The organism is Gluconobacter wancherniae NBRC 103581, from assembly GCF_007988885.1.
Taxonomy (GTDB): Bacteria; Pseudomonadota; Alphaproteobacteria; order Acetobacterales; family Acetobacteraceae; genus Gluconobacter; species Gluconobacter wancherniae.
The window spans coordinates 113,389-170,097 of record NZ_BJUZ01000003.1; the positions used below are offsets into that span (position 1 = coordinate 113,389).

Sequence of the window (56,709 nt, forward strand, 5' to 3'; positions counted from 1 at the left end):
CTTACAGCCGTCTGGACCGATCCAATAATTGACATGACATACTCCGCCAGCAGGTTGGCCTCGGGACGCGCCCCCGGGCATCGTGGTCAGTGCACCATTCCATGAAGAGTCTTAATAAAGTTCTTATGCCCGCTATGGATTCTGCGCTTTCTGATCACATCAAAGCCAGTAAATCTCACGGTGGATTACCAGTTCCACAGACGGCTCTGGTTCTTCCGGGGAAAAAAGCGCAGAATGCGAATGCATGCCTCGATCTCAGCCTTCTGCCACCTGCCCTGCTAACCCGCCCCGGATTCCGGACAATTCTCCCGTAAGACCGGCACGATTTGTCCATGGCAGCATCATGCGGCACGTCATTACAATGGCGGGAACTGGCGCCGTGGGGCTGATGGCTGTTTTTGCCGTCGATCTCCTGAATTTTGGCTATATTTCCCATCTTCATGACCCAGCGTTGACGGCGGCAATCGCGTTTGCCACCTCACTCAGCTACGTTCAGATTTCAGTCTCTATCGGTATGACGATCGGCCTTGGAGCATGCACGGGCCGTCTCATCGGGGCATGCAGACATGATGAAGCGCGCAGCCTTGCCTCGGCATTTCTGCTCATCATGGCGGCCGTCGCGCTGATGCTCGGTATCCTAACGGCTGTTTTTGCAACCCCGCTCCTGACTTTACTTGGCGCACGCGGGCCTGCACTCCACCACGCCGCAACATTCCTGCATATTGTTTCGCCCGCGCTCCCACTCGTATGCATGGGCATGGCACTCTCTTCGCTGCTGCGCGCCGTGGGTGATGCAAAACGTGCGATGCGGGTGACACTCACCGGAGCGATTGTTGCTGCCATTCTGGACCCGATCATGATCTTCGGGCTTCATCTGGGTCTTGAGGGAGCTGCGATCAGCACAATCCTTTCCCGGTGCATGATCATGGCCAGCGGTTTCATGAACCTGCGCGGACACGACATGATCGAATGGCCGCGCAAGGAAGCGTTTCTACCTGCAGCACGACGCATAGGCGGCATCGCCCTGCCAGCCATTGCAACCAACCTGGCAACGCCCGTCGGCGCCCTGTTCATGACGCATGCGATGTCCCGCTTTGGTCTGGATGCCGTCTCCGGGCAGGCAACCATTGATCGTATTGCACCCGTTGCCTTTGCGCTGGTCTTTGCACTGACGGGATCTGTCGGCCCGATCATGGCTCAAAATCTTGGAGCAGGGCTTATCCCCAGGGTCAAAGAGACCCTTCTCGCAGCTCTTCAGCTAACCGCGCTGTGTGTTGTCACGACATGGTTGATCCTTGCCGTTGGCCACAATGTCATTCTGGATCTGTTCAATCTGCATGGATCAGGTGTGGAGATCGTCAGGTTATTCTGCTGTTGGCTGGTGGCAAGCTACATGTTTGTCGGGCTGCTATTCGTGGCCAACACAGCATTCAACAATCTTGGCCACCCGTTCTACTCCACGGGTTTCAACTGGGGGCGTGCCACACTGGGAACCATTCCGTTCGTTTGGATCGGTTCGAACTATGGTCCTATCGGTGTGCTGGTGGGGCAGTCCCTGGGCGTCGTCGTGTTCGGGACAGCAGCGGTCCTCACTGCTTTCTCTGTCATTAGACGCCTCAAGGTCTGAAAGCTCAGGAGAGGTCCAGAACCTTCCTGTAAAATGCCAGTTCCCGTGTCAGAGAGTCTTCAATCGAGCTGCTCGTCCGGAAACCATGACCTTCTTCCGGATAAACATGCAGTTCTGAGTGTTCCAGTTTTGTGCACATAGCCTGTGCCTGAGCCAGTGGAACGACGTTATCTGCTCCGCCATGCAGGAACAGCACAGGAACACTGATGCTCTGTGCCTGAGTTACAGGGGAACGTTCCAGATACACGGCTTCGTCCTGTGGGTAAGGGCCAATCAGCCGGTCCAGATAGCGTGCCTCGAATTTATGGGTTTCAGCAGCAAGGGCGCGCAGATCTGTCACGCCGTAGAGAGAAGTTCCTGCTGCAAAAAGGTCTGACTGAGCAAGAGCTGCCAGAACGGTCAGACCACCCGCACTGCTTCCACGAATGACGCAACGTGAGGGATCGACAAGGTCGCGTTCAACAACCGCGCGGACGCCAGCAAGACAATCCTCCACATCCGCAACACCCCACTCCCCATCAAGGGCTTCACGATAAGCCCGACCAAATCCCGTAGAACCACGATAATTCACGTCCAGCACAGCAAAACCGCGTGACGTCCACCATTGTACCTTAAATGCAAAGCCGGGATTGGCACGCCCGGTAGGGCCACCATGCGCCATGACCACAAGCGGTGGCTTTTCGTCTGGACGCAGGGAACTGGAGCTTCTGGATGGTGGATAAAAAAGGGCATGGGCTTCCACGCCATTGGTCGTAGGAAACGTCAGTGGTTGGGGCGCGGCGATGTCCTCGCCCGTTATTCCGGGCGGTAGGATCACACTCTCCCTGAATCGTTCAAAACCTGTCTCGGGCAATCCAACAGCAATGGCCGGCGGAGCTTCAGAAGGAGCGTCGATCCAGGCCAGACGACCATCTGCAAGACGCTCTGGCACGTTAACGGGCGCTCCGAGTAAGAGCTCTTCCCAGATATGGCCATCAAAGCGCAGAACATGATTGAGGCCATGACGTATTCCGAGTGCCAAGAGGCATCCGTCCGGCAGAGGTGTCATTGTCCTCTGGCTGAAAACCCAGTGCGGAAGGCCAATTTCGGCCCTGGCATCAGGGAGCATGGTAGCCGTCCATTCTCCACCGATCCACTGAAAACGGATGGGAGCCCAGCACCCAGAAATATCAGACGTTGCGTACAATGTAGCAGAATCTGCCCATCGCGGCTCGATGATGCTGCAAGGCGTTTGCCCACCAAGCTGATGAGGGACACCAAGCTCCATCGTTGCCCTCTGCAGAACAGCGACGTCCAACCGAGTGGCGGTCCAGGGCATTTCTGGATCATCCCAGCTGAACCAGGTCAGAAAATGACCATCGGGAGACGGGCGAGGCGCAGCATAGAAATCTGCACCGTGCACTAGGACAGTTTTCTGTCCGGCAGAATTCACATGAATGATTGCAGCTTCGGCCTTTCCTATGGAATGACTCTCCTGCACGCAAAAAACCGAGGCCCCGACAGGATCAAATGTAATATCCGCGTAGCGGTTTTCGGGCATGTTTCCCGCCGGGCACCAGCAATCAAGCTGACCATCCTCCACATACCAGAGCCCTCCCTTCCGACGATCACTGAAGGCGATGGACGGTGTTTCTCCATTCAATCGCACATCCCAGGCCCCTCCACCGTATTCATGGACACGGGAGCCAACGTCTGTTTCAACAGGGGTCAGGTCATGGATGATCCCATCTGGAGACCTACCAACGACGACACCGCGACCTTTCTCCTCGGGACGATTTTCCAACCAGAAAATCCAGTTCCCGGCGGTTCGAAGTTCGGACAGGGATGTTGTCTTGCCCGCAACGAGAGAGGGGGCAACCCATGAGGGCCAGTTTCCGGCTGAAAGAGTATGGGCGCGATCGTTCATTTCTCATCCCGTGGCTGATGGCCTAATATCGTTCGATGATGGCAGTTTCTGCCACTTTTCGCATAGGGCCAAGACACTGTTCCATCTATCTCATTTCCTCGACCACCTGCTGATGCAATACGGCTATGGCGTGGTCGGTGTAACAGTCATGCTGGAGAGCATGGGACTGCCTCTGCCTGCGGAAAGTCTTATCATCGCAGCGTCGCTTTATGCCGGCAGCACCCATCACCTTGAAATTCGCTGGATTGCAACCGCCGCGGTGATCGGTGCGATCATGGGCGATAATTTCGGGTATCTCATCGGTCACACGGTTGGCTACGGCGTTCTCAAGAAATATGGACGCAAGATCGGACTGACAGAAGAACGTCTGATCCTTGGGCGATACCTTTTCAAACGCCATGGTGGGGTCGTCGTATTCGCCGGGCGCTTTATTGCCGTACTTCGTGTTTTCGTCGCTTTGCTGGCAGGAGCAAACCGGATGCCCTGGCATTCGTTCCTGTTCTTCAACGCGATGGGTGGGATCGTCTGGGCCGGGGGCTATGCTTTCGTCACCTATGAACTCGGCCGACAGATTGAGAAAATTTCTGGTCCACTCGGCATCACCGTGGGCGCTCTCGGATTACTTTGCCTCGGAGGGGCATTCTTCTTCCTGAAGAAAAACGAAAAACGCCTGACGGAAGAAGCCATGGAACATGCAAGGCTGGAAGAGCAGGAACGGCAGTCCAGACCACACGCCAAAGGGAAACCATCATGATACATGCCTCTGAAACTCCCTGGTCTCTGGATGCTTTGGAACGCCTTGATAGTCGTACGGCGCTTATCACGGGCTCGACGGGCGGCCTGGGCTTCGAGACAGCCTGTGGTCTGGCTTCCCTAGGCGCTTCAATCATCCTGAGCGGCCGGAGCCGGGACAAAGGCAGAGCAGCGCTTTTGCGCCTGAGCGAACGTGTTCCGAGTGCAAAAGCTCAATTTGAACTGCTGGATCTTGCATCCTTGGCCTCAATCGCAGATTTTGCGCAATCCCTGCGAGACAAGGGGCAGCCCCTTCACATGCTTGCGAATAATGCCGGCATCATGGGCCCTGCAAAGCGCATGATAACCAAAGATGGCTTCGAGCTTCAGTTCGGGACAAACCATCTCGGTCATTTCGCCCTGACTGGTCGCCTTCTTCCACTTCTGGCAGCAGGAAACGCCACAATCATGACTGTGGCTTCCCTGGCAGCCCTCAAAGGCGACTTGCCGTTCGGAGACCTGAACGCCCGCCATTCCTATAGTCCTATGCCGCGATATCGGCAGAGCAAGCTTTCCAACCTTCTCTTCGCAAATGAACTCAATCGCCGGGCGAAGCATGCGCCCTGGCCGATCCATTCCCGCGCAGCCCATCCCGGCTGGGCTGCGAGCGATATCGTCTCCAATAATGCCTTCCTGGATCAGGGAGGCACTGCAGCAGGTCGCACCATCCGTAAAGCACTTCGCAGTGTGGCTGGTCCGGTTTTCCACGCTATGGGGCAGAGTGTCGAGGAAGGCGCCAGGCCCTTGTTATACGCCCTTGCTTCGCCGAACGCCTCGGACGGGGGGTATTATGGGCCGACAAATTCAAGAGAGCGCAAAGGACCTCCCGGAAAAGCGGCTTTCCCAGAAAAATCTCAGGATGAGAAACTGGCAGAACGGCTCTGGGCTGTTTCTGAGCAAATGACTGGCGTTAAATATGGCCTCTATTAAACAGAAACTAAAAATGAGTTTCTCAAATAAAAATTTGTCCGCAACGAAGAGAGCTAACGCTTTGTATGTGAACTTATTTACAGGCTAATTTCATAGCTCATGCTAACAAAACACCACCGGCCCCGGGCATCGTTAACTTATTGGTAAGGAACATTCCTCCTTAATACCAACGAAGATGCCTTGGGCATCATGTCGCATTCATAGAAGTGAACAATGCAGATCCTCGGCATCATTCTCAACTCTTTATGACGCCCGATACTCCCACACTTCTGAGTTGCATTACGGTCATCTGCCTGTTGTTCGGCTCATATTTCATTTTTTCCGAACCCAGTCACAATACGAGAGAAAGAAGATTCTGGTATGCCAGTCCTTTTCTGGCAGGTGGCATTTCGGGCATTTTTTTTACTGTTCCGTCTATTCTCCCAGGATTATGGGGATTACGGATTGGCGCCATTTTCATGCTTCTGGCCTACGGTGCCGGATGGCAAGCCATTCGCATAACCATTGGCCATAGACCAAAAGCCGCAAGAATTTTAATACCATGTGCCGTGTCCCTTAGTCTTTCTGCATTGGCAGGTATTATTGGTTCCGTTCACATATTGAGTTCATTCTGCCGCGCACTGGTCATCACGGGATTCAACGCATGTGCGCTTTATGAGCTTCAGAAAAAAACCACAGAAAAAACGCATGCTGAAAATATCCTGTGGAACCTTCTTATCGTCTATACTGTCTTAAATGCTCTGATCGTTCCTTTTGTTCCTTGGTTACCAGCACCCTTTGGCGCAAAGGGTACGACCATATGGTCAGTCACAGCATATAATTTCATGACGATTATTGAAGTAACTGTTGTAGCACTTGCACTGATTGCCATTCCCCGAGAACGTCTTGCCGCTCTCCATCATAAATTGACCCTTCAGGACCCTTTGACCGGCGCTGGAAACAGGCGCGCTCTGAAGGAGTGGGTTACAATAAACTATATAAACAAGAAGCCTATAGTTTTACTTGTTCTTGATATTGATCATTTCAAATCAATCAACGATGCCTGCGGTCATGCCACCGGTGACAAGGTCATTATTGCTGTTAAAAGTGTTTGCGAACAAATACTGCCGAAGCCATCATCCTTTTTCAGAATTGGTGGAGAAGAATTCATAGCGGTATTTCCATATACAACCGTTCATGATGCTTTAACGACAGGGCATAAAATCCGACAGGAATTTACGAAAAGATCTACAAATTTCGTAGGTCAAAACATTGAAGTGACATTGAGCATAGGCGGTGCAATACGCCTTTCTTCAGGCACCCCATGGCTGACATTATTGGATAGCGCAGACGCTGCGCTCTATACCGCCAAACGTGAAGGGCGAAACAGGATTATAATCGCCCCTGATAGCGAGGCACCGCTCACTGCGGAAGCCTGCTGATTTAAAAGGTGTCATCTCCAACATTCAAGACGAAATACCGGAGATTACACCCAGAATTATTTTTGACTGATCTATACTGATACCGCAATTTTCAGGGACGCACGACTATCATGATCACAATGATCATCATGAGAACTGTCGGCACTTCATTGGCGATGCGGTAGTACCGCTCGGGATGGGTGTTACGATCTTCCGCAAAAGACTTGCGCCAGGAGGCACAGGCACCGTGGAAACCCATGAGACCCAGTACACAGACGATCTTTGTCCACCACCAGCCGGCGCTCCAGTCCACCACGCCTGGAAGAGCAGACATAATACCCCCTGCCAAAACAGTTACGATCATCGCTGGTGTCATGATCTGACGAAGCAGTTTGCGCTCCATGACCTTGAAGCGCTCACTTTCTGTAGATCCGGGAGTGGTCTGACAATGATAGACATACAACCGGGGCAGATAGAATGTCCCTGCCATCCAGGCGATAAACGCCATGATGTGCAGGGATAGGAACCAGCTCCGATAGGATATCAGCATATCCATCATGATTGCTTCTGGGCCGTCAGGGCATTTCTGAGCATAGGAACCAGTTCAGACAGGTGACTGATCCGCACAAAGCCAGGAGCGGGCCAGAAGGCCGGTAAAGGGGCATCTGCGTCACGAAGAAGCACACAGGCCATACCTGCTTTGAGAGCAGCCTCTGCACCCGTATCACTATCTTCGATCACCACGCATTCCTCTGCCTTCACGCCCTCAGTACGCGCGGCATGCAGATAGACCTCGGGGGAAGGCTTTGGATGGCCCATGTCATTGGCAGAATGGATGCGCTCTGCGGGAAATGCATCCGTCATGTCTGTCCGCTCGAATTTCGCTTCCATTTCCTTGATAGAGGAATTGGAACCAACACGTATGGGCAAACCAGCAGCAAGAACACCAGCAAGCATATGCGCTGCGCCATCAACCGGCTCCGCCTGTTCTTCCATCAGACGGATCAGGTTGTCTCGCAGCCTCGCGGCAGTATCTTGAGGAAGCTCGTGGCCCACGTCTTCCTCAAGCTCTTTCACGATCTGTGGGAGCGCTTTTCCTGCAAAGCGCTCGAAGGCCTCGTGTTCCGTTATGGACAGGCCAAGAGACTGTGCAAACTGAGCGGTAGCCCGACAGGATGGGCCTTCGCTGTCCACAAGGACACCGTCACAGTCAAAAATAACCAGCTTCAGATGGCCGGAATCATCAAGGGCTGAACTCATGGTGCACGTACCGCTTCGATCAGGGTTGCGACATTCTCCGGCGGCGTATGCTGCATGACGCCATGTCCAAGATTGAAGACATGTGGGCGGCCACGCAATGCGTTGCGGATGGCATCAACTTCCTGGATCATGGACTGACCACCAGAGAACAGAACCATAGGATCAAGGTTCCCTTGAAGGGTCAGATTCGGCACGAGTTTTGCAACTTCTGCCGGATCAGCAACCGTATCCATCGCCAGAGTACCTACTCCAGTCTGCTCGGCATATTCCTTGACCATGACACCTGCGAGACGGGGAAAACCGATGATCGGAGTGTTCGGGTAGCGACTGCGGATATGGGAAACGATCTGACGCGTCGGCTCGATCACATATCGGCGGAAGGCGCTTGGTGGGAGTATTCCTGCCCAGGAATCGAACAGCATCACAGCCTCAGCACCTGCTTCAATCTGACCACACAGCATTTCGGCAGTTTGGCAGGTAAGGAGATCGATCAGACGGTCGAAAAGAGCGGGATCAGTCTGCATCATACGGCGGGTTTCTGCGAAATCTCGCGATCCACCACCTTCAACCATGTAGCACGAAACGGTAAAAGGACTGCCAGCAAACCCCAGCAGAGTTGTGGCCCCAGGAAGCTGTTTAGTGAGGCGGGACAACGTTTCTCGCACAGGAGCCGTCGCATCCTGTACGCGTTTTGGATCGAGCTTATCGAGGTCTGCGGCTGACCGAATGGCTCCTAGCACAGGGCCACGGCCATCAATGAATTCGAGGCTCTGCCCCATCGCCCACGGAAGAATCAGGATGTCGGAGAACAAGATTGCGCCATCCATGCCATAACGGCGGATTGGCTGGATCGTGAGTTCTGTCGCGATGTCCGGTGTCATGCATCTGGTGAGGAAATCTGCCCGCTCCCGCATGGCCCGGAACTCAGGAAGATAGCGGCCTGCCTGTCGCATCAACCAGACCGGAGGTGGCCACACTGCCTCACCCCGCAGGGCCCGGAGGAGCGGTTTGGACGAAGGGGAGAGGGTGTGTTTTTCCGAAATCATGCAGCCCACTAACCATGAAAGAAAAAAGAAAGAAATCCTGACGGAGTAGTTGATACCTGTGGATACCGGGGTACCCGGCTTTCGAGAAATGTACCCCGACTTGCCCACACTGTGTACAACTTCAGGAATGAGAGCCTGCAAGGGCTACAGGATTCTATCCCGAATTTCCCACAGGAGCCCTGTGTACAACCCCCATTTTCAGGCTTTGGACGTACAATCCACGGTACTCGGTACTGACATCATCAAAACCATGTACCATCCCCATGTACCCCAGTACTGACGCAAACTCTTCACCGGTTCATTTGCAGTACTGCCAACAATTCAACCAGTCGAGAGTACGGAGTCGTACATCATGAATTCCCTGAGTACTTCCCTCACGCTTGCCAGCGCTTCCAGCGCCAGGCGCATGCTCCTTGAGGATGCTGGCCTTCATATAAGAATCAGGCCCGTTGATCTTGATGAGGAAACGCTTCGAAAAGCTTGTACGGATGCGGGTCTTTCTTTAGGAAAAACCGCAGTCTCTCTAGCAGAATCAAAGGCCAGGCAAGCTGCCTCACTGGCAGAAAAAGACGAGTTGATCTTGGCAGCAGATCAGATTCTGGACTTCAAGGGAGCTGTTTTCAGTAAGCCAGCCGCCATTTCTGAGGCGCGGGAGCAACTTTTGGCCCTTCGTGGAGGGGTGCATATTCTGCGTACTGCCATCGTGCTTTGGCGTGGTGAAAAGAAGCTATGGGAGCATCTCGCTAGCCCGTCCCTGACGATGCGCTCGTTCTCAGAAGCATTTCTCGACGCCTATCTGGAGGAGGAGGGTGAAAGGATACTCTCCTGCGTTGGGGCATACCGACTGGAGGGACCCGGTGTACATCTGTTTTCCAGCATAGAGGGTTCTCAGGACGCCATCCTTGGTCTGCCGCGTTTGCCATTACTGAATGAACTGCGCAGAATGGGTGTGTTGATGAGCTGAAAAAACCTCTTTTTTGGCTTGTCATAAGTGGCGGGTGTCGATATACCGCCCTCATCCGACCTTATCCCAAAGAGGTCGATGAAAAACGGCGGGGCCATAGCTCAGTTGGGAGAGCGCCTGAATGGCATTCAGGAGGTCGTCGGTTCGATCCCGATTGGCTCCACCAGTTTTAAAAAATCTTCTAGACTACAGTTTTTGCGGCTGTGAGAGTCTACTTCTTTTTCTGAGCGACGAAAAAGTAGAGAGTGTTGAAAGCCTCAACACCTTATAGATCGAAAAAACGAACAGCAGCCTTTTGTGAAAAGATCAGGGACGCTACTGTCGCGGTATGAAGATCATTCATTCTGCTGACTGGCAGTTGGGCAAGTCCTTTGGTCGTTTTGAAAGTGCTCTTCGTAGCGTTCTGACAGAGGCGCGCTTCGACGCCATTGATGCTCTGGGTCACGCTGCCGCTCAGCATGATGCGCGGCATATCGTGGTGGCAGGGGATGTTTTCGACACGGAAGGCCCTGAAGATCGAACAATCGTCCAAGCTATCTCGCGTATGGCGCGGCATGATTGCTACTGGTGGCTTCTTCCAGGAAATCATGATTTTTCCCGAAATGGCGGTCTGTGGAACCGCTTTCGGCAAAGGGCCACAGGTAATGACAGGATTACCGTATTATCCGAGCCCAAGCCTTGTGAAATTGAAGCTGGCATATGGATTTTGCCTGCTCCGCTGATATTCCGGCATTCTCTTGAAGACCCGACCGAGGTTTTTGACACGATGCAGACGCCGGGCGCAAAGATCCGCCTGGGGGTCGCACATGGCTCTATCAGGGATTTCGGTGCTCAGGGTGATACGAAAAATCAGATCACGCCTGATCGGGCGAAAAGATCAAACCTCGATTATCTCGCGCTGGGCGACTGGCATGGAATGCTCAGGGTAGATGCCAGGACCTGGTATTCAGGCACACCAGAAACAGACCGTTTTCAACGTGATGCGCCAGGACAGGCTCTGGTTGTTGAACTCAGATCAGGTGATGAGCCTGTTGTGACGCCTATCAGAACCGGGCGCTTCCAGTGGTTGAAGCGTGAGTGCACCATTCATGATCAAGCCTCGTTTGAGGCTGATCTCAGGCAATTGCTTGAGGATATAAATTCGTCCGATACGCTTTTGGATCTGACACTGGATGGTATTGTTAGTCTTGGTGAGCGCGTCTCTATTTTGCGGATGTTGGAAAATGATCTCAGACATCGCCTGCGCTATCTGGAAGTAAATGCTGACAATTTGATCGCGCAGCCAAGTGCAGATGACCTCGATGAGCTGGCGCATGAAGGCATTCTGGGCGCGGCAGCTGCACAGCTCAAAGCCTTGAGCGAGGCTCAAGGTCCGGAAGCCATCACAGCGCGTCGTGCGCTTGAGAGACTGTTTATCGAATATAACCGTGAGGAGCGGACATGAGTTTTGCCATCCGCAAGGTCAGGCTCGAGCAGTTTCGTAAATTCCGGGCACCTTTGACGCTGGATGGTCTGGGCTCAGGCCTCAATATTATTATTGAACCCAACGAAACTGGTAAATCGACTCTTCTGGAAGCGTTGCGGGCAGCATTTTTCGTCCGCCACAATACACGCAACCAACTGGCCCAGTCATTTGCGCCTTATGGTGAGGCTGTTGGCCCGGAAATCACGGTCGCATTCGAAGTTGATGGTGATGAGTGGAGCGTTCAGAAGCGCTTTCTCAGAGGTCCGTCGATCGCTGTTACAGGTCCTGCTGGGCGTAGTCAGGGAGATGAGGCTGAGGTCCGGCTGAATGATCTGTTTGGTGCAGTAAGAGATACCAGCCGGAACGGAGACATCGCGAATTACGGCCCTCTTGGGCTGCTATGGGTTGCACAGACAGAAGCGCTTGCCGTTTCCGCTCCTGGCCATATCGTCCGTGCGACGGTGACATCTGCGCTTGAGACAGAAGTGGGCTCTATTCTGGGTGGAGAAGCCTACCAGAAAGTCAGGGACAGAGTGGACATTCAGTATCAGAAATACTGGAGCCCAAGTGGTCAGAAGCGGGAATTGCAGAAAGCTGCACAGGAGCAGAGCGACAGGGCCGCAGAACATTTACGCGAAGTGAGTGAGCGACTTGTTGTTCTGGAAAGAACATTTTCAGAGCGCGATAATCTCCAGCTTCGCCTGAAAGTTCTCCAGCGTGAACTGCAGGATGAGACCGATCAGGTGGAACGGGAAAATCTCCTCCAATCTCTCGAAATTGCACGCGCTGCAGGACAAATTCTAAAGACCCGGCAAGCTGAACAGGATACTGCAAAGGCGAAATTGCAAAGCCTGGAAGATCTGAAGGTACGTCATCAGAAAGCTGTTCAGGCGCGTGATAAAGCGACGCTTTCCGTCGACGATATTAAAGCTCGGCGCTCCAGAACAACGGAAGCTTTGATTGCCGCCAGAGAAAAATCGATTGAGGCCCGAAACGCTCTGGATCTTGCCAGGAAAACTTGGCAGGAGGCACGGCACAGGCTTGAAACTGCTCAAACAGCCTTGCTTCAAAATCAAAGACAGGCAGCGATAAAGCTTGCCCGACAACGTTTTGAAGACATGCTGGTTTTGGAAGAGAAATCTCAGAACGCTACGGCACTTGTAGCATTGAAAATTCCATCTGCTCAGATGGCTGTGCTCGAAGCCTGTGAGCAGGAAAAAATGAAAGCGCAGGCTGTCGTAAATGCAGGCGCAACGCGATTGGTTTTTCGAGGAAACGCTGGCGATATTTTACTGGATGGTATGCCAGTTCTTACCGATGATCTGGCACTGACACGGGAAACAATACTTCGGTTCGGGAGTGCTGAAGTATTGATCAGCCCGTCCAAAGCGACATTGAGTGCTGATGAGCAATTTTTGATGGCAACCCGTAAACAGAAGGCATTGCTGGACGAACTTGGGGTAGCAGATATTGATGCTGCACGGGCACGAAATGAGAATGCCCATGAAGCGGCTGCGACATTGCGGGTTCTGACGGCACAGATGGAGGCTTTAGCGCCTGCAGATGAGCGCATAGACCTTGCAAGTGGAAAAGACGCGCTCCGGTTATTCATATCGACGCTGGGAAAAAATGAGTCGCTGCCAGTAGTAGAAATTCCTGATATCGCGCTACTGCAACGCGAATGCGAAGAGACCGAAATCGCTGTTTCCAGAGCCGAAGGAGCGCAGAACAGCGCGATCGAAGTGCAACGCGATCTCGAATTACGGGATACTCCTCTGGCTGTTAGCGAAGCCCAGTCTGTCAGCGAACTCGGTAGCGCCACTGCCGAAATTAATAACATTGAGGAGCGCTCCGAATGGAAGGGGCTTGAAGTTAGCCTTGAGCAGGCAAAGCAACAGGCTGTGCACGCCAGTGTTCTGCTGTCAGATGCGGAGAAAAACGCTTCTGTGTATGATGCCCTTACCATTAATAAAAAAATTGAAACTCTGGATTCACGCAGGAAAACTGCCCTTGATTCCCGAAACCAGCTCGAAAAAGAAATAGCTCGCCTAGAAGGCATTATTCAAAGCGAAGGTGGTCTTGGTCTGGCGGATCAGAAAATTGCTGCGGACGAAGAGCTGGCGCGAGCACGGGCGACACAAACGCGCGTGCAGCAGGATGCAGATACATATAAACTGCTTCGCGAAACTCTGGAAAATGCGCGCCGAGAAACGGCTTCAAAATTTGTCAGTCCCGTCACCCGGCGGGCCAAGCGATATATCGATCGGCTACTTCCTGATTGTGATCTGACATTTTCAGATGATCTGGGGCTGACAGGCATTAAAAGAAACGAAACCGAAGAAATATGTGGAAACCTGTCGCGCGGAACGCAGGAACAACTTGCGGTTCTGACCCGAATTGCGTTTGCGGAGCTTCTACTCGAGCAGGGAAAGCCCGTTTCTTTGATCCTGGATGATCCTTTTGTTTATTCAGATGATGCTCGTTTGGATACGATGATCGAGATCCTGACAGAGGTTTCTGAAAAAATGCAGGTGATTGTCCTGACTTGCCGAGATCGGGCGTTTCGTCATCTGACAGATGCCCGGCTCGTTATGTCCGATGAGTTTAATAATGGCCTGATGGAGCAGAGTATCTAGAAATTATTGCATCACCATCAGGCCATTTAAATTCCAGTCGGTAATTATCCTTTGAAATCCGGTAATTCATTGACTGCCACTACCCGCCACATCCCATTGATGCGTTCGATAATCGAAATCGAAAGATTTTGGATCGTGAAACGCAAGGCCGTATCCGGGTGGACGCCAAGCGCGTGCGCCAGTGCCGCGCGGATCGCACCACCGTGACTTACGACGACCATGTCATGACCTTCATTGGCAGTCGCCAGTTCTTCGAGCGCATGAGACACCCGGGCACATACGTCCAGCATGCTCTCTCCACCTGGCGGAAGCTCACTCGCGCAAAGTGACCAGAAAGGGTGAGGAGGCAATTTCAGGCATGCCGAAAACTGCTCATGTGGCGTTCCGTGCCAGTCCCCAATTGATTGCTCAACAAAGCGGCCATCTGTTGAAATGTTATCCTGAAAATTCCCCGCCCGGCGAATTTCGGAAGCAGTATCCTTTGCTCTTTGGAGAGGTGAACTGAACCAGCGTGCGTCCTGCGGCAGGCGTCGCGCCAGCGCGGCGTAGCCTCCCTGTTGTTCTGCCATGGCGTCCCGGCAAAGAGGCACATCCAGTGCGCCATACATCGTCTTGCGCGCAGAGGCTTCCACCACGGCATGGCGGATTAACCAGAACCGCGTTATGCCTCGGGGAAGTTCGGGCGTGTCCAGGAAGTGCCCATGCGGGACCGCTTTGTTTTCACTGTTCATGATAGGGTGCGTACCGGGGGGCGGGATTAACGTCCAGCAGGACATTCCAGTGTTTTCGGATGAGTTCCAGTTTTAGAAGAACCCGTTGTGCGTCTGTGCATTCCCGCTTGAGCCGACGCGCTTCATCAAGGCCTTCATGCGATGGTTCTCCTGAAACCAGGCGCGCTCCGGCGCATAATCTCAAAGCTCCCGCATACCCATCCACGTCCGGGTGTGAAACGGGAACAGGCTGGCCCAGTACGCACATCAACGACGCTTCGCCTTCCTGTATCCATGGTGAGAGATCTGCATTCAGCCATTTGTGTAAGTGGCGGGCATCTTCCAGATTCAGCGGAGCACCTGGTCGATTTGGGTCCTGAACGAGGAAGGACAATATGGTTGGCACTGCATCCCAGAAACCATCATCCGGGCGAGCGGGCACTGGTAGCGGCGTTAGTGCGGGGGCATCATCAAGCATTTTCCGTGCTTCGGTCATGAAGCAGTTCAATCGCCTGCGAATGATTGCGTCTGGTAGCACAAACAACGCATCCATCTCAGCAATTGCTGCATGCCACCGAAGTGCCAGCCCAATATTATGGCCTGGTTTGAAAGCCTGATCATCTGCGTGCTCTGGCCATTCATCACGGTGGCTGTAATTTCGCAGACCCTTTGGTAGTTTGTAATTCCCAATTGTCGCACACATGCTGTCGGGCAGAAGAATGGCTCCGCAAAATGGAGGGCCGGTGAAGAATTTTGAACCCGTCACCATGACCATGATGCCGCTCTCAACCCATTCCGTCACTCTGTGTGGACTGAGGCGAGCCTGGCACGCATCCACGACAACGGTAATGTCTGAACCCAAAAGCAGACGCAGTTCATCTACGAGCGCCATACTCGGTGCGGCGATACCGGTCTTGGACTGGTCCAGACGATGAAGCAGGACATGTCGGCCCGCTGCAAATTCCTGCATTGCCAGAGATCGGCACTCTGCATCGATGTCTTCAACGGGACGAGCAGTGCCATCCGGATGACGGATGGCAACACCCAGAAGATGCACATCTTCGTCGAAACCTTCGATCAGATCGCCTTTCCCGACAGTGCTGGCACAGGCGCTGTCTGTTGCGAAATGCCGTCCTCTGGCGGCAAGCGGAACGCCACTCCCCGTTTCATCGGGGGCAATCAGAATGTTGCTGATAGGTTTGGTGTTTTGCCCGGCAACGATTGCCAGAACTGCAAGCTCACAATCTGTTCCTGATGCGGAAAGAAGAACAGCGTTTTCGGATAAACCAAAATGCCGTCCGATCGCTTCACGAGCCGTCCTGACAAGTGCTTCCTGCGCTGTATCCGGGTCGTGGTCTGACAGTAATGTTGCCATCATCCTGCGTCGTGCGGATTCTGCGCCCCCAAATCCACGCTCCGAGAGTGATGACGCTGTCGATGACCCAAAAGTGACTGCCCATGGACGCGGCCGGTGGGAGCAGGAATATCGATTAAGTCCTGTCACAGGATCAACGGACAGGCGAGAATCCCCACCACTGCTCATCAATGTTTCTGCGGGGGCAATAACAGGCCACAGACCAGCCAGAACCGGTTGTAAACGTTCGGCATTCTGCGCTGTGAATGTAACTTCTACGGGGAGCAGGCCGGAAAGCTGAGGCCATGTCTGCAGAAGCGTTGCTGCGTCTGGCGCTGTCGTGGAAAACGAAGTCAGGAAGTCTGGAAGGGGAGGGGCGTCCGTTGTATCCAGGGCATGGAATAACGCCGCAACACGGGCAGCCGCAAAACTGGCTATTGCAGGGTGTACGCCACTTTCCAGCAGACGCATCAGTTCAATAGCATGACGAAGTATGGTGGGCGCCAGCTCCGGGCGCTCCATACACTGTCTACCCAGTTTAAGAGTGAACTTCATGCCGGGAAGAGGGCGAGTTGCTCCTTCTACCAGGCGGAAGGGGAGCGGAAGGGACATATCGAGCGCTGGCATAAGCCCGTCAGCGACAACCCTCAGATCAGGTCTTTCAAGCACCCTCGTCAGGGCATCGGTCAAAACATCGGCCAGCACACTCTAGTTCCCTGTCCTTTTCGTGACGAAGACTGGGTAGCCTATCCATGGAAATGGTGCGAGAGGCTTGGACAATCTTCATATGATGAAACCTGTGTTAAAAATTTAGAATGGATTGCCCATATTTTCTAACGCTGTAAGAATGAAGTGGACAAATCTTCGGGGGTAACCCCGTCCATTATAGGGGTTCAGATGCGTATCTTGCTGACAGGTGGCTGTGGCTTCATAGGCTCGGCTGTTGTGCGTCATCTTATCAGGAATACAAGTCATAGTGTCATTAACGTGGACTGCATGACTTATGCAGCCTCAGAAGAGACCGTGTCTGAAGTTTCTGCGGACCCGCGTTACACGCATGTCCGGGCAAATATTGTCAATGGATCGGAGATGCAGAAGCTTTTTGATGAGCATCGCCCCGAAGCCGTCATGCATCTGGCAGCAGAAAGCCACGTTGACCGCTCGATTGATGGCCCTGGAATTTTTGTCCAGACCAACGTTGTTGGAACTTACTCCCTGCTTGAAGCCGCTCGGAAATACTGGAGCGCGCTCCCGGCCGAAGAACAGGCGGCTTTCCGCTTCCATCATATTTCTACAGATGAGGTATTCGGGCACCTTGAGCCTCAGGATCCTCCCTTCACGGAAACAACGCCATACGATCCGCGCAGCCCGTATTCAGCCTCCAAGGCGGCATCGGATCATCTGGTCCGCGCCTGGTATCATACCTATGGGCTTCCGACTTTCGTAACGAACACCACAAACAATTATGGCGTATGGCACTTCCCGGAGAAGCTCATACCGCTGGTCACGATCAACGCAATCGAAGGCCGCGAACTTCCCGTATACGGGAAAGGTGAAAACGTCCGTGACTGGCTTTTTGTCGAGGATCACGCTGAGGCACTCGTCCGTGCTGTTGAGATTGGCAAGCCCGGCGAAACATACGCGATTGGTGCACGCCAGCCGCGCACCAATCTTGATGTGGTCAAGACGATCTGTAAGGTTCTGGATGAGCTTCAGCCTGATCCTGCTGGCCCGCGTGAGCGTCTGATCCGCTTTGTGACAGATCGCCCTGGCCATGATTTCCGCTATGAGATCGATCCGACGCACGCGGAAACCGAACTCGACTGGAAAGCCAAGAACGACTTCGAAACCGGCATTCGCAAGACCGTTCAGTGGTATCTTGATAACCGCGCATGGTGGGAAGGTATCCGCTCCAAGCGTTATACTGGCCAGAGACTGGGAACACGTTCATGAGCACTGTCGAAACAAAGGCCATGAAGGGCATCATTCTTGCCGGTGGGTCGGGCACGCGCCTGTATCCCATGACGCTTGCGGCGTCCAAGCAACTGCTGCCTGTCTACGACAAGCCTATGATCTACTACCCGCTCGCCACGCTTATGCTGGCGGGCATCCGGGAAATCATGATCATTACCACCCCCCACGACATGGAGCAGTTCCAGCGTCTGCTTGGGGATGGTTCGCAGTTCGGGATAAAGTTCGAATATCGCGTCCAGCCTTCGCCTGACGGTTTGGCACAGGCCTTCCTGATCGCTGAAGACTGGCTTGAAAACTCTCCCTGCGCGCTGGCGCTTGGCGATAACCTCATTTTCGCAGATCATCTGGGTGTTCTGCTTCGTGCGGCTTCAAACCGTCCTCAGGGCGCTACGGTGTTTGCATATCAGGTCCGCGACCCCGAGCGTTATGGCGTCGTCACGTTTGATGAGAGTGGACGTGCTCTTGAAGTGGTTGAAAAGCCAACGGAGCCGAATTCAAACTGGGCGGTCACCGGTCTGTATTTCTATGACAGCCGCGTGGTCGAACTGGCCAAGAAGGTCAAACCCAGCCCGCGTGGTGAGTTGGAAATCACTGACCTGAACCGCATGTATCTTGAAGAAGGCACTCTGCATGTCGATCGTCTGGGTCGCGGTTGCGCTTGGCTGGACGCGGGGATGCCAGACAGCCTGATGCAGGCTGGTACGTTCGTGCAGACGATCCAGTCCCGTCAGGGTATGCTTGTCGGCTCTCCGGCAGAAGTTGCTTTTCGTATGGGCTTCATCACGGCGGATCAGCTCCGTGAGCATGCCAAGATGATGGGCAAGACCGAGCTTGGCCGGATGCTTAAAGAACTTGCAGACCACGCACACACGGTTTGAAGCCGGGCGCACTGGTGCCCACACGCCTGGCAATTGCCAGGGAAGCTTTCCAGATCAGGGGCAACCCCTGGCCTGGAAAGCCCTAATTCTGAAAGGTTCTGAGCATGAAGGTCGAACGTCTCGCGATTCCGGACGTCATTCTCGTCACGCCACCACGCTTCAGCGATAATCGCGGGTTTTTCTCCGAGACTTACAATGCGACGCGCATGCATGATGCGGGCATCGAACTTCCGTTTGTGCAGGATAACCAGAGCCTTTCCCGCCAGAAGGGCGTGGTTCGTGGGCTGCATTGCCAGCTGGCACCTTATGAACAGGGCAAGCTTGTCCGTGTAACTCAGGGGGCCATCTGGGACGTGGCCGTTGATGCGCGCACTGGATCCCCAACTTATGGAAAGTGGGTCGCTGCTGAGCTTTCTGCAGAAAATTGGTCCCAACTCTGGGTACCGCCGGGCTTTCTGCATGGCTTCGTGACGCTCGAAGAAGACACTGTCGTGCAGTACAAATGCACGTCTCTGTATGACAAAGCATCCGAGCGCGCGGTAATCTGGAACTGTCCGGAACTGAAGATTGACTGGCCTGTTTCCGAAGCTGATGCCGTTCTGTCCGACAAGGACCTGATTGCCCCGCATTTCTCCGAAGCCAAGGGCTGGTTCCCGTACGAAAAGTGAGCCCAGACATGTCCAGCACCGGTCCAGTTCTTGTAACAGGTGGAAGCGGCCAGCTTGCCACGTCTCTTGTTCATCTTGGTGGCACGCGGATTATCCGGATCGGTCGTCCGGAGTTTGATTTCGACCATCCGGAAACGATCTCTGCAGTTGTTGAGAAATACAGGCCCGCGGTCGTCGTCAATGCGGCTGCATGGACAGCAGTAGATCTGGCGGAAAATGAGCAGGATGGCGCGGACCGCGCCAATAATTCTGGCCCGGCAGCGTTGGCCGAAGCGACCGCCAAGGCAGGAATTCCGCTTATTCACGTATCGACCGATTACGTGTTTTCAGGCGATAAGGGAGCCCCTTACACAGAGGCTGACGAGACTACGCCACAAACGGTTTATGGTCGTACGAAAGCCGAGGGCGAGCTGGCCGTTCTGGCTGCCAATCCGAAGAGCATCGTCCTGCGGACATCATGGGTCTATTCGGCGCACGGCAAGAATTTCGTGAAGACGATGATCAATGCGGGCGCGAAGAACCCGGCGCTGAAAGTTGTCGGAGATCAGTATGGAAATCCGACGAGTTCAGATGATCTGGCTGAAGCGATCCTTGCCATTATCGCCCTGATCGAGCGTGATGGCTGGAAGCAGGAATATGCTGGTATTTACCATGCCAGTGGCACAGGCGAGACAAGTTGGCACGGGCTTGCCGTAGCTGCGCTTGAAGAAGCGACGAAGCACGGGCAGGCCATGCCGGAAGTGAATGCAATCCGGACGGAAGATTGGCCGACACCGGCCAAGCGTCCGCAGGATTCACGTCTCGATTGCTCGAAATTGGAGCAGGTTTTTGGTGTTCGTCTGCCACAGTGGCGGGACAGTGTGGCCAAAACCGTGCATAGGCTCTTCCATACGGTCTGAGTTCCTGTTGTCCCTTCTGGGGCCGCTCTGGAAACAGAGCGGCCTTTTTTCTTTCTCATGGATGCTTCATCGTTTCTGACGTGACACAGAATGATCCACTTCTCCCCGCCCCTTCACCACGCCGCTGGCAGCCTCGCATGATTCATGGGAGCGCGACCCGTCACTCTGAGGCATTGGGGGATCACGTTGCCATTCTGCTTTCACTGCACAATGGAGAACGATGGCTGAACAGTCAGCTCGACAGTTTTCTGGCGCAGACACATACGCACTGGACTCTGTACTGGCGGGACGACGACTCTACGGATTCAAGTCGCGCTATTATGCTGTCTTTCGCAGCTCATCGCGGAAACGGACGTTGCGTCGAGATTGATGACACATGCGTCAGCCTTGGCGTGCGGGAGTCTTACGCTCTGTTGGTTGATGCATCACCGTCAGATTCCATGATTGCTTTTTCTGATCAGGATGACGTCTGGCATCCGCAGAAATTGGAATGGGCGCTGGCAAAGCTGCGCATGGTTCCTGATGGCACGCCTGGGCTTTACTGCGCGCGTCAGTGGCTTACGGATGCGGATCTAAACGTTATCGGGGAATCTGCCAGACTGCGCCACCAACCAGATTTTGCCTCTGGACTGACACAAAATCTGGCAACCGGCCATACGGTGTTGCTGAACCGGGATGCGGCAAGGTTGCTGCGCGGGTTTCCGCCTCCAGAAGGTGTTCTGCACGACTGGTGGGCGTATCTGGTCGTTCTTGGAGCAGGTGGGGCATTCCTGTTCGATCAACGTTGCGTCAGTCATTACCGTCAGCACAGCCGCAATGCTGTTGGCGCGCAGCGTTCGTTCTTTAAACGTGGCGTGAATGCTCTTCGCCGCGGACCGCAGACGTTCATGCGTAGCTTTTATGCCTGTGTGAACACCCTGCTTTCGCGCCCTGCCACGCTTGCTCCAACTGCGCAGGCATTGCTTGAGGATATAGAGCGCGCCAAGACACGCAGGGAGCGGTTGAGCCTGCTACGACGCTACCCGGAGCTTCATCGTCAGAACCGCATGGAAACAGCGGTCTTCAGGATATGGTACCTCGCAAGCCTATCGACCTGATGTGGGTCAGGTCGGACCGATGCCAAGAAAAGTACGCATGGCTGCGATGAAAGGACCATCTAAATCCATGCTGAAGGGACGCGCCGTAGCGTAGTCATAGACCGTGCAGGCTGGTCTGGTGCGGCAGTTTTCCGGCTCATTCAGATATCTTGGAACGAGATGGGTGTGGAGTGATGGCTCCTGATTGGCCCATGTCTCGTAATTGATGCGCGCAGCGCCCGTTACGGCAAGGAGGGCGTCGCCCGCTTTTGCCATGTCCTCCAGATATTGGGCCCGTTCGGCGCCTTCGAGGTCGTTGAGGGTCGCTACAACAGGATCTGCGAGCAACTGGCAATATCCGTGAAGGGGCTGTGTCTCGCCTATCAGGAGCCATCCAGACAGCATTTTGCCGATAACGTATGGGTTGCTGCCAGCACGGGCGGCAGCAACCTTGCGTTCGATGATGTTGCCCATGAGGCGTCCCCTTCAAAAAAGGAGAAGCGTATCATGCGGCTTCTTCAACGTCCTCATCATCGTCAGATGCAATCCGGGTATTACCCCGTGTCGGACGGAAACGCTTCTCCAGTAGTGCTACTTCGATATCTTCCAGAGAGGCCCCGGATGTTTCAGGCACAAAGAAGAACACAAAAATGACCGACGCTAAATTAACACCGGCATAGAACCACATGGTCCAGTTCAGGCCGATGGCTTCGGCCATGGTCAGCGCTGTGCTCGTGACCAAAAGGTCGGCGCCCCAGAGCGTTGCAGCGTGTAGCGATGTGGCCTGTCCGCGCATGGAGAGCGGAAACATCTCTGCCCCGAGAAGCCAGCCACAGACCTGAATGCCTCCTGAGTTGAACGCCATGAAGGACAGCAGGAATACGACCACAAGATAGGACCCAGCGCTTCCCGGTGCCGGATGGATCATGAACATAATGCCAAGGCACAGCAGCGAAAGTACAGATCCTGGCCCCATGATCAGCATCAGGCGACGACGGCCAATCCGGTCCACGAACATGCAGCCGAGAAAGGTCATGACGCAATAAACGGCAGCGACGCCCAGCGAGGCGAGAAGTGCGGAAGATGCCCCGAAGCCTGCGTCATTCAGGAAGGTCGGAGCGTAGTAAATCATCATTTCCAGGCCGCCACACTGGGTGAAAAACGCTACACCTAGCGCCGCCACGAGTGCCGGGCGTACCCATGGCTGGAACAAGCCACGCCAGCCGCGGTTATGCTCTTCGACGTTCAGAGCATTTTCGCGAATTGCCTCCACTTCCTTGCGCACGGCTCTTTTGGTCGTGCGGATACGGCCGAGATGAATGATGGCATTGCGCATGCCTTCATTTTCAGCAGACCAGCGCGGGCTCTTGGGCATAAAGAACATGGAAATGAAAACAATCGCAGCAGGAATGGCCGCAATTCCGACCATCGGTCGCCAACCCCAGCTTTCTCGCTGCGTGAAGCCGATGATGTTCGCAATCAGGATGCCAAGCCCGATCGCCACGTTGAACATCGTGACAAGGCTGCCACGACGTTCCTGGGGCGCCAGCTCAGAAATATACATCGGCACCACCTGTGTGGAACCACCAACAGCCAGACCAAGAACAAGTCTTGCTACGATCAGGGTCCAGACATTTGGCGAAAACGCACAGGAGGTCGCTCCTATTACGAAAACAGCGCTGACGACGCACGTGGTTGCGCGGCGACCATACTTCTCGGAGAGGGACCCGGCAATGAAAGCGCCGCAAACTGCACCCAGAAGGATTGCCGAGGCAACCATCTCTTTCATTGTCGAATTCAGATGAAAATCATCACCGATCAAAGGGAGTGTGCCGGATATGATACCGGTATCATATCCATAAAGACCACCGCAGATGGCCGCGACTATGGCAGCCAGAAGCAGGACCAGTTTCGCGTTTGGCGAAACCTCGATCTGCATCGGGTCATTATACTCACGTTTTTTTCGAGGCGTTTTCGTATCATTTGACATAGTGATACTAACATGGCGCAAATCTAAAAGTTCTGTCAGAAATAATCCATCAGGCGCATAAAATTGATTAAATGGCTTTATTTTCTGCCATATCAGGCTTGAGGACAGGCATTCTGGTTGCCAGAGGGGAAAATCATGACCGCACAGCCCACAAAAACAAAACCCGATGTGCCCTATATCAGCATGAGGGCGCTGATCATCATGCACATCCTTCTGGGGCTCTTTATTGCGCTCGTATACTGGAAGTTGTCCGTACAGACAGATTTCTGAAGCGAACCCACAGTCCGGCGCCACCATACAAAAGCGCAGCCCCAAGCCCGATCCAAAGCGGTACGGGGGCATCCGTCTCCCATGAGAGTATCAATCCGCCCCACGACAGGAAAAGTGCAAGCAGCGTCGAAACAGTGACGCCTGCAAGCGGGCCAAGGTTAAGCCGTAACGCCGTGGCAGGCGGCCCGATCATGAGACTGAAGGCAAGCAGTGCTCCTGCCACTTCCGCGCATGCGGAACATGCCAATGCACAGACCGCCATGAAACCAAGCGCAGCAATCTTAACAGGAACGCCCTTCGCTTGAGCGACCTGCGGTGCGAGGCTCGAGAAAAGCAGGGGTCTGCACAACACGCCAAGCCCTGACAGGCACACAATAGCAACTGCCAGCAGTGAAAAAAGTGTGTTGCGGCCGATGCCGAGTACGTCTCCAAACAGCAGCGTAGTGGCAAGGCTGGATGCACCATTGGCCATGTGCAGGAACCATGTCCCAAGCCCAAGGCTCGCTGCCAGAACGAGCCCTATCGTTCCGTCTCTCTGAACCGGAGCACCACGGTCTGCTTCATGCTCGCTCCCGATCGCCAGCCCGGCGGCGAGGCTGAAAGCAATCATGCCTGCAAGCGGCGGAAAGCCAAGCCACACTGCGCCTGCAGCTCCACTGAAGCCGATATGAGACAACGCATGGGCCGCAAATGCCTGTCTGCGCAGCATGAGAAACCAGCCTACAGGCCCCGCGATGACGGAAACAAGGGCGCATCCCGCAAAGGCATGCCGCATGAACTCAAATTCGAGCACGCAGATGCCCTCCTTCCAGTAACAGCGTTCGCGATACAACATCCTTCAGGGAAGATGTCTCGTGAGAGGTCATGAGGACCCCTATGCCCAGATTGCGACTGAGTTCACACAGGAGAGATATGATTTCATTCTGGGCGCCATGGTCCAGTCCAGCCAGCGGCTCGTCCAGAAATAGCAGTTCAGGCGCACCGATAAGCGCTTGAGCCAGCCCGATACGTTGTCTCTCTCCACCAGACAATGCGCCCAGCGGCCTGTGCGCGAAAACTCTGGCACCCGTGAGTTTGAGAACACGTTCAGCTTCCCGACGGCGCGCGCGCCAGTGAAATGGCAAGCCCCAGCATGCTCCGCCCACCGCGTTGAGAACATGGCTGAAAGCAGGAATGGCCAACGCCGCATCCCCAATGGACTGGGGCATGTATCCGACATCCTTGCGGATATCCTCAGGCACTGCGTTTCGAAGGAAAATGCTGCCATGAGACGGCTTGTCCAGCCCCAGAAGCGCACGCAGAAGCGTCGTTTTTCCTGTGCCGTTGCGTCCGGAAAGAAGTGTAATGCCGGCCAGGGATGTCTGGAGTGAAACACCTTTCAGAACAACGGATGAACCGGCAGAAAGTGTCACATTTTCAAGGCGAAGATCAGTGCGCAGGTGCATCAAGCACTTTTCCTGCTTCGTTCAGTATGGAGGAAAGCCATCCCTGCCAGGACAGCCCTGGCGGAAGTGTTTCTCCCACCTGAAGCACCGGAATGCCAGCAGAGCTTGCCTGTTCTGTCAGTCGGTCGATCTGTGAGGATCGAATGGAAGGATTCAGAACCAGCATGCGCACCTTCCGTTGTTCGAGCGCCTGTTCCAGAACGGCGACATCACGAGGTGACGGTTCTGTATGCCGCATGACTGCAAAAGCAAAGTCAGGATCAACCACATGCATGCCCGCTTCTTCAAACAGCGGCATGCCGACGGGTTCAGCGGCGGCTATCGGGGTATCGGGGTGTTGCACGCTTAGCTGTCTCGCCTGCGCCGTAATTGTGTCGATATGTCCTTCGAAAGTAGCCAGATTTTTTGAAAAATCTGCGATGTGATCACCATCCTTGTGGATCATGAGATCTGTAAGTGCATGCGCTACCCTGCGTACAGCTTCAGGATCCAGAAAGAGATGGGGATTGTCGCCCGCTTTCCACCCTGCTTCGTGAGCAGCGCTCAGGGTTGTGGATGCCGATGAGGACAGAGGAAAAGCCCAGTCGTCATAAGTCGCGCCATTGATAACCGCTATGGATGCACCGGAAATGAGGCGCGCCATGGACGGCGTGGGGCTCAACTCGTGAGGGTCGATGCCAGGTGTCGTAATCAGGGCATGCGTCTGGACAAACGTCCCGCCAATTTGGGCGGCAATATTACACCACACAGCTTCCACACATACCACGCGCATTGGCTCAGCCTCTGCGGCCGAAACAGATGCGGCAGCCAGCAGAAATGGCACGAAAACGCGTAACAGAAAGCGCATGCAGAAAACCCGGATGGCGACGAAGGGGGACGTTATAAGATAACATCTTCCTTCTGGCCACCATCACACTTGCATCCCTGCCCCTAGCGGATCGGGTGAGTCCCGATATTGGCGACATACATTGATGAAGCGGCTGCAATCACCTTCTGCTGGTATGCCATGTTCAGTAATGGTGTACGGGAATGGTAATCACCAATCGCCCGGAGCATATTTCCCGCATTGCGGTTCAAAGCTGTACGCAGGATCATTGCAGCCGCTGCAATGTTGAAACATGGTTCAAGCGTCAGGCGCGCCGCAACCTGTGCGGGCGGGAGATGGGTCATCTTTGCGATGGGCAGAATCCAGCGGGAGTTGATCTGCATCAGACCCATATCAACTGAGCCGTCTGTATTGTTGTGAACTGATCCGGTAGCGCCCCCTTCCACTCTCTGGATGGAAGGCAGAACGCGAGGTGGAAGGTGATAATGTAAAGCCGAGGCCATCATGCAGGCCAGAAGAGTGGCAGACATCAGGCACGGTCTCCGGGCTGGATCATATCCTGACCCTAGCACTGGAAACGCGGTCCTGCCATCTTCATGGCATTCGGGTTACCACACGGAGAAAGTTTATGAGCGAGCACGAAACTGCAGCGACCACGATGCTCGATGCACTCGCCATCCCCTATCGCCTGAGGATCTATGACTATGATCCATCGGCTGGGAAACTTGGAATTGCAGCAGCTGCCGCGCTGGGCCTGTCGCCGGATCACGTGCTCAAGACGTTGATGGTCGAAGTGGACGGCAGGGCTGCGTGCGTTGTTCTTCCAGCAGATCGGGAGCTGGATTTTTCAAAAGTTGCGCGGGCTTTTGGGGGGCGGAAAGCAAAAATGATGTCACGTCCTACGGCTGAAGAAAGGACAGGCTATAAAATCGGTGGAGTCAGTCCGTTTGGGCAACGCAGCACGGTGCCAACAGCCTTTGAACACACTGCGATGGACGGCCCTCCGGTTGTTATCAATGGGGGTGATCGAGGCGTTTTGATGGAAATAGATCCGCAGGATGCCTTGCTTGCGACGAATGGCGTACCTGCAGATCTTGTAAGGGAATAAACTGTGACCACACTGCTTCGCGGATAGACAAAATAATTATTGCATCCAGAAGTCTGAAAAATACGAATATCACATTTATTCGTTTCGATTAGTGTTTGAATTATAAAGAAAACCAATCGTAATGCAGAATGTACGTCCCGCTGTTCCATGGCCGAAAATGGAATTTGTATTCATGAAATTGGCGACCATTTTGCGCCATCATTAAATGTCCCAAGGCTTCTGAAATGTGGAACCTAGCTTACGACACCAGTCACATTTCTACTCAGCTTCCTGCGGAATGAAAGAAAATGCTCACTTGCGATCGGGATATCGCCATGATGACGTAGCTAGGATAAATTATGAACCGATTTCATCGGCCTCAATCCGGTAAATCTGTTTGGGAGTTTCGAACACTGTTTTTGACTGCTTATGGGCGATAATGACGATTTTCTACGTGCTCTCCGCTGTTGGTGTCTGGATTCCGACAGCAGAGGGTTGATTCTCGTCTATTCCTGCTCCCGAGACAATTTGCGCTTTGGTGCAAAATTACTCGGCATAATCAAATTCATGGTGATCTTGGCCATGATGCGCGAATGTATCTTCCTGCCGATATTCATGAGCAGGTTTTTGATGATTTCCTTCTGAGGAAGCATCATCCTGAAATGTAAATTGTCTGACGACACGCGCAAGCTCACGGGCTTCACCAGTCAGGCTCCGACTGGCGGTTGAGGTTTCTTCAACCATTGCAGCATTTCTTTGTGTTGCCTGATCCATTTCGGCAATTGCAGAATTGATTTCTGAAAGGCTTTGAGCCTGCTCGCTTGTCGCAGACGAAATTCCATCCAGCAGTTTCGTAATGCGAGTGACGTTTGTTGTGATGTTTCCAATAACGCTATCTGTATCGCCAACCAGTTTCACACCCTGTGAAACCTGTTCTCCGGCTTGCAATATAAGGCTTTTGATTTCCTTGGCTGAGCGTGCCGAGTTATGAGCGAGCGAGCGGATTTCCTTGGCCACCACGTCAAAACCTCTGCCCGCCTCTCCTGCTCGTGCTGCTTCCACCCCTGCATTGAGAGCCAGGATATTGGTCTGAAAAGCCATTTCCTCCATTACACCCACGATTGCTTCTACGCGCCGCGAAGATGCGCTGATGGCATCCATTGCGTCTCGCGCCGCATGCATGACGGTTGCCGCCGCTTTTGCTTCTTCGCGCGTTCCAATGGCAGCTTCGCGAGCTTGCGCAGATGCCCGAGCGCTCTCTCGGACGCGCTCGGTTATCGAGTTTACTGATATAGCCGATTGCGCAATGTTTGCAGCCTGTCGATCCGTTCTTTCTGCGAGGTCTTCTGCTGCTGTCGAAATTTCGGATAAACCGCTATCAATCATGATTGCTCCTGAAGCAATCTGAGAGATGGAAGTTCTGTAGGTATTAATGAGTTTATTAAAATCCTGACGGAAGTCTTCAAACTTTTCTTGAAATGGCTCTTCAAAACGGAAAGTCAGGTCCCCTTTTATAACAATACTCATTCCCGCGCATATATTTTCAATAGTTTTGCTCTGAAGGTGTCGTATACGTTCACTTTCCTTAGAAAATATTTCTTGAGCCTCAATATTTTTCTTGGCAAGGGCTGCCGCTTCTTCCTGCGCCTTGATCTGTTTTGTGCTGCTATCAATGAATTTATATAATGATCGTGCTAATCGGCCGGAACAGTCAGTTCGTTCTCCGTAGGGCACGCTGGAATCAATGTAACCTTCGGCTACACGTTCGGTCATTGAAGTAATTCTCTCAAATGGAACGGCAATAATTCTAATGGCATAACTTCCTATTATCAATGTAAGGGCTAGTTGCAGAATTACTCCTGCAATTTGAGCAATGATTTGAGCGCCCTCTTGATGGAAGAAGAAATTATCACAGATTTGATCGACAGCAAATTGTACTACTGAAATAACAAGAAGCGCTAGGATAATGATCCGCACTTTCTGCCGAATGGGTGCATTATTCTCAAGCCACTTCAACATAAAGTCTAACTTCTTCCCCAAAAAATGAGAAAATAAATGATTTTCTCTGATCAGCCCAAAAGCGTTTCAATAGCTTTTCTGCCTTTTGCGCGGATCTGGACACAAAAACGTGAATAGTAAGTGAAGGGCAGGGTGATCGGCCCGTTCAATTGTCTTGCATATACCTAAGGGGGGTATATTATGGCCGCCTATTCCGGAGGAGCGTTACGTTGTCAGAGACTTTCAGTTTTTCGGTAGGTGGGATGACATGTGCAGCCTGCGCAGCCCGTATTGAGAAGGTTTTAAGCCGGCTACCGGGGACGCAGGCGCGTATCAATTTCGCCAACGAGCGCGCATCTGTAACATTTGATGATTCTGTAACTTCTATAGAAGACGTGATCTCCGCTGTGAGGCGTTCCGGCTTTACGGTGCAGGAGCAAAGCGTCGATTTACAACTCGCCGGGATGACCTGCGCGTCGTGTGCCTCTCGTATTGAGAAGGTTCTGAATCGCGTGCCAATGACGCGGGCAAACGTGAATTTTGCTACCGAGCGGGCGCATATTTCTTTTGTTCCGGGCATAGCCGACCCGGCGGAGTTCATTGGCCGTATCGAAAAGACGGGTTTCGGTGCTTCGATTATTAAAGAGGCACTTAGTAGCGATTCTAGCGAAAACCGTGCCGCGTTATGGCGCAAAGAACGCAATGGCTTTTTGCTGACGCTTGCACTGTCACTTCCGTTTTTCGCAGAGATGATCGGAATGTTTTCTGGTCATATGGAAATGATGCCGCGGTGGTTGCAATTTGTTTTTGCAACCCCAGTGCAGTTTTTCTGCGCGCGTCACCTGTATCAACGTGCCTGGAAGGCTGTGCGGACTGGTTCGGCCAATATGGACGTTCTGGTCGTTCTGGGAACAAGTATCGCGTATTTCTTTAGTGCCAGTGTTGTCGTTATGGGCCTTCAGCAGCCTGTGTATTTCGAAGCCAGCGCTGCTATCATAACGCTGATATCACTTGGAAGATTGATGGAGGCAAAGGCCAGAAGAAAAACAGGAGCTGGGATTGAGCGGCTTTTGAAGCTTCAGCCTCCAGTAGCGCATGTCGAACGTGGCGGCCAGATTGTTGATCTCGCAACTGAAGAGATCCGGGAAAATGATATTTTCGTCGTTCGACCAGGTGAGAGCATTCCGGTTGATGGCGAAATTGTTGATGGCGTGTCGGAAATCAACGAGGCGATGCTCACCGGCGAAAGTATCCCCATCCTGAAGCGTCCTTTTGACACGGTTTTCGCGGGGACAATGAATGCCAACGGTGCCTTGCGCGTTCGGGCGACTGGGGTCGGCGCAAATACAGCACTCGCCCGGATTGTGAAGATGGTGGAGCAGGCGCAGGGTTCCAAGGCGAGTATTCAAAAGCTTGCTGATCGTGTGGCAGGTATTTTTGTACCCGCTATTATTTTCATTGCGTTTTTTACGTTTGTGGTTGGCTTGAGTGTTACAGGATCGGCAACGTGGAGCGTTGTTTCGGCGGTTTCTGTGCTTGTTATTGCGTGTCCTTGCTCACTTGGGCTTGCAACGCCAACAGCAATTATGGTGGGAACGGGGCTAGGCGCAAAATCAGGTATTCTTTTTCGCAATGCGGATGCGTTGGAGCATGCAGAAAAATTAACAACAATTATTCTAGATAAGACCGGAACCCTAACCGAAGGAAAACCTACAGTAAGTGATGTGCATCCTGAGTCGGGTGTGAGCGAAGAGGAACTTCTTTCAGTCGCTCGCGCGCTGGAGCAGAGCTCCGAACATCCTCTGGCCCGTGCGATAATGGATTTTACGCATTTTCCTGAGCAGAAGCTTCCGGTCGTAACTGAATTTCAGGCCGTGCCGGGGTTGGGTGTGCGGGGAAAAATTGATGGAGATGTTTTTTTCGCGGGGTCCCCAAGGTTTTTAATTCAGTCAGGTATTAAAATTGATGAGCAATTTACAGACAGTTTGGAAGGGGACGAGAAGACTGTCATCGTCATTTCCAGTACAGAGCGTATTTTAGGCTATTTAGCTCTTGCAGATAAGCTGCGTCCGGATGCTGCTGATACGGTTAGGGCTTTAAAACAGGCTGGCATAAAAGTCGTCATGTTGACGGGTGACAACCATCGCGTAGCTGCGGCTGTTGCCCAAACAGTTGGATTGGAAGATTTTTCCGCAGGTGTGATGCCTGATCAGAAAGCTGCAACCGTTGAGAAATATCGTGTAGATGGTGGCGTTGTGGGGATGGTGGGAGACGGAATTAACGATGCCCCGGCTCTTGCTGCCGCGAATGTGGGCTTCGCTATCGGTGCGGGATCGGCTGTCGCTCTTGAAACTGCTGATATTATTTTAATGAACAGCGAACTTTCTGGTGTGCTGGACGCTATTTCGCTCTCGCGCGCAACGCTCTCAAAAATTAGACAAAATCTTTTCTTCGCGTTTCTTTATAACATTATCGGGATTCCCTTGGCGGCATTTGGAATGTTGAACCCCGTTTTCGCAGGTGCGGCCATGGCAATGAGCTCCGTTTCTGTCGTAAGTAATTCACTTCTGTTGAACAGATGGCAGCCGAAAAATCGAAATTTTCTATAAGTAGACACTGTGAGACGTAGTCGGTTCCAGAAAAGACTTTTTCTCTGTTGTGCAGAAGGGTATTAAGATCAGAATGCTGAGAAAATCCTCCCGCATCTGGATAGCTTTTCTGGCCTGCATTTTAATGCAGGTAGCAGTGCTGGCTGGTGTCTCTTCAGCCCATGCTCAGATGCCGCAAGTGACGGTCAGTGCGAAGATCATGCCCATGGCGGATTGCTGCGTGTCCGCGCAGAAGCAGCCACATACTCCTCATTGTCATCACCATGATCACTGCTGCCATGTGCAAAGCACTTCGTCCGACGTGGCGCCGACAATATCCATGCGCTGGAATCAGGCACAGCTCTTCGGAATGCTTTCCTATAATATAGTATATTCGCGAAATGTCGTGAGTGTAGACGGTCTACCTCCAAGGCGACCGCCAAGGCAGCAGATAGCCTGAGACCCTTCTCAGAAGGGCGCTTGCTGATCAATTCCTTCTGGAAATGAGAACTGCTCCTTAATTATCGGAATTTATCATGTCTATTTCGTCCCGCTCTTCGTGCGGTTTGACGAGACGTCGGTTTGTGACGGGGTTGGGCGCGGGGGGTCTGCTTGGCGGGCTCCCAGCTAACGCTCACGCATTCACTCAGCCTATGGGAAGTCTTCCTGCAACGTCTTCGGCAAATCATAATCTGCGTGTGGGTCGCACGCGCATTGAAATTGATGGGAAGTGCCTTGATGCCCCGAGCGTTGGCGGCACAGTGCCTGGACCGATACTGCGTTGGAAACAGGGAGATACGGTCTCCATAAATGTGACCAATGATTTGAGTGAATCTACGTCAATCCATTGGCATGGCATTCGTGTGCCCAGCAACATGGATGGTGTGCCTGGCCTGAGTTTTGCAGGTATCGCGCCTGGAGAGACGTTTACCTATCGCTTTCGCCTGCATCAAAGCGGGACATATTGGTATCATGGGCATTCCGGAATGCAGGAGGCTCAGGGGTTGTATGGCGCAATTGTCATTGATCCCCGCACCCCGGACCCGACTCCCTGTGAACGCGATTACGTGGTCCTACTTTCTGAGTGGACGGATGTTGATCCGATGGACATCCTTAGCAATCTCAAGATGCAGGATGATTATTATACGTTTCGGCAACGCACGGCGGCATCCTTTCCAAGGGAAGCAAAACAGGCAGGAAGCGGGATAGCTGCGCTCAAGGATCGTCTCGCATGGTCAAAAATGCGAATGTCTGCAACGGATATTTCAGACGTCAGCGGGGTAATTTTCAGCTATCTCGTGAATGGTCACGCCCCAGATACGAACTGGACGGGGCTGTTCAGGCCAAATGAACGCATCCGTCTGCGTTTCATTAATGCATCTACGATGACTTTTTTTGATATTCGCATTCCCGGGCTGGAAATGCAGGTGGTGCAAGCCGATGGAAATGATGTGGAGCCCATATCTGTCGATGAATTTCGCATAGGTGTTGCGGAAACTTATGACGTCATTGTCCAACCAAAAGACGAGCGCGCATATACTATTTTCGCGCAGAGTGAAGACCGGACCGGCTATGCACGAGGCACTCTAGCGCCACATTCAGGAATGTCTGCCGCGATTCCTCCTATGGACCCCAGACCCGTTCGCACAATGATTGATATGGGCATGTCACACATGAAGCCCAACGATAGCATGGGCAGCATGAACATGGCTGGAGATATGAGCGGCATGCAAATGTCGGGCATGTCGATGAAGGGAATGGGCAGTATGAAAATGCCCCCTCTTAAGCGTGATGATCCGGGCCCGCCTCCACTCAACGTCGAAAACCAGAACGTTGCCATGATGCCGGTTGATCGCACGGGCAGCCCAGGCGATGGTCTTGAAAATACAGGCAGGCGTGTTCTGAATTATCGTCAGTTGCGTGCAACGCGCCCGGGTGCAGACATGCGGCCACCATCGCATGAAATTATCATGCACCTGACTGGAAATATGGAACGTTATATTTGGGGGTTTAACGGACGCAAGTTTTCAGAGGCGGGCCCCATACGCCTTAAGCTTGGAGAGCGTGTTCGGTTTATCCTTATAAATGATACGATGATGGAACATCCTATCCATCTTCATGGATTGTGGAGTGAACTCGAAAATGGTCAGGGCGCTTATCAACCCTACAAGCACACGATCATTTCCCAGCCTGGGTCAAAACTTAGCTATCTGGTGACAGCAGACACACCGGGGATGTGGGCATACCATTGTCATTTAATGTACCATATGGATAGCGGTATGTTTCGAACGATTATCGTATCATGAAAAGAGCATTATTTTTCATGATGCCGCTCTGTTTTCCATTCAGCGTATTCGCTGCGGAAGGGCAGGAAATTCATTATCATGCTGCAGATGCGCCCTCCGAACCAGTTATTTATATTGGTAATACGGCGCCCATTATGGATCAGGCTACGTATTTTCATGGTATTCTTGATGAATTCGAGGGGAGATATTCTCCTGGAAAATCGGATTTTCGATGGGATGGAGAAGCCTGGTACGGCACCGATTATGATCGGGTCTGGATACGCTCCGAGGGCACTGTCTCTGGTGGAAAAATGGGAGATGGACAGCAGGAGCTGCTCTACAGCCATGCAATATCCACCTATTTTAATTTGCAGGGTGGTGTTCGCGCTGACCTTGACGACGGTCCGGAACGAACATGGGGAGCGTTTGGTATACAGGGTCTTGCGCTCTACCAGTTTGAACTTCAGGCCACTGGTTATGTCAGCGATCGCGGACGCTTTGCCGGGCGTCTGGAGGGATCATATGATTTTTTGCTGACAAACCGACTAATTCTTCAACCGCAGGCGGAACTCAATTTTTATACGAAATCAGATGCAGCCCGACAGGTTGGGTCTGGTCTGTCCGATATCGATGCTGGTCTGAGGCTTCGTTACGAAATCTGGCGTAAATTCGCGCCTTATGTCGCGGTGACTTATGCGGGTCAAATTGGCCAGGCGCGCCACATTGTTCAGGGACAGGGCGAACGGAGCGGGAGCACACGCTTCACCTTTGGAATTCGCGGCTGGTTCTGAAAATTTCTACGTAAAACAAGAAGGATATCATTTATGAGATATTTGATCCTGTGCCTTTTTCCTCTGATGTTTGCTGAGGCTTGGGCATCCCCAGTAACTGCATCACCGCATCAGAAAAATAGCTCAGTGCAAGGGGATGCGTCGATGGCGAAGCTCACAATGACGCAGAAAATGGAACTGTGTGAAAGACTGGATAAGGAGCGGAAAAATGGCAGGTCTCTGCCACCAAGAATGAAGCAGCAGCTTGCTGAATGCGCGAGCATGAACAGCAGTATGGCCAATATGGCTGCCACTATGCCTCCAGACACTACGTTGGATCGTTAAGCTCGGCCGTAATAGAGCTTCATGTCAGTAGCCTTCTCTTCAGATAGGGAAGGCTACTGAGAAACAAGAAATAGTAAGTTACATATTGTTCTGATTATTTTTTCGGATTCGAAGCTTTGTCTGGCAACGGCGTATGTTCCCGGCCAGAATAATTGGTGACGATAGTACGCACGCCCCCCGCAGCCTCCTCACTCGCGGCGGCAGCAACTTCGCCCCATTCATGATCCAGGGAATGCGCGGCAATGTCGTGAATCTGTGTCGCGGCACCTGCCTCTTTTCCGTCCGCTGCCAGTACGTGCCACACAATTTCAATATGCTGCTGCGGATGCCCTGTTGTGCCAGCAGGTCCGTTCGTAATCTTCACGGAGGTGCGCACCGTAAAGTCAGCGCCTTTCGGGGTTGTCTGTACGGAATTGGTGTTGTCAGGCAAGGCGACATAGAAAGCGCGCGCAAGGGAAATATTCCCGTCTCCCGGTGCCCCCGTTACGCCTGCAAAGTAGATGTGTGCGGCGCGATGCATCAGGCTGTGAGGGTCCTGCTGCATCATATCTGCCTGGATGCCAGTCAGAAGCTGTGCAATCTGGGGACCTTCCTGAACTGCCGCTGCATTCACAGTGGCAGGGTCGCCTGAACTCCAGAGCGCCATATCAACAGGCTGCCCATCTCCTTCGGCACGGGCTTTCCCGTCTGGCGTCATCACCACGTAGTGCGGGACTACAGACCCTGACTGTGTTTTGGCCGAAAGTTTCAGCCACCAGTCCCCGGGCTTACGCGGCTGCGCAATAGCGGGAACTGATTCCGCAAGCAGGGCCTGCGCGGTGTCCTGGGCCCAGAGATGGGTCGCCGCATCCGGCAGCAGGGAGTCGGCTGGTGTCGGAACGGCAAGCCGGGCCGGAGGGAGATTGGCCATGGCCAGATGTCTTGCCTGTGACCCTGGGTCAGCGAAAGGGTGTGGCATGGAAAAGCAGCCAGCAAGGCAGAGGGGGAGCAGGGCAGGCAGGATACGGCGCATCAGAGGTCCGGGAACTGTGGAGCGGGTCTGCAGAAAGCCGGAACTGTAAGGGAACGGGCCAGTCTTGTCGAAGCCCGCTGCCCCCGCTTAGTGGTGGATCAGAATGTAATTGATCGTCACGTCGATATCGAAGTGGTCACCCTTCATGTCAGGTGGCACGGGTGGAAGATGCGCACCCTGGAACATGCCGGACGTGGCCGCATCCAGCGAGTAAGAGCCGGACTGTCCCGTCAGACGCACGGACTTCACATGCCCTGAACGATCCAGCACCACATGCACTGAAGAAGGACCATCTTCGCCTGCACGGGCAGCTTCTTCGGGATAATACATGTGTGACCGGATCCAGCGATCAATCTCTCCACCGTAATCTTCGCTCACACCCTTGACGCTGTTGCGTGTCTGATATGGGGCGTTGATCGCGCCGTTCATGCTCAGAGGGCCAAGAGACATGTCGATCGGGCCGCCAGATCCGGCAGCGCGTCCTCGACGATGACGATAGGGTGATGGCTGATCCCCGAACGACAGATCCATTGGATGCGCAAATGGATTGCTTTTGTCAGAGCGTGCTGCGCGATGGGGGGAGGCATGGCGGTGAGATGCCGTATGCTGTGATCGCTGGCTCGGTGCTGCTCCTGGCGTCACTGGGGCAGGTACAGGGTCTGTTTTTGCAAGTTCGCCTGAAGGGTCTTCTGCAACAGGAGGGGTGGATGGCGTTTCTGGTGTTGGAACAGCAGGGGTGGGTGCTGATTGCTGCTCCTCTGTTTTCTGTTCCTGTTGGTCAGGCGTTTTCTGCTCGGGCGTTGATGTGGAAGGCGGTGGCGGTGCACCCCCCTCTTCATGGGCGCGAGGGCCCTGCATGCTGCTTTTGGAAGGTGGCGCGTCGAACACCATTTCCACCTGCGGCTGCTCGGCGCCGGATGGAGATCCATGCGCGCCGTGGTGAGACGCAAGCAGCATCGCCAGAATCGCAATGTGCAAACCGGCCGAGATGACAAACGGAATCGCAGGTCCGGGCTCGACCACCGTCTGCGGCCGCATCATGGGAGTCAGGACGGGTTTTACCGCCGTCGCTGCTGGAACATAATCTCGCAACCGCCCCCGGCTACCAGCAGGCGCAGCGCGCGCCACGTCTGGCTCTTTCGGGCGAACAACAAAAAGTCTTGGCTCCAGACGCGCGGCCTTGCCCCCGACAGCAGAGTCGTTGCGCATCATGGGGTTTTACCCTGGCTGAGGAGGGTACTGTGGTGGCGCGTCATCGCCGGACCATTTGTACCAGGACGGGCCGGGTTGTCATCGGGCGGGCTTGGTATCCGGGTCTGGGAGTGGACATGTGGTTCCGGTATCATGGCAGCAATGTCCGGATCACGGAAGGCGCAAACCGTAACGGAAGTCACAAAGGGAAACAAACACCATGTCCGCTGATCTTGTTGCCTGTCTTGCAAAGGATTCCGATATTGCGGCGGCAATGGAGCGGATAGGCCCGTGCCGCCTTCGCGGCAATGATGGGCAGGAGCCTTATGACGCACTTCTACGTGCCATCACAGGGCAGCAGTTGCATGGTGTCGCTGCGCGTAAAATCTTCGGGCGCGTTTGTGCTCTTGGTGAAACTGGAGAAATTGATGGCCCCCCTCCCACACCGGGGCATCTGCTTTCCCTTTCGGAGGATGTCCTGCGCGGATGCGGTCTTTCTGCAGCTAAACTGACAGCGATGCGTGGTGTTGCTCAGGCCAGGCTCGACGGTATCGTACCCAGCCGACTGGAAGCTGCAGATCTCAGTGACGAAGAACTGATCGCCCGTCTCATCACACTGCGTGGAATTGGCCGCTGGACGGTCGAAATGCTTCTGATGTTCACGCTCGACAGGCCGGATGTGATGCCGATAGACGATTTCGGTGTCCGCGCGGGCTGGAAGCGCATCAAGGGACTGGATGTCGCCCCCACGCCTAAAGTGCTGCGGCTGGCCACGGAATCCTTCTCCCCCTGGCGTTCTGCGCTTGCGTGGTACTGCTGGAGAGCGTCCGAAGAAGGCAAGAAAGGAGCCCCCAATCCTTTGACGGGTTGAAGGCTTTTTGGCCCCTGACCCTGTTTCCAGACTCCGATCGGGCCAATATATTGCCAGAAACAGGCAAAACCTGCCTGAAAACCAGCATCAAGCTTGACGTTCAGGGCGACAGTCCGCACATAGCGGGACTGGATTTTTCCGGCCCTGAATCCGGGGCCGCTGCTTCACGCAGATGACCACCAAGCACCTGCTTCAAGGATTTACATGTCAAAAGAAGATCTGATCGAGTTCACCGGCACCGTGATGGAACTGCTGCCCAACGCGATGTTCCGCGTGACCCTCGACAATGAGCATACCATTCTGGCTCACACGAGCGGCAAGATGCGCAAGAACCGTATCCGCGTTCTGGCAGGTGACCGCGTGAACGTTGAGATGACACCATACGACCTTTCCAAGGGCCGCATCACCTTCCGCTTCAAGTAAGACGGTCGCTGCCCTGATGGCTTCCGACACTGCGCGTACCGGAACGCAGGCGCGTCCTGCCCTAGTGCTGGCTTCGGCTTCCCCACGCCGTCTGGACCTTCTGAGCCAGATTGGAATCGTGCCTGACGCAGTCGTCAGCGCGGATGTGGACGAGGAACCGCGCCCGGGTGAAATGCCGCGCCCCCTTTCGGAGCGCCTGGCACGCGCCAAGGCCGATCACGTTGCGAACTTGCGCGCCGACCCCGCTCTTGTGCTCGGTGCGGATACGGTTGTCGCCGTTGGCCGTCGCATTCTGCCCAAGGCAGAAGACGAAGCGACAGCCCGGCGTTGCCTGACGCTTCTGTCGGGTCGCCGGCACAAGGTGATCACGACTGTCGTTCTGCGTCCCACCAAAGCGTGGGAAGCTGGTCGTTCGAGCGAGCGTGTCGTCGAAAGTACTGTGATCTTTGCACGCCTGACCAACGATCATATCGATGCCCTGATCGCACAGGGAGACTGGCGTGGCAAAGCTGGTGGCTATGCCATTCAGGGGGCTGCTGCCGCGCATATACGTCAGATCGGGGGTAGCTATTCTGCTGTCGTGGGTCTCCCACTCTTTGAGACAGCGCAGCTTCTGCGGGGGCAGATCCGTCGTGAGGGAGGCTGGATCGCGTGATTGAAATCCGCGCTGCCTGCTCTCCAGGTGAAGTGCGGATAGTCGTCACCGACCATGACACACTTCTGGACGCAGCCATCTGGCGCCCGGGGCTGGCGGATGGACTCGATGACTGGCACGTCGTGCGTGTTCAGGCGCCCGCGCCAGCTCTCGGCGGGGCTTTCGTCACTCTCGCAGACGGTATAGGCGGTTTTCTCTCCACGCGTGATGCGCTGACGCAAGGTTCTCTTGTTGGCGCCCGTGTCGTCCGAAGTGCGCAAAACGGTAAAGGTCTTCGCCTGAAGCGTGCCGACATGCCGACAGAGCCTTACACGGCACCGGCCCTTTTGCGTCGAGGTCCTACCCCACTTGAAGAGCTTGCGACACGCTATCCAGATGCTGCGATCATCATTGATGACGCCGCAATGGCCGCGCTGCTTCCCGTGTCTTTGCGTCCGCGTCTGCAAAGAAGCCTGCAGGCTTTTGATGCCACGTTGGAAGCCGATTTTCAGGGACTCGGCGCATCTGAGGTTGAACTTGGAGCCCTGACGGCCAGTATCTTTCCAACACCCGCACTCGTGGCGATCGACATGGACAGCGCCAAAAGTCCCGATTTCAAAACAAACATCGAGAGCTTTCCTGAACTGGCCCGCCAGATCCGCCTGCGTAATCTCTCTGGTACCATCCTTGTGGACCCAGCGGGCGTTAAAACCCGCAAGCGCCCGGCGCTGGTCAGTTTCCTTCAGCAGGCGTTCATACAGGATCCTTTGCGGACCGAGATTTTGGGGGCTACCCCGTCTGGGTTGCTGGAGTTGACGCGCCTGCGCCGCCGCCCTCCGTTGCACGAGCTTCTTTCTTCTGCGCATGGCATTGCCCTTGCTGCCCTGCGCAGAATTCTTCAGGAAAACAGGAAGGGTGCTACATTAACCGGGTCTATTGCCATCATCCGCGCGCTGGAAGCCGACCCTGTCGCTATGGAAGATTTTGTTTCCCGTCATGGGCAGCCAGTGGAGCTTATCCTGAATCCTGATGCCCCCCCTGCAAGCTGGAGCCTGTCATGAGTGGAACATGTCCGATCTGCAAACGCCCTACCGAAGAGGCGTTCAGGCCTTTCTGTTCACAGCGCTGCGCGGACGTGGATTTGGGGCGCTGGTTCAACGGTAATTACCGTGTTCCGTCCTTTCGTCAGGATAATGACGAAGATATGGAAGAATATCCTGACGGGAAGGGTTGATCCCAACCTCCGCATACGCTACACCCCGTTTCCGCAACAGGCGATACGTCCTGTAGCTTCGGTGCCCAAGTAGCTCAGTTGGTAGAGCATGCGACTGAAAATCGCAGTGTCACTGGTTCGATCCCGGTCTTGGGCACCACTTCAGAATTTTCCCTTTGAAATTGCTGTTTTGTCAGGCTGCCTTGGGTTTCCAGGTGTGTAGCTTTGATAAAGTTATCTCTTGCTGGAATGAACCTGCCTGATTTTGGACAAAGCATTCTTTCGTAAGGAATGCTTTGTCAGATTGGGCGATGGGCCCATCAGGAAAGTGCATATTCAGCAAGCTCGCTGGCAAGCTGTTCAGGATTGCGGATGCGATAATTCATATTGAAGCCATTTCCAGCGCCAATATGCTCAAGGCCATTTGCATCATAGAGATATTGAGCATCGTTGTTGTTGGCCATGTCTATCAGGCACTGGTTCGCCCAAATGTCCGGGCCGTGTGCCAGAGTGATGACGCGTCGCTCTGGAAAGAAAATGCTCGTGTGCAGGGATGCTCCACTAAACCCGATGACTGTCGGATTTGATGCCCATAGTTTGATCTGATCTCGGAAGCCCATTTCTTCCGGATAGACAATTCCAACGCCCCGTTCACGCAAAGCCGCAGTGAATGCACTTTCATTATCCACGCGAACATTGCCGTTTCGCAGACGCTCCTTGGACATATAAATTGCTCGGGCAGGAAGTGGTTGGCCGCCTTCAGGAATGATCTGCCTTCCAATGGCGTGCATCAGGTCTGCGTAAATAGTGTGCACAAGCGAAAGTTCTTCGAACGGAACGCTTGCAACATCTATCCGACGGAAACGGACTGGAGTTGAGATTCGCAGGAAGTTTTTCTCGGTAAGGCCAAGAGCAGTCATGATAACTCGAAAGTAATCACGTGCCATCAATTCCTGCACACTCAAATGGCAGCTGAAGACAATCCGCAGACGATCGCGCTCATAGGCGGGGAGGGCCCATAACCGGCCCACAGCTCCTACCAGAAAATGCCCATAATGGGGGTCTATATGTCCCATATAAATATAATCATAATCGTCGCTGAGCGTCGGACAACTGGGCAGTTCCGGGCAGTCAGTAGATCCAAGGGGATTGTGCAGCTTTCCTGAACCGTTGCCCGCAAAGATCATTGCTTCCGCAACGCTGCGGCCCGAGGGTTCGAACAGTCCCCAGTAAGGGCCGTTTGCAGGGGGAATGAAGATTGCATTCCGGGCCATGCGCCTGCTGGGAAGATCGTTGATCAGCAGTCTGCGTCCAACAAAACCCGTACATTCTTTCAGACCCATGATCGTCTCTTTCTGGTGGCGTGGATTTTAGCCGCCTTGGTGCGCACCCGCTGGTACCATGTGTGTTTCGCCTGCATCGCAGGGAGCATCAACCCCGAAGACACTGTAAACGGCGGATGACAGGGTGTGTTCCCCCTGTTAGAAGGCGCCCATCCTTCTCCGCCAGCGTATGAGTCCGCCCGATGAAGATCGTTGCCTGCAACAGTAACCTGCCCCTTGCTCGCGCGGTCGCGAACGAGCTTCGACTGCCTTTATGCAAGACAGTCGTCAAGCGTTTCTCTGACGGCGAAGTGTTCGTTGAAATTCAGGAAAACGTGCGCGGAGAAGACGTATTCGTCATCCAGAGCACCTGTATGCCGACCAATGATCATCTCATGGAGCTTCTGGTCATGCTCGATGCGCTTCGCCGTGGCTCGGCCAAGCGTGTGACAGCGGTCATGCCGTATTTTGGCTATGCGCGTCAGGATCGTAAATCTGGCCCACGTACCCCCATCAGCGCCAAGCTGGTGGCAAACCTGCTGACGGAAGCGGGTGCGAACCGCATCCTGACCATGGATCTGCACGCCATGCAGATTCAGGGTTTCTTTGATATTCCCACGGACAACCTGTACGCGGCACCGCTCTTTGTGCGTGATCTGAAGACGCGCCTTCCGGACCGGGAACTGATGATTGTTTCTCCGGATGTGGGTGGCGTGGTCCGTGCCCGTCAGCTCGCTCAGCGTCTGAACCTGGATCTGGCGATCATCGACAAGCGTCGCGAGCGTGCGGGTGTCTCAGAGGTTATGAACGTGATTGGCGATGTCGAAGGCCGGTATTGTGTACTGGTGGATGATATTATCGACAGTGGCGGGTCCCTGTGTAATGCCGCAAGTGCTTTGATGAGCCGTGGTGCACAGGGTGTGGAGGCTTATGTCACTCACGGTGTTCTGACTGGCAATGCGTGTGAGCGCGTGAAAAACAGTCCTTTGAACATGCTGACCCTGACAGACAGCATCCCAGCCACGGAAGCCCTTCTTGAGGCCCCGAACATCCGGCAGATCACGACGGCCAACCTTCTGGCGCGCGCCATGAGTGCGGTGGCGGATGAAAGCTCGGTTTCCTCATTGTTTGACTGATTTCTTACCGATTCAGGAGCGCATCATGCCGAAGATCATTGCCAAGCCTTACTGGTATCTCCGTCATGGTGAAACGGACTGGAACGCAAGGGGGCTCTCGCAGGGGCGGACGGATATACCGCTCAACAGCACTGGCCTGGCACAGGCCGCGCGTGCGGGCGCAGCACTGGCGGCATTTTTCCAGAATGGTCATGCGCCGTTTGACCGTATCGTGGCCTCCCCCCTGACTCGTGCTCTCGTCACGGCAGAGTATGCAAGGGATGCCATTCGCGATGGTGGTGGTCCTGATCTTCCGCTCACGATTGACCCTGAACTGCAGGAGGTCTGCTTTGGTGTTCAGGAAGGCGAGCCCATGGGCACATGGTATGACCCCTGGATTGAAGATGGCATGACGCCTGAAGGGGCAGAACCCTTTGCCGAGCTTCGCGCCCGTGCGGTGACTGCGATCAATCGTGAACTGAAGCGCGATGGCGTGCCATTGTTCGTGGCACATGGGGCGCTGTTTCGTGGTCTGCGCTCAGGAATGGGACTGCCGGTGAATGTCAGGCTGGCCAACGCTACACCGATGCACCTTAAGCCATCACCAGAAGGGTGGGAAATCGAGATTCATAATATTACAGGCGCCTGATATTCTTTCTCGCGGATAATGTACGGGGTTCCGGTGGTATAAATTCATTCTGTTCTGTTCTCCCCTCTTGTGAAGAAGGGGCGGGGCGATTAGGCCAGAAAGGATTTTCGATTTTTAACCGGAACATGTCCATGACACGTCTGCGCCTGCTGGTTGCACTGACCGCGTTTACCGGCCTCGTCTCCCCGGCTTTTGCCCAGCCGCAACCCGAGCCAATGCCTATCCCTCCTTCCGTTCCGGAGCCTCAGGACCACCCGTTTCCGGGGTCACTGAACGTTTCCGTGGACGCAACGGATACAGCCCATCATATCATGTCGGTGCACGAGATTGTTCCCGTGCCCAAGGACGCGATGGAAAAGGGAGAAATGACACTCCTGTATCCGATGTGGATACCCGGTGATCATTCCCCGACTGGCGTCATTGAGCAGTTTGGTGGCCTCAGTGTTCAGTCCGGTGGCAAGAAGATCGCCTGGAAACGGGACTCAGTGAACGTAGCTGCGTTCCACATTCCGGTTTCCAGTGCCACACCAACGCTTGATCTGCATTTCCAGCTTCTGTCTCCGGTCACACCGGCACAGGGCCGCGTTGTCATGACGCCATCCATCGTTAATGTCGAGTGGGATCAGGTAGCACTGTACCCGGCGGGCTATTTCACGCGCGACATCAACGTGAAGCCAAGTGTCCATGTTCCTCATGGCTGGCAGATTGGTTCTGCCCTGCGCGCGGGAACCTATGGCGACGAGACACATTTCAATGATGTGCCGTTCAATACGCTTGTGGATTCCCCAATTTACGCTGGGCGGTATTTCCGCAAATGGCAATTGAACGCGCCTGGGCAGACGCCTGTTTCACTGGACGTCGTTGCTGACGACCCAGACTCGCTGAACGCAACCCCGGCTCAGATCGAGGCACATCGCAACCTGGTCCATCAGGCTGTCGCAGTGTTCGGTTCGCAGCATTACGATCATTACGACTTTCTTCTGGCGCTGACGGAAGAGCTGGGTGGTATCGGGCTGGAACATCATCGCTCGAGCGAAAATAGTGCAGCGCCGGGCTATTTCACTGAATGGGACAAGACTTTCCCCGAGCGCGACCTGCTCGCTCACGAATACACCCATTCCTGGAATGGAAAATATCGCCGTCCGGCAGATATGTGGGCACCGAACTTCAATACTCCGCAGCGCGGTTCTCTGTTGTGGGTCTATGAAGGTCAGACGCAGTACTGGGGCAATGTCCTTGCCGCGCGTTCAGGTCTTGTGACGAAGGAGCAGGGCTTCGAAGCTCTGGCTCTGATGGCTGCAACCTACGATAACCAGTCAGGTCGTCTGTGGCGCCCGCTGGAAGACACGACTAACGATCCCGTCATTGCGCAGCGTGCACCGCTCTCATGGCGCGACTGGCAGCGTTCTGAAGATTATTACGTTGAAGGCCAGCTCATGTGGCTGGATGCGGACACTTTGATCCGCAAGCTTTCCAATGGGCAGCATTCCCTGGATGACTTCGCCAAGCTGTTCTTTGGCACCAATGACGGTAGCTTCATCACCAGCACCTATCGCTTTGAGGATGTGGTGACGGCGCTGAACACGGTTCAGCCATATGACTGGGCCAAGTTCCTGCATGATCGTCTGGATGCTGTGCAGCCGCATGCACCGCTCGATGGCCTGCTGAATGGTGGATACAAGCTCGTCTACACAGCGCAGCCGACATCCTTCATCAAGGCTATGCAGGCCGCACGTCACACAACGGACCTGACATTCTCTCTCGGTGTTGCCGTCAACGCCCACGGGACGATGGGGCGTGTTCACTGGATGGGCCCGGCGTTCAAGGCCGGTATCACATCTGGCGAGACAATCCTTGCTGTCAACGACATGGCATTTTCGCCAGAGCGTCTGATCCACGCTGTAACGGACGCCCAGAAGGACCCGAAGCAGACGATCCGTCTGATCGTAAAATCCGGCGAGCACGTACAGACCATTACGATCCCGTATCACGATGGGCTGCGCTATCCGCATCTTGAGCGTATTGCAGGCACGCCTGATCGTCTGAGTGAGATCTACACCCCCCGTAAGTAAGGGGGAATTCTCAGGGCTGCTCGTCTGGCAGCCCTGAGATTATTGCCGTTACCCTGAGGGTGTTACCAGGGGACGAGGGACTTGCCGAGCGCCTTCTGGGCGGCCGGTGTCATGCCGATATCATTGCGGTTCCACCAGCCGCCGCCAAGCGCCTGAAACAGACCAACACTATCAGAGAACCGCGCTGCCTGTGCCTGAACGTATGATAGTCTGGCCTGCGAGACGGATTGCTGTGCCTGCAGAAGGGACAGTGTACTGATGTCACCAAGCCGAAGCTGGGCATGGGAGATATTCAGGGTCTTTTCACTGGCCTGCAGGTTAGTTTCGTTAGCGGCCAGTGTGTCGGCATCAAAGCTGACGGCATGCAGGCTGTCAGCAACGTCCTGAATCGCGCTGAGCACGGTCGCTTTGTACTGGTCATTGGCCTGCAGGAGATTGTCGCGTGCGCCGCGCTCGGCATGAAGTAGCGAACCACCCTGGAAAATGGGCTGCATCAGTGTTGCGGCGATTGTCCAGTTTCCATAGCCGGGTTTGAAGAAGTCACTCATTGTTCCCACGGCTTGTGCCGGTGTGGCGCTGAGCTGAACATTGGGGAGGCGATTGGCGATTGCGATGCCGATCTGTGCGCTTGCCGCCTGAATCTGTGCCTGCGCCGCTCTGACGTCCGGGCGCTGGTCCAGCAAGGCGGAGGGCAGAGAGACCGGGAGGCTGCGTGGCAGTGTGAACTGCTCCAGATGAAACTCAGGCATCGGTGTGTTTGGTGTGACACCGATCAGCGTCGCCATTTGATCTCGGTTCTGTGCCAGAGCCAGGTTCAGGGGAGGGAGCGTCATTTCAAGCTGCGCGATCGAAGCCTGCTGTGCGGTAACATCATGAAGGGAGATGTTGCCCAGCTTCTGTTCGTTCAGAAGCGTATTCAGAACAGTCCTCTGGTCAGAGATCAGGCTTTGTGTCGCTTCGATCTGGGCCCGTATTCCCGCATCCTGAATGGCTGCGTTGACCAGATTGGAGACCATGGTCAGTGCTGTGGCTTCAAGCTGGAAGCGCTGGATGTCGGCCTGTGCTCCTGCCATCTCGATGGCGCGGCGTGCACCACCCCAGAGATCGGGAACATACCCTATGCTCAGCTGGGCAGTGTGTACGTTGTACAGATAGGTGTTGTTGTTCGGGACAGGCGAGTAAACCTGCGATGTTTTGTTACGCGTAGGGTTGAAGGACGCTGACAGGGTTGGGTAGAGCGCAGCGCCTTCGATGCGGCGTTGCTCCCACGCGGTCTTCAGGCCGTCCTGCATCGCCTTGAGCGATGGGTTGTTCGCGAGCGACTGTTCGACGAGCGCATTGAGCTCTGCGTTCTGGAAAACGGTCCACCATTTCCCCGGAATATCAACGCCAGTTTCAAAGCGCTGTGAAACGCCGGCGTTGCCCGACGAGCCCTTTGTCGGGCTCAGGGCCGCGCGCTGGTAATCTGCATTGGCGGGCATGTCCGGCCGATGAAAATTCGGCCCTACAGCGCACGCGCCGAGCACTACGGAACTCAAAAGAACAGTGGAATGACGCAGAAGCCGCTTCATGACAGGGCCTCATCTTCCTTGATACGTTTTGGGCGGCGCTTTTCGCGCTTCTCAACCCACATTTCGAGTTCGCAGAAATAAACAGGAAGGGCAAAGAGCGTTAGCAGGGTGGCAATACCCAGACCGCCAACCACAACGGTTGCAAGGCCACGCTGGACGTCAGTACCGATACCCGTTGCCATTGCGGCCGGGAGCATACCTGCGCTTGCGACGGTAGCCGTCATGAGGACAGGACGGAACCGCTCGGCCGCACCCATGATCGTGGCATCACGGACTGGTAGGCCTTCAGCGCGGTGACGGTTGATGCTTGCGATCATGATGATGCCGTTCTGCACGGCCACCCCGAAGAGCGCGATGAAGCCCACGGAGGTCGCGATGTTAAGGGTCTCACCCCGCAGGTGCAGCGCGACGAGGCCACCGAGCGTGGCCAGAGGTACGACGCTCAGGATCAGGAAAGCCTGACGGATGGTGCGGAATTCGGCGAACAAAAGCAGCAGCATGACAGCAAACATCACGCCAAGTGCAAAGATCAGGCGCTTCTGGGCCCGCTCTTCCTGCTGGAACGTTCCTGCCCATTCGAGGCGATATTTCTGATGATCGTAGTGCACGGAGCTTTCGATCCGCGCCTGCGCATCGGCCAGATATTGTGACAGCGGACGGTCGCCATTATCGACGCGAATGGTGATCTGGCGTTTGCTCAGTTCGTGGGAGATGTTGCTCTCACCCATATGCAGCCCGACATGCGCGACCTGTGACAGCGGAACCTGAAGGCCGTCTGCGTTCAAAAGCGGGATCTGTGCCAGGGTCTGCATGTCCTGAATGTCCTGCTTCCGGATGTGCAGGGTCGCATTATAGAAGCGGTCATCTTCATAGACGGTGGTGATGGGTGCATCGCCGATCGCATTCGTCACGAGATCTGAGATGTCAGACACGCTGATGCCATAGCGGGCAGCTGCCAGCCGATCAGCCGTGATATCGATCTGCGGAATGCGTGGTTCCTGGAAGATGGACGCGCTTGCCGTTCCGGGCACGCGGTGCAGGATATCTACGATCTGCTGTCCAATGCGCCGCAGTTCGGAGAAGTCGTTGCCGTAAACGCGCAGGACCAGCGGGCTGTGCGCGCCGCCAACAAGATCGCTCATGTTGTCCTGGATCGGCTGGCTGATGCTGAAATCAATGCCTGGGATCCGGGACAGACGGGCGCGCAGACGCTGCACGAATTGTGCCTTGTTCTCGCCGCCGGGCCACTGGTCATAGGGCTTCAGGCCAACGGGCATCTCGATATGAGATGGTGTCCACGGGTCGGTTCCGTCATCCGAGCGGCCAAGCTGTGTGATTGCATAGGATGTTTCGGGGAACTCGCGTACGGCGCTCCGAAGTTCATCGGCAATTCTTTCTCCCTTATCGAGGGAAATGCCCGTCGGCATCTGGACCTGAAGCCACAGGGCACCTTCATCGAGATCCGGAAGAAATTCGCGCCCGATGCTTGCACCAAGAAAAATCACGGCAACCAGTGCCGCTGCTCCGCCAAAATAGGCGATCAGCGGCCGGTCGATGAAGTGTCCAAGCGCTCTGGTATAATGCCCGTGCAGCCATTCAAGCGGTTTGTTGTGCCAGATGTGACGTGGCTTGCGCAGGGCCAGAAATGTCAGAGACGGGATCAGCGTAAGAGCACAGACCAGTGCGCCCAGTAGCGCAAAGCTCACGGTATAGGCCATCGGGCGGAATAGCTTGCCTTCGCTGCCTTCGAAGGCAAAGAGCGGGCTATAGGCCACGATGATGATGAGAGTGGACGAGAAAATCGCCCGGCCTGCACGCTTGGCAACCGTCAGGACGTTCGCGGGAGAGAGTGGGTCATGCGGATGGTCTTCGCGGATACGCAGGATCGTCTCGGTAATGACGATCGCTCCATCTACGATCACGCCGAAATCGATCGCGCCCAGCGAAAACAGGTTCGCCGACATATTGAAAACATGCATCAGCACGAACACTGCAGACAGTGCGAGCGGGATTGTGACGGCCGTTACGATGGCGCTTCGCGGGCTTCCAAGAAACAGCGTGAGGATGATGACGACGAGGAAGATACCCTCGAACATCGTCTCACCGACCTTGTGGGTTGTTGCCTGCACGAGGTTGTCGCGGTCCATGTATGGAACGATGCGGACATGCTGGGCAGCGAGCTGCTTCTGTAGGCTGGCGATTGTTTCGTGCAGCCCTTGCAGGACTACGGAAGGGTTCTCGCCGCTAAGCATCGTGACGACGCCTTCGACGGTATCCGGGTTATGGTCCTTGCCGAGGATACCCTCGCGGACCTGATGCCCGAACTGGACGCGTCCCAGATCCTTCACGAAGACGGGGACGCCGCCGTGATGGGAAACGACGATATTCCCCATGTCCTCCAGGCTGTGGATCATGCCAATGCCGCGGATGACATAGGACTGCTCGCCGCGGCTCACGCGGCCACCACCTGAATTCACGTTGCTGTTGCGGATGGCAGACAGCACATCTTCGAGGCCGATGCCGTACCGCAGCAGGGCTGTCGGTTCCAGTTCAAGCTGATATTCGCGCGTGAAGCCGCCGAAATTATCGACGTTCACAACGCCGGGGATATGCTGGATGGCGGGTGTCACAATCCATTTCTGGACGTCTGACAGTTCCATCAGGTTCCGGTCGTCGGACTCCAGTGTATAGCGATAGATCTCACCAGCCGGGCCGGAAATGGGGCCAAGCGCAGGTTGTGCGCCATTGGTCAGGGACAGGCTGGAAAGCTGTGAAAGGACCTGCTGCCGGGCGAGATAGACGTTGGTACCGTCCCGGAAGATCAGCGTGACAAGAGACAGTCCGAAAGTGCTGGTGGAGCGACTGTCAACGACACCCGGAACACTCGCAAGCTGGCGTTCGACAGGTGTGGTGACCTGCTGTTCCATTTCCTCGGCGGCAAGGCCGGGCATCTGCGTCGTGACCAGAACGCTGACGGCACCAAGATCCGGATAGGCTTCCACGGGAAGCACGCGCCACGCGGCGCCGCCCATAAGCGCCAGCAGAACAGCAGCAATAAACACGACTTTACGGTGCGAGAAGCACCAGGCGATGAGGCGTTCGATCATCAAGGTTCAGTCGTCCGCTCAGTCGTCGTTCAGAAGGATGGCGCCGCTCGTCACGACCCGGTCATTTGCGGAAACTCCGGAGAGAATGCGCACAGTGTCGCCCTCATCGTAGCTGATTTCAACGTAGTGGCGGCGGAAGGTCCGGGGACCGGCTTCCACAAAGACGGAGACGCGATCATTGTCCATCAGGAGTGCGCTTTTAGGCACCATGATCTCGCTGTTCTGCGGTACCTTCATGATGGCGTTTGCGAACATGCCGGGATGCAGGGTGCCATCGGTGTTCGGGCAGACCAGATACGCATTCAGGCGGCGTGTGTCCTGATGCAGTGTCGGGTCATATGTCGCGAGGGGACCTTCGCAGGTGTGTCCGGGAAGGTCGGTAAAGGTGGCAGTCAGCGTGACGCCTTCGTGGATCTGTGAAACGCGGTTTTCCGGTACGGCCGCGGCAACCCATACTTCGGAGAGGTCCAGAAGGGTCATCTGTACGGCGGTGGAATCCGTAATATTCTGACCCGGTGACATGGTTGTTGAGGACACTACACCGTCGATTGGCGAGACAAGTGGAACCTGGCCCTGTGCGGAATAACCCGGACGCGCTCCGAGCACCTGCAGGCGGCGTTGGGTGCGCTCTGCTTCTGCCTGTGCCTGTGCGAGATCGTTACGGGCGGACTCCATGTCCTTTACTGCGTTGCCGCCAGCGGCCAGGACGCCTTGCGCGCGCGCAAAGGCGCGGTGAGCGAAGTCGAGGGCAGCGCGGGCGCGGCTATCATCTGCAACGGCCTGATCAAGGTCACTCGCAGCGATGATTGCCAGGATCTGACCCTTGGTGACATGCTGACCCAGATGCACGGCAACGCTGATGATGCGGCCTGTGACTGGCGCCAGGACATTTACCTGCCGGTCTGGCTCCGCCATGATCTGTGCGGGCAGCTCGATGCCGTGAGTGATCGTCTTGGAGATAACGGGGGTGATGATCAGCCGTTTATACAGGGGGCTGCCGTCACGGACGACAATGCTCCCGTTTTCCACGGCATACATCGGCGGCTCCATAGATGCGGTTTTGACTGCAGGTCCATGGAACCGGAAAGCGATGACAAGAATGATCGCGACGCACAGAAGGCCAATAGCCAGTACGCCGACGCGTGTAACGCGCATGCTGCTTGAGAACCCCGTTATGATATTAAAGGCGGCGCCGATCAGGGAGACCGGGCGGAAAAAGATCGGATCGTCACGGAGCCGGACAATTCCCTGACAGATGCTACCTGCCGCATCACGAGCGTTCCGCCAAGCGGTTCAAGCCAAAAACGAATATGTTTCTAAAATTTTATGTAACAAATCGCGGAACTTTCATCTGCACGTCAGGAAAATGACAAAAAAAAGGCAGTACACCATCGCTGGCGCCTGCCTTTTCCGGCTCAGGTAAGAGCGTTTTTTTTCTAGAAACGATACTCGATACCTGCGCCCACGACAGTTGGGTCTAGGGAATCATGTGCGCGGATGAAGGCGCCTGAACCGCGCTCGTTGGCCCAGGCATGCATGCGCATGAACATCTGCTTCACGTCGAAGTTGAAGAACCAGTTGCCCACCAGTTGGTAATCGAAGCCCGCATTGACCGATGGGCCACCCGTTACGCCCACGTTCAGCTTCTGCACCAGACCACCGGCAGGGGATATATTGTGGAAGAAGGCGAGTGTCGCACCGACCCCGACATAGGGGTTGAATGTCTTGTGGGGGCGGAAATGCCACGCGAATGTCACGGTGGGCGGAAGAGCCCATGCACTACCGACATCGATCTTGCCGAGAGCGGTATCTTCAGCCGCGACTTCATGGCGCGTACTGGCAGCGATCAGATCTGCGGAGATGTGGTCCGTGAAGAAATATTCGAAGGTCAGCTCTGGCATGACAGAGCGTGTGGTTTTGATGCGGCCGCCAAACGCATTGCCGTTCAGCCACAGTTTGCTGTCACGATCTTCGGGCATGACGCCGAGGGCCGACAGACGGACGATGAAATCGCCCTTGCCGAGTCCGATCTTGGTGTTGGCACAGGTCTGGAAAAGGCCGCAATGCCCCGAGGACACGGGGGCATGAACGTTTTCTGTAGGAACCGGCGCCGCGACGAGCGGAGCCGATACCGTGACCTGAGCGGGAGAAGTCTGGGCAAAAGCAGGGGCGGCGGCCAGGCCGAGCACCGCAGCTAGCATAAGGGCTGTGGTCTTCATGACGGGTTCCATCAACAATCGTTGAGTTCTGAAAAGCACCGTGCGACATCAGACACCTTGACCTGGATCAAGTGTGGCGAATTATGTGCTATAGAGCCCGTGGGTAATCCGAGACCCGAACCTCGCCCAGAAAAGCAGGATTGTCATGTCATCATTCAGATCTTCCGACGATATGCATGATCGATGTGTCCATTGTATTGGCCGGGTTGATAGTATCTGCAACGCCATAGAGGATTGTGATCTTGCGGTTCTGGCGAGTGAATCTTCCAAAATGACGGTTTCAGGGGGGCGCTCATTTATTGATGAGGGTTCTCCGGCACATGATTTCTTTGTGGTTACAGGCGGTCGGGCCAAATTATTTACACTTCTCCCTGACGGAAGGCGGCAAGTGACCGGCTTCGCGGAGGGAGGAGACTTCCTCGGGCTTGCAGCGTCTGACAGCTATGCGTTCAGCGCAGAGGCGCTCGGAGGTGTTTCGCTGTGTCGTTTCCCTCACGCAAGTATGCAGCGACTCACGGCGCGCTTCCCAAATCTGGAACACAGATTGAGGGAGGAGGCGTCGCGCGAGCTTGCGCTGATGCAGGCGCGAATGACGCTTCTGGGGCGCAAGACGGCGCGCGAACGGCTGGCAACGTTTCTGATTGAACGCTGTCAGGGCCCGCACCGGGCTGCGCCTGTTCTGAAGCAGCCCATTGAAATTGATCTGCCAATGCCACGCACCGATATTGCAGACTATCTGGGGCTCACGATCGAGACAGTAAGCCGCACGTTCAGTCTGTTTCGGCGCGAGAAGCTGATCAGTGTTCGCGGCATTACACATATTACTTTGCTTGATCCTGAGCGTATTTCTGCGATTGCGGATGGTATGGAGTGAAATATCCGTAATGGTGCGGGTAGTCCTTAAGACTATCGGAGCGTAACTGTTCTGGCGTGCCATGTTCCTGCCACACCTTTCTGGTGGGTTATGGATAAAGCCGTTACAGGAGAAGTCATGATCAATCGTTCCACATTCCGTTCAGTTCTTTCAGCGGGCCTTATGGTTTCTGCGTTGGTTGTTGCACCAAACGTTCATGCGGCTGACACAACGGGCACGACGTGCCAGAAAAGCACGGGTTCTGACGCTGTGAGCCGTCTGGCGCAGCGCGAAGACTGCCTCAACAGCCGTGTTCAAAAATACAAACAGAATGCACAGCTTGATCAGCAGGCCCGCGAGAAAAAGATTGCGGATCTCAAGAACAAGTACACCAACGCTCCGGCGAACGAGCGTGCAAAGCTGGCCAGTCGTATTCAGAACGAGCAGTCCAAGCTGACCTCTGCACGTGACACGCAGGTCAAGCGTTTGCAAAACCTTCAGAATCAGCCGGCTCAGCAGCAGGAGCGCGTTAATGCTCTTGGTAAGAAGGCGCGCTCTGATGTCGGGAATTTCCTGAACGGCGGTCTCTGAAAATACAGACCCGGGATGCGTGTCCCGGGTCTTGTTTATTACAATGCACGGAAGGCGGCCAAAGCCCTTTCACGTCCTTCCTTGAGGTCAACCAATGGGCGTGGGTATGTTTTCCCCAGCGTGACGCCCGCGCGATCAAGGATGTCTTCTGGGGCGTTCCATGGCTCGAACAGGGCCTTGCCATCCAGCTTCTTCAGTTCAGGCACCCACTGGCGGATATAGTCTCCGTCCTGATCAAATTTCTGAGCCTGAAGTGTCGGGTTAAAGACCCGGAAGAACGGTGCGGCCTCAATGCCGGTCCCTGCGACCCATTGCCAGTTCGTTGTGTTGCTGGCCCAGTCTGCGTCCACGAGGGTATCGCGGAACCACTCTTCTCCCCTGCGCCAGTCAATCAGCAGATGTTTGGTCAGGAAAGAACCTACGATCATGCGGGCTCTGTTGTGCATCCAGCCTGTTTGCCAGAGCTGACGCATTGCTGCGTCCACGATCGGAACGCCTGTTTGGCCCTGCTGCCATGCTTTCAGGTCAGTGTCGCTGTTACGCCATTTCAGAGCATCGAATTTGGCGCTGAGGTTGCGTGTCGGCATCTGGGGCATGTGAAAGAGCGAGTATTTTGCAAACTCGCGCCATCCGATTTCCGCAAGGAAAGTCTCGCTGCCTTCGCCATGGCTTCCTTTTGAGATGATGGTTGCCCAGATCTGGCGGGGAGAAATTTCACCGAAAGCCAGATAGGGAGAAAGCCGCGATGTTCCCTCTCTCGCGACGAGGTTTCTGCCTGTAGCGTAGTGCGACATGGCATGCGCTACGAAGTCCTGCAGATGTTCCTGCGCTTCTGCCTCGCCGGGTTCCCAGGTCTTTCGCAAGCCTGCGGCCCAGTCCGGCTTGGTGGGGAGCAGACCTGCTTCGTTAAGGTGGGATTTAGGCAGCAGGGTTTCGGCATTGGGGTGAAAAGTTATGCCCTGCGGGACATCAAGAGGTTCGGGGACGTCATGTTGTCGGAATGCCTTCCAGAACGAACCGAAGACCCGATAAAACCCTCCTTCCTTGGTTCGGACTGTTTCCGGTGGCAGCAGGGTTGTGCCGCAGAACTCCCGAACATCTATGCTTTCCGTGCTTAGAGCTTTGGCGATCTGTGCGTCCTGCGCTCGTTCGTTTTCATGAAGGCGGGTGTGCCAGTGGATGCTGGCAGCATGGGTGACGCTGGCCAGTGCCATAATCGTGTCTTTTGAGGGGCCTCGCAGTACGAGCAGGGACCCTCCATGCCCAGCCAGATTTTTTTTGAGATGTGCGAGCGCGCCGTGCAGCCACCAGCGCGATGCACCGCCCAGGGGTCTTAGTGGCGGGGTTTTGTCGTCCAGAACATAGACACAGAGCAGTGGGCGTCCGGTCTGTGCTGCGTCGTGAAGTGCTGGGTGGTCTGAAAGGCGTAGATCATCACGAAACCAGACAATGGCGGGTCGGGATGTTCTGGATGAAGGCGGCATGAAGTCCTCGCGAATGGCAAACTGTAGAGGAAAGCGTTCGGAACGGCGGATCGTTCGGCCGGTCTCATGACAATCGTTACAAATGGGAAGATGTTTCGTCTGCGACAGGTTTGAACTTTTACCGTCTTAGCGTGTTGTTCGAGGGAACACGCTTCATCAAGGAGTTTTCATAATGTCCATCAAGTCCATTGCTCGCGTCGCTCTTTCTCTGACACTTCTGTCCGGTGCAGCAGTGTCCCTTTCGGCCTGCAACACCATGCGTGGCGCCGGTCAGGACGTGAGCTCGGTCGGTCATGACGTTTCGCGCGGCGCGAACAGCGCGCAGGCAGGCATTGAGCGTCACACCACGGCCTCTCCGAACTAAGAAGACTTTCTCCCGCTCTGGGAGAGATGGACCGCCGGCCTTCGGGCCGGCGGTTTTTTTGTGTCTTCGGGCGGCCTCTGAAAGCTGTGATGAGGAGAGCCCTTGCCATTTCGGGTTTGCTGTCCCCATATGTCGGGAAGATGAACAGACGTTCTCGGGGCGGGGTGAAACTCCCCACCGGCGGTATTGGCAGGATTCGTTCTGCCTGAGCCCGCGAGCGCCTTCTTTCCTTCAGGAAGGGAGGGTCTAGCAGATCTGGTGAGACTCCAGAGCCGACGGTCATAGTCCGGATGAGAGAGAACGCAGCCAGACCCGCCAAGGGTTCGGAGACGTGCGCCCTGCGCATTCAGTCTCCGTTCCTGACGTAGGTGCTGCTGACGTGCGCGCCCTGTGAGCGTCCCGAATGATGGGACCTTTGAAGCAGCCTTGTCTGGACAGACATCATTTTCCGATACGTTGGCTCTGGCGCATATTCGTGCGGGATTTCGTGCAGCTATTGCGCGGGCTGTGGAAACGCTTGGCGCGACGGCTCCCAATCCTTCTGTGGGTTGTGCGTTGTTGGATGCCGAAGGAAAAATCCTGACTGTCGGTGTCCATCCAGGCGCCGGGCAGCCGCATGCGGAGGCTCAGGCACTGGCGCAGGCGCGGGAGGCGGGTGTTCTGGGGCAGGCACGCGTGGCGGTCGTTACGCTTGAGCCCTGCAACCATACCGGCCGGACGCCACCGTGCAGCGAAGCGCTCCGGAACAGCCCGGTTCAGGAAGTTTGGATTGGGGCTCGTGATCCTAACCCACAGGCTTCCGGTGGCGCTGATCGACTGCGGCAGGCCC

General features: G+C 54.8%; 51 protein-coding genes, 2 tRNA genes and 1 riboswitch (2 of these 54 cut by a window edge). Of the genes, 31 read left to right on the top strand and 22 right to left on the bottom strand.

Annotation, left to right across the window (positions count from 1 at the left end):
- Positions 1–35 carry the start of a flagellar hook protein FlgE gene (gene flgE, locus GWA01_RS11265; RefSeq protein ID WP_146798057.1) on the bottom strand. The gene continues 1,216 nt to the left of window position 1, outside the view, so 35 of the gene's 1,251 nt are visible here — the first part of the coding sequence; its start codon is at positions 33–35; its stop codon lies off the left edge, out of view.
- A 66-nt stretch (positions 36–101) separates the two neighbouring features.
- Between flgE and GWA01_RS11270 the strand changes: the two genes are divergently transcribed.
- Positions 102–314: a hypothetical protein gene (locus GWA01_RS11270; RefSeq protein WP_146798059.1), complete on the top strand. Its 213-nt coding sequence runs from the start codon at positions 102–104 to the stop codon at positions 312–314.
- Positions 315–343: 29 nt separating this feature from the next.
- Positions 344–1,627 (top strand): MATE family efflux transporter, encoded by a 1,284-nt coding sequence (locus tag GWA01_RS11275; protein WP_146798061.1) that lies wholly within the window; start codon positions 344–346, stop codon positions 1,625–1,627.
- A 4-nt stretch (positions 1,628–1,631) separates the two neighbouring features.
- On the opposite strand, the gene GWA01_RS11280 is transcribed toward GWA01_RS11275, so the two are convergent.
- A complete protein-coding gene (locus GWA01_RS11280) occupies positions 1,632–3,533 on the bottom strand; it encodes an alpha/beta hydrolase family protein (protein ID WP_146798063.1) in 1,902 nt (633 codons plus the stop codon).
- Between the two features lie 112 nt (positions 3,534–3,645).
- On the opposite strand from GWA01_RS11280, the gene GWA01_RS11285 reads away from it, so the two are divergent.
- The 3 genes from GWA01_RS11285 (at position 3,646) to GWA01_RS11295 (ending at position 6,676) form a co-directional block, all read left to right on the top strand.
- Positions 3,646–4,287, top strand: coding sequence for a DedA family protein (locus GWA01_RS11285; protein ID WP_228118614.1), 642 nt, complete (start codon positions 3,646–3,648; stop codon positions 4,285–4,287).
- On the top strand, positions 4,284–5,255 hold the full coding sequence (locus GWA01_RS11290; protein ID WP_146798065.1) for an SDR family oxidoreductase: 972 nt from the start codon (positions 4,284–4,286) through the stop codon (positions 5,253–5,255). The genes GWA01_RS11285 and GWA01_RS11290 overlap by 4 nt, the downstream gene beginning before the upstream one ends.
- A 245-nt stretch (positions 5,256–5,500) precedes the next feature.
- Positions 5,501–6,676 (top strand): GGDEF domain-containing protein, encoded by a 1,176-nt coding sequence (locus GWA01_RS11295; protein ID WP_146798067.1) that lies wholly within the window; start codon positions 5,501–5,503, stop codon positions 6,674–6,676.
- 91 nt (positions 6,677–6,767) lie between these two features.
- Here GWA01_RS11295 and hemJ read toward each other — a convergent pair whose 3' ends face one another.
- From hemJ to hemE, 3 genes are read right to left on the bottom strand one after another with little or no spacing between them, the layout of a single operon-like run.
- Positions 6,768–7,214 carry a protoporphyrinogen oxidase HemJ gene (hemJ, locus tag GWA01_RS11300; protein ID WP_146798069.1) on the bottom strand — a complete coding sequence of 149 codons (447 nt, stop codon included), beginning with the start codon at positions 7,212–7,214 and terminating at the stop codon, positions 6,768–6,770.
- A complete protein-coding gene (locus tag GWA01_RS11305; RefSeq protein ID WP_146798071.1) occupies positions 7,211–7,915 on the bottom strand; it encodes an HAD family hydrolase in 705 nt (234 codons plus the stop codon). The genes hemJ and GWA01_RS11305 overlap by 4 nt, the downstream gene beginning before the upstream one ends.
- Positions 7,912–8,961, bottom strand: coding sequence for a uroporphyrinogen decarboxylase (gene hemE, locus GWA01_RS11310; protein WP_146798073.1), 1,050 nt, complete (start codon positions 8,959–8,961; stop codon positions 7,912–7,914). Before hemE ends, GWA01_RS11305 begins: the two co-directional genes overlap by 4 nt.
- A gap of 352 nt (positions 8,962–9,313) precedes the next feature.
- Here hemE and GWA01_RS11315 point away from each other — a divergent pair, with 352 nt between their 5' ends.
- From GWA01_RS11315 to GWA01_RS11330, 4 genes are all read left to right on the top strand, one after another.
- The gene (locus GWA01_RS11315; protein ID WP_146798075.1) at positions 9,314–9,925 is read left to right on the top strand and encodes a Maf family protein; all 612 of its coding nucleotides are present in this window, start codon (positions 9,314–9,316) and stop codon (positions 9,923–9,925) included.
- Between the two features lie 90 nt (positions 9,926–10,015).
- A tRNA-Ala gene (locus GWA01_RS11320) sits at positions 10,016–10,091 on the top strand.
- Between the two features lie 162 nt (positions 10,092–10,253).
- Positions 10,254–11,369, top strand: a complete 1,116-nt coding sequence (locus GWA01_RS11325) for a metallophosphoesterase family protein (protein WP_146798077.1) — start codon at positions 10,254–10,256, stop codon at positions 11,367–11,369.
- Positions 11,366–14,026, top strand: coding sequence for an AAA family ATPase (locus GWA01_RS11330; protein WP_146798079.1), 2,661 nt, complete (start codon positions 11,366–11,368; stop codon positions 14,024–14,026). Before GWA01_RS11325 ends, GWA01_RS11330 begins: the two co-directional genes overlap by 4 nt.
- 44 nt (positions 14,027–14,070) lie before the next feature.
- Here GWA01_RS11330 and GWA01_RS11335 read toward each other — a convergent pair whose 3' ends face one another.
- Positions 14,071–14,757, bottom strand: coding sequence for a histidine phosphatase family protein (locus tag GWA01_RS11335; protein ID WP_146798081.1), 687 nt, complete (start codon positions 14,755–14,757; stop codon positions 14,071–14,073).
- Positions 14,747–16,795 (bottom strand): hypothetical protein, encoded by a 2,049-nt coding sequence (locus GWA01_RS11340; protein ID WP_146798083.1) that lies wholly within the window; start codon positions 16,793–16,795, stop codon positions 14,747–14,749. Before GWA01_RS11340 ends, GWA01_RS11335 begins: the two co-directional genes overlap by 11 nt.
- A 192-nt stretch (positions 16,796–16,987) precedes the next feature.
- Here GWA01_RS11340 and rfbB point away from each other — a divergent pair, with 192 nt between their 5' ends.
- From rfbB to GWA01_RS11365, 5 genes are all read left to right on the top strand, one after another.
- Entirely contained in the window at positions 16,988–18,043 is a 1,056-nt protein-coding gene (gene rfbB, locus GWA01_RS11345; RefSeq protein ID WP_146798085.1) for a dTDP-glucose 4,6-dehydratase, read from the top strand.
- A 20-nt stretch (positions 18,044–18,063) separates the two neighbouring features.
- Complete coding sequence (gene rfbA, locus GWA01_RS11350; RefSeq protein ID WP_186819565.1) at positions 18,064–18,942, top strand: glucose-1-phosphate thymidylyltransferase RfbA; 879 nt, start codon at positions 18,064–18,066, stop codon at positions 18,940–18,942.
- 104 nt (positions 18,943–19,046) lie between these two features.
- On the top strand, positions 19,047–19,610 hold the full coding sequence (gene rfbC / locus GWA01_RS11355; RefSeq protein WP_146798089.1) for a dTDP-4-dehydrorhamnose 3,5-epimerase: 564 nt from the start codon (positions 19,047–19,049) through the stop codon (positions 19,608–19,610).
- A gap of 8 nt (positions 19,611–19,618) precedes the next feature.
- The gene (gene rfbD, locus GWA01_RS11360; protein WP_146798091.1) at positions 19,619–20,509 is read left to right on the top strand and encodes a dTDP-4-dehydrorhamnose reductase; all 891 of its coding nucleotides are present in this window, start codon (positions 19,619–19,621) and stop codon (positions 20,507–20,509) included.
- A gap of 137 nt (positions 20,510–20,646) precedes the next feature.
- The gene (locus tag GWA01_RS11365; protein WP_146798093.1) at positions 20,647–21,606 is read left to right on the top strand and encodes a glycosyltransferase; all 960 of its coding nucleotides are present in this window, start codon (positions 20,647–20,649) and stop codon (positions 21,604–21,606) included.
- 6 nt (positions 21,607–21,612) lie between these two features.
- On the opposite strand, the gene GWA01_RS11370 is transcribed toward GWA01_RS11365, so the two are convergent.
- From GWA01_RS11370 to GWA01_RS11395, 6 genes are all read right to left on the bottom strand, one after another.
- Positions 21,613–22,059, bottom strand: coding sequence for an HIT family protein (locus tag GWA01_RS11370; protein WP_146798095.1), 447 nt, complete (start codon positions 22,057–22,059; stop codon positions 21,613–21,615).
- A gap of 31 nt (positions 22,060–22,090) precedes the next feature.
- Positions 22,091–23,575: a sugar porter family MFS transporter gene (locus GWA01_RS11375; RefSeq protein ID WP_146798098.1), complete on the bottom strand. Its 1,485-nt coding sequence runs from the start codon at positions 23,573–23,575 to the stop codon at positions 22,091–22,093.
- 223 nt (positions 23,576–23,798) lie between these two features.
- Positions 23,799–24,638 carry a metal ABC transporter permease gene (locus tag GWA01_RS11380; protein ID WP_146798100.1) on the bottom strand — a complete coding sequence of 280 codons (840 nt, stop codon included), beginning with the start codon at positions 24,636–24,638 and terminating at the stop codon, positions 23,799–23,801.
- Entirely contained in the window at positions 24,625–25,290 is a 666-nt protein-coding gene (locus GWA01_RS11385; protein ID WP_146798102.1) for a metal ABC transporter ATP-binding protein, read from the bottom strand. The genes GWA01_RS11380 and GWA01_RS11385 overlap by 14 nt, the downstream gene beginning before the upstream one ends.
- Positions 25,274–26,137: a metal ABC transporter solute-binding protein, Zn/Mn family gene (locus tag GWA01_RS11390; RefSeq protein WP_146798104.1), complete on the bottom strand. Its 864-nt coding sequence runs from the start codon at positions 26,135–26,137 to the stop codon at positions 25,274–25,276. Before GWA01_RS11390 ends, GWA01_RS11385 begins: the two co-directional genes overlap by 17 nt.
- 83 nt (positions 26,138–26,220) lie before the next feature.
- Positions 26,221–26,646: a lytic transglycosylase domain-containing protein gene (locus tag GWA01_RS11395; protein WP_146798105.1), complete on the bottom strand. Its 426-nt coding sequence runs from the start codon at positions 26,644–26,646 to the stop codon at positions 26,221–26,223.
- Between the two features lie 98 nt (positions 26,647–26,744).
- Here GWA01_RS11395 and GWA01_RS11400 point away from each other — a divergent pair, with 98 nt between their 5' ends.
- On the top strand, positions 26,745–27,224 hold the full coding sequence (locus tag GWA01_RS11400; protein ID WP_146798107.1) for a YbaK/EbsC family protein: 480 nt from the start codon (positions 26,745–26,747) through the stop codon (positions 27,222–27,224).
- 525 nt (positions 27,225–27,749) lie between these two features.
- On the opposite strand, the gene GWA01_RS11405 is transcribed toward GWA01_RS11400, so the two are convergent.
- Positions 27,750–29,222 carry a methyl-accepting chemotaxis protein gene (locus GWA01_RS11405; RefSeq protein WP_146798109.1) on the bottom strand — a complete coding sequence of 491 codons (1,473 nt, stop codon included), beginning with the start codon at positions 29,220–29,222 and terminating at the stop codon, positions 27,750–27,752.
- A gap of 209 nt (positions 29,223–29,431) precedes the next feature.
- Here GWA01_RS11405 and GWA01_RS11410 point away from each other — a divergent pair, with 209 nt between their 5' ends.
- The 3 genes from GWA01_RS11410 (at position 29,432) to GWA01_RS11420 (ending at position 34,865) form a co-directional block, all read left to right on the top strand.
- Entirely contained in the window at positions 29,432–31,810 is a 2,379-nt protein-coding gene (locus GWA01_RS11410; protein WP_146798111.1) for a heavy metal translocating P-type ATPase, read from the top strand.
- Between the two features lie 515 nt (positions 31,811–32,325).
- A complete protein-coding gene (locus GWA01_RS11415) occupies positions 32,326–34,095 on the top strand; it encodes a copper resistance system multicopper oxidase (RefSeq protein ID WP_146798113.1) in 1,770 nt (589 codons plus the stop codon).
- A gap of 17 nt (positions 34,096–34,112) precedes the next feature.
- Complete coding sequence (locus GWA01_RS11420) at positions 34,113–34,865, top strand: copper resistance protein B (protein WP_228118599.1); 753 nt, start codon at positions 34,113–34,115, stop codon at positions 34,863–34,865.
- A 418-nt stretch (positions 34,866–35,283) separates the two neighbouring features.
- Here GWA01_RS11420 and GWA01_RS11425 read toward each other — a convergent pair whose 3' ends face one another.
- Complete coding sequence (locus GWA01_RS11425) at positions 35,284–36,201, bottom strand: hypothetical protein (RefSeq protein WP_146798117.1); 918 nt, start codon at positions 36,199–36,201, stop codon at positions 35,284–35,286.
- 87 nt (positions 36,202–36,288) lie between these two features.
- Entirely contained in the window at positions 36,289–37,413 is a 1,125-nt protein-coding gene (locus GWA01_RS11430) for an energy transducer TonB (RefSeq protein ID WP_146798120.1), read from the bottom strand.
- A 199-nt stretch (positions 37,414–37,612) separates the two neighbouring features.
- Between GWA01_RS11430 and GWA01_RS11435 the strand changes: the two genes are divergently transcribed.
- The 6 genes from GWA01_RS11435 to GWA01_RS11460 all read left to right on the top strand — a co-directional run bounded on the left by GWA01_RS11435 (position 37,613) and on the right by GWA01_RS11460 (position 40,693).
- Positions 37,613–38,263 carry a DNA-3-methyladenine glycosylase family protein gene (locus tag GWA01_RS11435; RefSeq protein ID WP_146798122.1) on the top strand — a complete coding sequence of 217 codons (651 nt, stop codon included), beginning with the start codon at positions 37,613–37,615 and terminating at the stop codon, positions 38,261–38,263.
- 204 nt (positions 38,264–38,467) lie between these two features.
- Complete coding sequence (gene infA, locus GWA01_RS11440; RefSeq protein ID WP_007282896.1) at positions 38,468–38,686, top strand: translation initiation factor IF-1; 219 nt, start codon at positions 38,468–38,470, stop codon at positions 38,684–38,686.
- Positions 38,687–38,702: 16 nt separating this feature from the next.
- Positions 38,703–39,341: a Maf family protein gene (locus GWA01_RS11445; protein WP_146798124.1), complete on the top strand. Its 639-nt coding sequence runs from the start codon at positions 38,703–38,705 to the stop codon at positions 39,339–39,341.
- The gene (locus tag GWA01_RS11450) at positions 39,338–40,381 is read left to right on the top strand and encodes a ribonuclease E/G (RefSeq protein WP_146798126.1); all 1,044 of its coding nucleotides are present in this window, start codon (positions 39,338–39,340) and stop codon (positions 40,379–40,381) included. The genes GWA01_RS11445 and GWA01_RS11450 overlap by 4 nt, the downstream gene beginning before the upstream one ends.
- Positions 40,378–40,554: a DNA gyrase inhibitor YacG gene (locus tag GWA01_RS11455; RefSeq protein WP_146798128.1), complete on the top strand. Its 177-nt coding sequence runs from the start codon at positions 40,378–40,380 to the stop codon at positions 40,552–40,554. Before GWA01_RS11450 ends, GWA01_RS11455 begins: the two co-directional genes overlap by 4 nt.
- Positions 40,555–40,617: 63 nt before the next feature.
- Positions 40,618–40,693, top strand: a tRNA-Phe gene (locus GWA01_RS11460).
- A gap of 160 nt (positions 40,694–40,853) precedes the next feature.
- Here the strand turns inward: GWA01_RS11460 and GWA01_RS11465 are convergent.
- Positions 40,854–41,876: a glycosyltransferase family 61 protein gene (locus GWA01_RS11465; RefSeq protein WP_146798130.1), complete on the bottom strand. Its 1,023-nt coding sequence runs from the start codon at positions 41,874–41,876 to the stop codon at positions 40,854–40,856.
- A 182-nt stretch (positions 41,877–42,058) separates the two neighbouring features.
- On the opposite strand from GWA01_RS11465, the gene GWA01_RS11470 reads away from it, so the two are divergent.
- The 3 genes from GWA01_RS11470 to GWA01_RS11480 all read left to right on the top strand — a co-directional run bounded on the left by GWA01_RS11470 (position 42,059) and on the right by GWA01_RS11480 (position 45,691).
- Positions 42,059–42,991: a ribose-phosphate pyrophosphokinase gene (locus tag GWA01_RS11470; protein ID WP_146798132.1), complete on the top strand. Its 933-nt coding sequence runs from the start codon at positions 42,059–42,061 to the stop codon at positions 42,989–42,991.
- A 25-nt stretch (positions 42,992–43,016) separates the two neighbouring features.
- Entirely contained in the window at positions 43,017–43,619 is a 603-nt protein-coding gene (locus GWA01_RS11475) for a histidine phosphatase family protein (RefSeq protein ID WP_146798134.1), read from the top strand.
- A 131-nt stretch (positions 43,620–43,750) separates the two neighbouring features.
- The gene (locus tag GWA01_RS11480) at positions 43,751–45,691 is read left to right on the top strand and encodes a M61 family metallopeptidase (RefSeq protein ID WP_146798136.1); all 1,941 of its coding nucleotides are present in this window, start codon (positions 43,751–43,753) and stop codon (positions 45,689–45,691) included.
- Between the two features lie 62 nt (positions 45,692–45,753).
- Here GWA01_RS11480 and GWA01_RS11485 read toward each other — a convergent pair whose 3' ends face one another.
- The 4 genes from GWA01_RS11485 to GWA01_RS11500 all read right to left on the bottom strand — a co-directional run bounded on the left by GWA01_RS11485 (position 45,754) and on the right by GWA01_RS11500 (position 52,588).
- A complete protein-coding gene (locus GWA01_RS11485) occupies positions 45,754–47,262 on the bottom strand; it encodes an efflux transporter outer membrane subunit (RefSeq protein WP_146798140.1) in 1,509 nt (502 codons plus the stop codon).
- A complete protein-coding gene (locus GWA01_RS11490; RefSeq protein ID WP_146798142.1) occupies positions 47,259–50,369 on the bottom strand; it encodes an efflux RND transporter permease subunit in 3,111 nt (1,036 codons plus the stop codon). The genes GWA01_RS11485 and GWA01_RS11490 overlap by 4 nt, the downstream gene beginning before the upstream one ends.
- A gap of 18 nt (positions 50,370–50,387) precedes the next feature.
- Positions 50,388–51,524 (bottom strand): efflux RND transporter periplasmic adaptor subunit, encoded by a 1,137-nt coding sequence (locus GWA01_RS11495; RefSeq protein WP_146798144.1) that lies wholly within the window; start codon positions 51,522–51,524, stop codon positions 50,388–50,390.
- Positions 51,525–51,805: 281 nt separating this feature from the next.
- A complete protein-coding gene (locus GWA01_RS11500) occupies positions 51,806–52,588 on the bottom strand; it encodes an OmpW/AlkL family protein (RefSeq protein WP_146798146.1) in 783 nt (260 codons plus the stop codon).
- 271 nt (positions 52,589–52,859) lie between these two features.
- Here GWA01_RS11500 and GWA01_RS11505 point away from each other — a divergent pair, with 271 nt between their 5' ends.
- The gene (locus GWA01_RS11505) at positions 52,860–53,462 is read left to right on the top strand and encodes a Crp/Fnr family transcriptional regulator (protein WP_306416068.1); all 603 of its coding nucleotides are present in this window, start codon (positions 52,860–52,862) and stop codon (positions 53,460–53,462) included.
- Between the two features lie 117 nt (positions 53,463–53,579).
- Positions 53,580–54,032, top strand: coding sequence for a hypothetical protein (locus tag GWA01_RS11510; protein ID WP_228118600.1), 453 nt, complete (start codon positions 53,580–53,582; stop codon positions 54,030–54,032).
- 38 nt (positions 54,033–54,070) lie between these two features.
- On the opposite strand, the gene GWA01_RS11515 is transcribed toward GWA01_RS11510, so the two are convergent.
- Positions 54,071–55,516 (bottom strand): cryptochrome/photolyase family protein, encoded by a 1,446-nt coding sequence (locus GWA01_RS11515; RefSeq protein WP_146798150.1) that lies wholly within the window; start codon positions 55,514–55,516, stop codon positions 54,071–54,073.
- A gap of 172 nt (positions 55,517–55,688) precedes the next feature.
- On the opposite strand from GWA01_RS11515, the gene GWA01_RS11520 reads away from it, so the two are divergent.
- Both GWA01_RS11520 and ribD read left to right on the top strand, forming a co-directional pair.
- Positions 55,689–55,880, top strand: coding sequence for an entericidin A/B family lipoprotein (locus GWA01_RS11520; protein ID WP_146798152.1), 192 nt, complete (start codon positions 55,689–55,691; stop codon positions 55,878–55,880).
- Positions 55,881–56,026: 146 nt separating this feature from the next.
- Positions 56,027–56,186, top strand: a riboswitch (FMN riboswitch).
- Positions 56,187–56,306: 120 nt separating this feature from the next.
- Positions 56,307–56,709, top strand: partial view of a bifunctional diaminohydroxyphosphoribosylaminopyrimidine deaminase/5-amino-6-(5-phosphoribosylamino)uracil reductase RibD gene (ribD, locus tag GWA01_RS11525; RefSeq protein ID WP_146798154.1) — the start only. Its footprint extends 632 nt past the window's final position; the window shows 403 of its 1,035 coding nt (coding positions 1–403); its start codon is at positions 56,307–56,309; its stop codon lies beyond the right edge, outside the window.

What these genes read in the sequence shown, in the direction of transcription:
- GWA01_RS11270 (WP_146798059.1), top strand. Translation starts at nt 102, where the DNA reads ATGAAGAGTCTTAATAAAGTTCTTATGCCCGCTATGGATTCTGCGCTT.
- GWA01_RS11275 (WP_146798061.1), top strand. Translation starts at nt 344, where the DNA reads ATGCGGCACGTCATTACAATGGCGGGAACTGGCGCCGTGGGGCTGATG.
- GWA01_RS11280 (WP_146798063.1), bottom strand. Translation starts at nt 3,533, where the DNA reads ATGAACGATCGCGCCCATACTCTTTCAGCCGGAAACTGGCCCTCATGG.
- GWA01_RS11285 (WP_228118614.1), top strand. Translation starts at nt 3,646, where the DNA reads ATGCAATACGGCTATGGCGTGGTCGGTGTAACAGTCATGCTGGAGAGC.
- GWA01_RS11290 (WP_146798065.1), top strand. Translation starts at nt 4,284, where the DNA reads ATGATACATGCCTCTGAAACTCCCTGGTCTCTGGATGCTTTGGAACGC.
- GWA01_RS11295 (WP_146798067.1), top strand. Translation starts at nt 5,501, where the DNA reads ATGACGCCCGATACTCCCACACTTCTGAGTTGCATTACGGTCATCTGC.
- hemJ (WP_146798069.1), bottom strand. Translation starts at nt 7,214, where the DNA reads ATGATGGATATGCTGATATCCTATCGGAGCTGGTTCCTATCCCTGCAC.
- GWA01_RS11305 (WP_146798071.1), bottom strand. Translation starts at nt 7,915, where the DNA reads ATGAGTTCAGCCCTTGATGATTCCGGCCATCTGAAGCTGGTTATTTTT.
- hemE (WP_146798073.1), bottom strand. Translation starts at nt 8,961, where the DNA reads ATGATTTCGGAAAAACACACCCTCTCCCCTTCGTCCAAACCGCTCCTC.
- GWA01_RS11315 (WP_146798075.1), top strand. Translation starts at nt 9,314, where the DNA reads ATGAATTCCCTGAGTACTTCCCTCACGCTTGCCAGCGCTTCCAGCGCC.
- GWA01_RS11325 (WP_146798077.1), top strand. Translation starts at nt 10,254, where the DNA reads ATGAAGATCATTCATTCTGCTGACTGGCAGTTGGGCAAGTCCTTTGGT.
- GWA01_RS11330 (WP_146798079.1), top strand. Translation starts at nt 11,366, where the DNA reads ATGAGTTTTGCCATCCGCAAGGTCAGGCTCGAGCAGTTTCGTAAATTC.
- GWA01_RS11335 (WP_146798081.1), bottom strand. Translation starts at nt 14,757, where the DNA reads ATGAACAGTGAAAACAAAGCGGTCCCGCATGGGCACTTCCTGGACACG.
- rfbB (WP_146798085.1), top strand. Translation starts at nt 16,988, where the DNA reads ATGCGTATCTTGCTGACAGGTGGCTGTGGCTTCATAGGCTCGGCTGTT.
- rfbA (WP_186819565.1), top strand. Translation starts at nt 18,064, where the DNA reads ATGAAGGGCATCATTCTTGCCGGTGGGTCGGGCACGCGCCTGTATCCC.
- rfbC (WP_146798089.1), top strand. Translation starts at nt 19,047, where the DNA reads ATGAAGGTCGAACGTCTCGCGATTCCGGACGTCATTCTCGTCACGCCA.
- rfbD (WP_146798091.1), top strand. Translation starts at nt 19,619, where the DNA reads ATGTCCAGCACCGGTCCAGTTCTTGTAACAGGTGGAAGCGGCCAGCTT.
- GWA01_RS11365 (WP_146798093.1), top strand. Translation starts at nt 20,647, where the DNA reads ATGATTCATGGGAGCGCGACCCGTCACTCTGAGGCATTGGGGGATCAC.
- GWA01_RS11370 (WP_146798095.1), bottom strand. Translation starts at nt 22,059, where the DNA reads ATGGGCAACATCATCGAACGCAAGGTTGCTGCCGCCCGTGCTGGCAGC.
- GWA01_RS11375 (WP_146798098.1), bottom strand. Translation starts at nt 23,575, where the DNA reads ATGTCAAATGATACGAAAACGCCTCGAAAAAAACGTGAGTATAATGAC.
- GWA01_RS11385 (WP_146798102.1), bottom strand. Translation starts at nt 25,290, where the DNA reads ATGCACCTGCGCACTGATCTTCGCCTTGAAAATGTGACACTTTCTGCC.
- GWA01_RS11390 (WP_146798104.1), bottom strand. Translation starts at nt 26,137, where the DNA reads ATGCGCTTTCTGTTACGCGTTTTCGTGCCATTTCTGCTGGCTGCCGCA.
- GWA01_RS11395 (WP_146798105.1), bottom strand. Translation starts at nt 26,646, where the DNA reads ATGTCTGCCACTCTTCTGGCCTGCATGATGGCCTCGGCTTTACATTAT.
- GWA01_RS11400 (WP_146798107.1), top strand. Translation starts at nt 26,745, where the DNA reads ATGAGCGAGCACGAAACTGCAGCGACCACGATGCTCGATGCACTCGCC.
- GWA01_RS11405 (WP_146798109.1), bottom strand. Translation starts at nt 29,222, where the DNA reads ATGTTGAAGTGGCTTGAGAATAATGCACCCATTCGGCAGAAAGTGCGG.
- GWA01_RS11415 (WP_146798113.1), top strand. Translation starts at nt 32,326, where the DNA reads ATGTCTATTTCGTCCCGCTCTTCGTGCGGTTTGACGAGACGTCGGTTT.
- GWA01_RS11420 (WP_228118599.1), top strand. Translation starts at nt 34,113, where the DNA reads ATGATGCCGCTCTGTTTTCCATTCAGCGTATTCGCTGCGGAAGGGCAG.
- GWA01_RS11425 (WP_146798117.1), bottom strand. Translation starts at nt 36,201, where the DNA reads ATGCGCCGTATCCTGCCTGCCCTGCTCCCCCTCTGCCTTGCTGGCTGC.
- GWA01_RS11430 (WP_146798120.1), bottom strand. Translation starts at nt 37,413, where the DNA reads ATGATGCGCAACGACTCTGCTGTCGGGGGCAAGGCCGCGCGTCTGGAG.
- GWA01_RS11435 (WP_146798122.1), top strand. Translation starts at nt 37,613, where the DNA reads ATGTCCGCTGATCTTGTTGCCTGTCTTGCAAAGGATTCCGATATTGCG.
- infA (WP_007282896.1), top strand. Translation starts at nt 38,468, where the DNA reads ATGTCAAAAGAAGATCTGATCGAGTTCACCGGCACCGTGATGGAACTG.
- GWA01_RS11445 (WP_146798124.1), top strand. Translation starts at nt 38,703, where the DNA reads ATGGCTTCCGACACTGCGCGTACCGGAACGCAGGCGCGTCCTGCCCTA.
- GWA01_RS11455 (WP_146798128.1), top strand. Translation starts at nt 40,378, where the DNA reads ATGAGTGGAACATGTCCGATCTGCAAACGCCCTACCGAAGAGGCGTTC.
- GWA01_RS11465 (WP_146798130.1), bottom strand. Translation starts at nt 41,876, where the DNA reads ATGGGTCTGAAAGAATGTACGGGTTTTGTTGGACGCAGACTGCTGATC.
- GWA01_RS11470 (WP_146798132.1), top strand. Translation starts at nt 42,059, where the DNA reads ATGAAGATCGTTGCCTGCAACAGTAACCTGCCCCTTGCTCGCGCGGTC.
- GWA01_RS11475 (WP_146798134.1), top strand. Translation starts at nt 43,017, where the DNA reads ATGCCGAAGATCATTGCCAAGCCTTACTGGTATCTCCGTCATGGTGAA.
- GWA01_RS11480 (WP_146798136.1), top strand. Translation starts at nt 43,751, where the DNA reads ATGACACGTCTGCGCCTGCTGGTTGCACTGACCGCGTTTACCGGCCTC.
- GWA01_RS11485 (WP_146798140.1), bottom strand. Translation starts at nt 47,262, where the DNA reads ATGAAGCGGCTTCTGCGTCATTCCACTGTTCTTTTGAGTTCCGTAGTG.
- GWA01_RS11490 (WP_146798142.1), bottom strand. Translation starts at nt 50,369, where the DNA reads ATGATCGAACGCCTCATCGCCTGGTGCTTCTCGCACCGTAAAGTCGTG.
- GWA01_RS11495 (WP_146798144.1), bottom strand. Translation starts at nt 51,524, where the DNA reads ATGCGCGTTACACGCGTCGGCGTACTGGCTATTGGCCTTCTGTGCGTC.
- GWA01_RS11500 (WP_146798146.1), bottom strand. Translation starts at nt 52,588, where the DNA reads ATGAAGACCACAGCCCTTATGCTAGCTGCGGTGCTCGGCCTGGCCGCC.
- GWA01_RS11505 (WP_306416068.1), top strand. Translation starts at nt 52,860, where the DNA reads ATGACGGTTTCAGGGGGGCGCTCATTTATTGATGAGGGTTCTCCGGCA.
- GWA01_RS11510 (WP_228118600.1), top strand. Translation starts at nt 53,580, where the DNA reads ATGATCAATCGTTCCACATTCCGTTCAGTTCTTTCAGCGGGCCTTATG.
- GWA01_RS11515 (WP_146798150.1), bottom strand. Translation starts at nt 55,516, where the DNA reads ATGCCGCCTTCATCCAGAACATCCCGACCCGCCATTGTCTGGTTTCGT.
- GWA01_RS11520 (WP_146798152.1), top strand. Translation starts at nt 55,689, where the DNA reads ATGTCCATCAAGTCCATTGCTCGCGTCGCTCTTTCTCTGACACTTCTG.